This is a genomic window from Salmonella sp. SJTUF15581 (assembly GCF_043356775.1).
Taxonomy (GTDB): domain Bacteria; phylum Pseudomonadota; class Gammaproteobacteria; order Enterobacterales; family Enterobacteriaceae; genus Salmonella; species Salmonella enterica.
In genome coordinates, this window is the sequence record NZ_JBEUJY010000019.1 from 1 (window position 1) to 57671 (window position 57671).

General features: G+C 52.6%; 58 protein-coding genes and 2 pseudogenes (1 of these 60 running past the window's edge). 30 read left to right on the forward strand and 30 right to left on the reverse strand.

The window, feature by feature from the left end:
- Positions 1–11: 11 nt before the first annotated feature.
- The 4 genes and pseudogenes from ABVN36_RS22000 to ssb1 all read right to left on the reverse strand — a co-directional run bounded on the left by ABVN36_RS22000 (position 12) and on the right by ssb1 (position 3984).
- A protein-coding gene (locus ABVN36_RS22000) for an IS3 family transposase (RefSeq protein WP_164528041.1) occupies positions 12–1240 on the reverse strand; the annotation gives its coding sequence in 2 pieces (ribosomal slippage) (positions 12–925 and positions 925–1240; 1230 coding nt in all).
- Positions 1241–1314: 74 nt separating this feature from the next.
- Positions 1315–1785: pseudogene (locus ABVN36_RS22005) on the reverse strand (hypothetical protein); the annotation flags it as partial.
- Positions 1782–2414, reverse strand: a complete 633-nt coding sequence (siiA, locus tag ABVN36_RS22010; protein WP_000389245.1) for an SPI-4 type I secretion system auxiliary protein SiiA — start codon at positions 2412–2414, stop codon at positions 1782–1784. The pseudogene ABVN36_RS22005 and the gene siiA, both read right to left, overlap by 4 nt.
- 1039 nt (positions 2415–3453) lie before the next feature.
- Positions 3454–3984 carry a single-stranded DNA-binding protein SSB1 gene (gene ssb1 / locus ABVN36_RS22015; protein ID WP_000168322.1) on the reverse strand — a complete coding sequence of 177 codons (531 nt, stop codon included), beginning with the start codon at positions 3982–3984 and terminating at the stop codon, positions 3454–3456.
- Positions 3985–4231: 247 nt separating this feature from the next.
- Between ssb1 and uvrA the strand changes: the two genes are divergently transcribed.
- The 3 genes from uvrA to ABVN36_RS22030 all read left to right on the forward strand — a co-directional run bounded on the left by uvrA (position 4232) and on the right by ABVN36_RS22030 (position 7969).
- Complete coding sequence (uvrA, locus tag ABVN36_RS22020) at positions 4232–7057, forward strand: excinuclease ABC subunit UvrA (RefSeq protein ID WP_000357725.1); 2826 nt, start codon at positions 4232–4234, stop codon at positions 7055–7057.
- A 131-nt stretch (positions 7058–7188) separates the two neighbouring features.
- Positions 7189–7644 carry a hypothetical protein gene (locus tag ABVN36_RS22025; RefSeq protein ID WP_001609612.1) on the forward strand — a complete coding sequence of 152 codons (456 nt, stop codon included), beginning with the start codon at positions 7189–7191 and terminating at the stop codon, positions 7642–7644.
- Entirely contained in the window at positions 7631–7969 is a 339-nt protein-coding gene (locus ABVN36_RS22030) for a hypothetical protein (protein ID WP_023138079.1), read from the forward strand. Before ABVN36_RS22025 ends, ABVN36_RS22030 begins: the two co-directional genes overlap by 14 nt.
- On the opposite strand, the gene ABVN36_RS22035 is transcribed toward ABVN36_RS22030, so the two are convergent.
- From ABVN36_RS22035 to dnaB, 6 genes are all read right to left on the reverse strand, one after another.
- The gene (locus ABVN36_RS22035; RefSeq protein WP_000155665.1) at positions 7970–8326 is read right to left on the reverse strand and encodes an MmcQ/YjbR family DNA-binding protein; all 357 of its coding nucleotides are present in this window, start codon (positions 8324–8326) and stop codon (positions 7970–7972) included.
- Between the two features lie 2 nt (positions 8327–8328).
- Positions 8329–8745, reverse strand: coding sequence for a secondary thiamine-phosphate synthase enzyme YjbQ (locus ABVN36_RS22040; RefSeq protein ID WP_000270392.1), 417 nt, complete (start codon positions 8743–8745; stop codon positions 8329–8331).
- Between the two features lie 128 nt (positions 8746–8873).
- Positions 8874–9587, reverse strand: a complete 714-nt coding sequence (aphA, locus tag ABVN36_RS22045) for an acid phosphatase AphA (protein ID WP_000724435.1) — start codon at positions 9585–9587, stop codon at positions 8874–8876.
- Positions 9588–9773: 186 nt separating this feature from the next.
- Positions 9774–10967: an aromatic amino acid transaminase gene (tyrB, locus tag ABVN36_RS22050; protein ID WP_023138080.1), complete on the reverse strand. Its 1194-nt coding sequence runs from the start codon at positions 10965–10967 to the stop codon at positions 9774–9776.
- A gap of 185 nt (positions 10968–11152) precedes the next feature.
- Positions 11153–12232, reverse strand: a complete 1080-nt coding sequence (gene alr / locus ABVN36_RS22055; RefSeq protein WP_001147297.1) for an alanine racemase — start codon at positions 12230–12232, stop codon at positions 11153–11155.
- 31 nt (positions 12233–12263) lie between these two features.
- Entirely contained in the window at positions 12264–13679 is a 1416-nt protein-coding gene (gene dnaB / locus ABVN36_RS22060; RefSeq protein WP_000918353.1) for a replicative DNA helicase, read from the reverse strand.
- Positions 13680–13743: 64 nt separating this feature from the next.
- Here dnaB and ABVN36_RS22065 point away from each other — a divergent pair, with 64 nt between their 5' ends.
- The gene (locus ABVN36_RS22065) at positions 13744–14727 is read left to right on the forward strand and encodes a quinone oxidoreductase (protein WP_000235550.1); all 984 of its coding nucleotides are present in this window, start codon (positions 13744–13746) and stop codon (positions 14725–14727) included.
- Positions 14728–14901: 174 nt separating this feature from the next.
- Here ABVN36_RS22065 and pspG read toward each other — a convergent pair whose 3' ends face one another.
- From pspG to ABVN36_RS22080, 3 genes are all read right to left on the reverse strand, one after another.
- Complete coding sequence (gene pspG / locus ABVN36_RS22070) at positions 14902–15144, reverse strand: envelope stress response protein PspG (RefSeq protein ID WP_000891417.1); 243 nt, start codon at positions 15142–15144, stop codon at positions 14902–14904.
- 167 nt (positions 15145–15311) lie between these two features.
- Entirely contained in the window at positions 15312–16310 is a 999-nt protein-coding gene (gene dusA, locus ABVN36_RS22075) for a tRNA dihydrouridine(20/20a) synthase DusA (protein ID WP_023138081.1), read from the reverse strand.
- Between the two features lie 87 nt (positions 16311–16397).
- The gene (locus ABVN36_RS22080; protein WP_001039335.1) at positions 16398–17708 is read right to left on the reverse strand and encodes a conjugal transfer protein TraF; all 1311 of its coding nucleotides are present in this window, start codon (positions 17706–17708) and stop codon (positions 16398–16400) included.
- 246 nt (positions 17709–17954) lie between these two features.
- On the opposite strand from ABVN36_RS22080, the gene zur reads away from it, so the two are divergent.
- On the forward strand, positions 17955–18470 hold the full coding sequence (gene zur / locus ABVN36_RS22085; RefSeq protein ID WP_000416271.1) for a zinc uptake transcriptional repressor Zur: 516 nt from the start codon (positions 17955–17957) through the stop codon (positions 18468–18470).
- 99 nt (positions 18471–18569) lie between these two features.
- Here zur and ABVN36_RS22090 read toward each other — a convergent pair whose 3' ends face one another.
- The 5 genes from ABVN36_RS22090 to ABVN36_RS22110 all read right to left on the reverse strand — a co-directional run bounded on the left by ABVN36_RS22090 (position 18570) and on the right by ABVN36_RS22110 (position 21500).
- A complete protein-coding gene (locus ABVN36_RS22090) occupies positions 18570–18779 on the reverse strand; it encodes a CsbD family protein (protein ID WP_001030592.1) in 210 nt (69 codons plus the stop codon).
- Between the two features lie 21 nt (positions 18780–18800).
- On the reverse strand, positions 18801–18914 hold the full coding sequence (locus tag ABVN36_RS22095) for a hypothetical protein (protein ID WP_001575282.1): 114 nt from the start codon (positions 18912–18914) through the stop codon (positions 18801–18803).
- On the reverse strand, positions 18911–20236 hold the full coding sequence (gene dinF / locus ABVN36_RS22100) for an MATE family efflux transporter DinF (protein WP_001128113.1): 1326 nt from the start codon (positions 20234–20236) through the stop codon (positions 18911–18913). Before dinF ends, ABVN36_RS22095 begins: the two co-directional genes overlap by 4 nt.
- Positions 20237–20414: 178 nt before the next feature.
- Positions 20415–21023 (reverse strand): transcriptional repressor LexA, encoded by a 609-nt coding sequence (gene lexA / locus ABVN36_RS22105; protein ID WP_000646079.1) that lies wholly within the window; start codon positions 21021–21023, stop codon positions 20415–20417.
- 108 nt (positions 21024–21131) lie between these two features.
- Positions 21132–21500 carry a diacylglycerol kinase gene (locus tag ABVN36_RS22110; protein ID WP_000002902.1) on the reverse strand — a complete coding sequence of 123 codons (369 nt, stop codon included), beginning with the start codon at positions 21498–21500 and terminating at the stop codon, positions 21132–21134.
- 170 nt (positions 21501–21670) lie between these two features.
- Here ABVN36_RS22110 and plsB point away from each other — a divergent pair, with 170 nt between their 5' ends.
- The gene (gene plsB / locus ABVN36_RS22115) at positions 21671–24091 is read left to right on the forward strand and encodes a glycerol-3-phosphate 1-O-acyltransferase PlsB (protein ID WP_000017360.1); all 2421 of its coding nucleotides are present in this window, start codon (positions 21671–21673) and stop codon (positions 24089–24091) included.
- Between the two features lie 98 nt (positions 24092–24189).
- Here the strand turns inward: plsB and ubiA are convergent, their stop codons facing one another.
- The 5 genes from ubiA to malK form a co-directional block, all read right to left on the reverse strand.
- Complete coding sequence (gene ubiA / locus ABVN36_RS22120) at positions 24190–25062, reverse strand: 4-hydroxybenzoate octaprenyltransferase (protein ID WP_023138082.1); 873 nt, start codon at positions 25060–25062, stop codon at positions 24190–24192.
- Between the two features lie 13 nt (positions 25063–25075).
- Positions 25076–25573 (reverse strand): chorismate lyase, encoded by a 498-nt coding sequence (gene ubiC / locus ABVN36_RS22125; protein ID WP_000019230.1) that lies wholly within the window; start codon positions 25571–25573, stop codon positions 25076–25078.
- Positions 25574–25753: 180 nt separating this feature from the next.
- A complete protein-coding gene (gene malM / locus ABVN36_RS22130; protein WP_000782497.1) occupies positions 25754–26671 on the reverse strand; it encodes a maltose operon protein MalM in 918 nt (305 codons plus the stop codon).
- 163 nt (positions 26672–26834) lie between these two features.
- Positions 26835–28193, reverse strand: coding sequence for a maltoporin (locus ABVN36_RS22135; RefSeq protein WP_000973644.1), 1359 nt, complete (start codon positions 28191–28193; stop codon positions 26835–26837).
- 88 nt (positions 28194–28281) lie between these two features.
- Positions 28282–29391, reverse strand: coding sequence for a maltose/maltodextrin ABC transporter ATP-binding protein MalK (gene malK, locus ABVN36_RS22140; RefSeq protein ID WP_000179176.1), 1110 nt, complete (start codon positions 29389–29391; stop codon positions 28282–28284).
- Between the two features lie 361 nt (positions 29392–29752).
- Here malK and malE point away from each other — a divergent pair, with 361 nt between their 5' ends.
- The 3 genes from malE to malG all read left to right on the forward strand — a co-directional run bounded on the left by malE (position 29753) and on the right by malG (position 33524).
- Complete coding sequence (gene malE, locus ABVN36_RS22145) at positions 29753–30943, forward strand: maltose/maltodextrin ABC transporter substrate-binding protein MalE (protein WP_000695415.1); 1191 nt, start codon at positions 29753–29755, stop codon at positions 30941–30943.
- A gap of 131 nt (positions 30944–31074) precedes the next feature.
- Positions 31075–32619, forward strand: coding sequence for a maltose ABC transporter permease MalF (gene malF, locus ABVN36_RS22150; protein ID WP_023138083.1), 1545 nt, complete (start codon positions 31075–31077; stop codon positions 32617–32619).
- Between the two features lie 14 nt (positions 32620–32633).
- Positions 32634–33524 (forward strand): maltose ABC transporter permease MalG, encoded by an 891-nt coding sequence (malG, locus tag ABVN36_RS22155; RefSeq protein ID WP_001252081.1) that lies wholly within the window; start codon positions 32634–32636, stop codon positions 33522–33524.
- Between the two features lie 165 nt (positions 33525–33689).
- Here malG and psiE read toward each other — a convergent pair whose 3' ends face one another.
- The 6 genes from psiE to pgi form a co-directional block, all read right to left on the reverse strand.
- Positions 33690–34100 carry a phosphate-starvation-inducible protein PsiE gene (gene psiE, locus ABVN36_RS22160; protein ID WP_000982752.1) on the reverse strand — a complete coding sequence of 137 codons (411 nt, stop codon included), beginning with the start codon at positions 34098–34100 and terminating at the stop codon, positions 33690–33692.
- Between the two features lie 142 nt (positions 34101–34242).
- On the reverse strand, positions 34243–36339 hold the full coding sequence (locus tag ABVN36_RS22165) for a YjbH domain-containing protein (protein ID WP_000750805.1): 2097 nt from the start codon (positions 36337–36339) through the stop codon (positions 34243–34245).
- Positions 36339–37076 carry a capsule biosynthesis GfcC family protein gene (locus ABVN36_RS22170; protein ID WP_023138084.1) on the reverse strand — a complete coding sequence of 246 codons (738 nt, stop codon included), beginning with the start codon at positions 37074–37076 and terminating at the stop codon, positions 36339–36341. Before ABVN36_RS22170 ends, ABVN36_RS22165 begins: the two co-directional genes overlap by 1 nt.
- Positions 37073–37711 (reverse strand): YjbF family lipoprotein, encoded by a 639-nt coding sequence (locus ABVN36_RS22175; RefSeq protein WP_000824807.1) that lies wholly within the window; start codon positions 37709–37711, stop codon positions 37073–37075. Before ABVN36_RS22175 ends, ABVN36_RS22170 begins: the two co-directional genes overlap by 4 nt.
- Positions 37712–37774: 63 nt before the next feature.
- Entirely contained in the window at positions 37775–38017 is a 243-nt protein-coding gene (yjbE, locus tag ABVN36_RS22180; protein WP_001541297.1) for an exopolysaccharide production protein YjbE, read from the reverse strand.
- A gap of 443 nt (positions 38018–38460) precedes the next feature.
- Positions 38461–40110, reverse strand: coding sequence for a glucose-6-phosphate isomerase (gene pgi, locus ABVN36_RS22185; protein ID WP_000790033.1), 1650 nt, complete (start codon positions 40108–40110; stop codon positions 38461–38463).
- Positions 40111–40454: 344 nt separating this feature from the next.
- On the opposite strand from pgi, the gene lysC reads away from it, so the two are divergent.
- Positions 40455–41804, forward strand: coding sequence for a lysine-sensitive aspartokinase 3 (gene lysC / locus ABVN36_RS22190; RefSeq protein WP_000136394.1), 1350 nt, complete (start codon positions 40455–40457; stop codon positions 41802–41804).
- 130 nt (positions 41805–41934) lie between these two features.
- Here lysC and ABVN36_RS22195 read toward each other — a convergent pair whose 3' ends face one another.
- Positions 41935–42282, reverse strand: coding sequence for a Mor transcription activator family protein (locus ABVN36_RS22195; RefSeq protein WP_000615248.1), 348 nt, complete (start codon positions 42280–42282; stop codon positions 41935–41937).
- A gap of 576 nt (positions 42283–42858) precedes the next feature.
- Between ABVN36_RS22195 and ABVN36_RS22200 the strand changes: the two genes are divergently transcribed.
- The 20 genes and pseudogenes from ABVN36_RS22200 to ABVN36_RS22295 all read left to right on the forward strand — a co-directional run.
- Entirely contained in the window at positions 42859–43146 is a 288-nt protein-coding gene (locus ABVN36_RS22200) for a putative holin (protein ID WP_001226439.1), read from the forward strand.
- A gap of 2 nt (positions 43147–43148) precedes the next feature.
- Positions 43149–43754, forward strand: a complete 606-nt coding sequence (locus ABVN36_RS22205; protein ID WP_001270445.1) for a lytic transglycosylase domain-containing protein — start codon at positions 43149–43151, stop codon at positions 43752–43754.
- A 12-nt stretch (positions 43755–43766) separates the two neighbouring features.
- Positions 43767–44081: a hypothetical protein gene (locus tag ABVN36_RS22210; protein ID WP_023138085.1), complete on the forward strand. Its 315-nt coding sequence runs from the start codon at positions 43767–43769 to the stop codon at positions 44079–44081.
- Between the two features lie 159 nt (positions 44082–44240).
- Positions 44241–44695: pseudogene (locus tag ABVN36_RS22215) on the forward strand (Gp37 family protein).
- A complete protein-coding gene (locus ABVN36_RS22220; protein WP_000875313.1) occupies positions 44692–44889 on the forward strand; it encodes a hypothetical protein in 198 nt (65 codons plus the stop codon). Before ABVN36_RS22215 ends, ABVN36_RS22220 begins: the two are co-directional and overlap by 4 nt.
- Positions 44879–46306 carry a phage tail sheath family protein gene (locus tag ABVN36_RS22225; protein ID WP_023138087.1) on the forward strand — a complete coding sequence of 476 codons (1428 nt, stop codon included), beginning with the start codon at positions 44879–44881 and terminating at the stop codon, positions 46304–46306. The genes ABVN36_RS22220 and ABVN36_RS22225 overlap by 11 nt, the downstream gene beginning before the upstream one ends.
- Positions 46306–46830 (forward strand): phage major tail tube protein, encoded by a 525-nt coding sequence (locus ABVN36_RS22230; RefSeq protein WP_023138088.1) that lies wholly within the window; start codon positions 46306–46308, stop codon positions 46828–46830. Before ABVN36_RS22225 ends, ABVN36_RS22230 begins: the two co-directional genes overlap by 1 nt.
- Before the next feature lie 51 nt (positions 46831–46881).
- Positions 46882–47199 carry a phage tail assembly protein gene (locus ABVN36_RS22235; protein WP_001003638.1) on the forward strand — a complete coding sequence of 106 codons (318 nt, stop codon included), beginning with the start codon at positions 46882–46884 and terminating at the stop codon, positions 47197–47199.
- Positions 47159–47287: a GpE family phage tail protein gene (locus tag ABVN36_RS22240; RefSeq protein WP_001728452.1), complete on the forward strand. Its 129-nt coding sequence runs from the start codon at positions 47159–47161 to the stop codon at positions 47285–47287. Before ABVN36_RS22235 ends, ABVN36_RS22240 begins: the two co-directional genes overlap by 41 nt.
- A gap of 96 nt (positions 47288–47383) precedes the next feature.
- Positions 47384–49750, forward strand: a complete 2367-nt coding sequence (locus ABVN36_RS22245; RefSeq protein WP_023138089.1) for a phage tail tape measure protein — start codon at positions 47384–47386, stop codon at positions 49748–49750.
- Positions 49750–50703 carry a phage tail protein gene (locus ABVN36_RS22250; protein ID WP_023138090.1) on the forward strand — a complete coding sequence of 318 codons (954 nt, stop codon included), beginning with the start codon at positions 49750–49752 and terminating at the stop codon, positions 50701–50703. The genes ABVN36_RS22245 and ABVN36_RS22250 overlap by 1 nt, the downstream gene beginning before the upstream one ends.
- The gene (locus ABVN36_RS22255; RefSeq protein WP_001269716.1) at positions 50703–50912 is read left to right on the forward strand and encodes a tail protein X; all 210 of its coding nucleotides are present in this window, start codon (positions 50703–50705) and stop codon (positions 50910–50912) included. The genes ABVN36_RS22250 and ABVN36_RS22255 overlap by 1 nt, the downstream gene beginning before the upstream one ends.
- Complete coding sequence (locus ABVN36_RS22260; RefSeq protein ID WP_023138091.1) at positions 50900–51943, forward strand: phage late control D family protein; 1044 nt, start codon at positions 50900–50902, stop codon at positions 51941–51943. The genes ABVN36_RS22255 and ABVN36_RS22260 overlap by 13 nt, the downstream gene beginning before the upstream one ends.
- Positions 51944–51952: 9 nt before the next feature.
- Positions 51953–52675, forward strand: coding sequence for a phage baseplate assembly protein V (locus tag ABVN36_RS22265; RefSeq protein ID WP_023138092.1), 723 nt, complete (start codon positions 51953–51955; stop codon positions 52673–52675).
- 326 nt (positions 52676–53001) lie between these two features.
- Positions 53002–53364 (forward strand): GtrA family protein, encoded by a 363-nt coding sequence (locus ABVN36_RS22270; protein WP_000593184.1) that lies wholly within the window; start codon positions 53002–53004, stop codon positions 53362–53364.
- Positions 53361–54290 (forward strand): glycosyltransferase family 2 protein, encoded by a 930-nt coding sequence (locus ABVN36_RS22275; protein ID WP_023138093.1) that lies wholly within the window; start codon positions 53361–53363, stop codon positions 54288–54290. Before ABVN36_RS22270 ends, ABVN36_RS22275 begins: the two co-directional genes overlap by 4 nt.
- Positions 54290–55837 (forward strand): DUF6056 family protein, encoded by a 1548-nt coding sequence (locus tag ABVN36_RS22280; RefSeq protein WP_023138094.1) that lies wholly within the window; start codon positions 54290–54292, stop codon positions 55835–55837. Before ABVN36_RS22275 ends, ABVN36_RS22280 begins: the two co-directional genes overlap by 1 nt.
- Positions 55838–56000: 163 nt before the next feature.
- Complete coding sequence (locus tag ABVN36_RS22285; protein WP_023138095.1) at positions 56001–56360, forward strand: GPW/gp25 family protein; 360 nt, start codon at positions 56001–56003, stop codon at positions 56358–56360.
- On the forward strand, positions 56351–57466 hold the full coding sequence (locus ABVN36_RS22290) for a baseplate J/gp47 family protein (protein ID WP_023138096.1): 1116 nt from the start codon (positions 56351–56353) through the stop codon (positions 57464–57466). Before ABVN36_RS22285 ends, ABVN36_RS22290 begins: the two co-directional genes overlap by 10 nt.
- Positions 57459–57671 carry the beginning of a phage tail protein I gene (locus tag ABVN36_RS22295; RefSeq protein WP_000359503.1) on the forward strand. Its footprint extends 420 nt past the window's final position, so the window shows 213 of its 633 coding nt (coding positions 1–213); it begins with the start codon at positions 57459–57461; the stop codon falls past the right edge of the window. Before ABVN36_RS22290 ends, ABVN36_RS22295 begins: the two co-directional genes overlap by 8 nt.

The window sequence follows — 57671 nt, forward strand, 5'->3', positions numbered from 1 at the left end:
TGGATTTGCCCCTATATTTCCAGACACCTGTTATCACTTAACCCATTACTGGCCTGCTGCCGCAGATATTCCCGTGGCGAGCGATAACCCAGTGCACTATGCGGATGCCATTCGTTATAATGCTCGAACGCCTCTGCAAGGTTCTTTGCTGCCGTTAACCCGTCTGGTTTAGGCATGATACTGATGTAGTCACGCTTTATCGTTTTCACGAAGCTCTCTGCTATGCCGTTACTCTCCGGACTCCGCACCGCCGTGTTCTTCGGTTCAAGCCCCAACATCCGGGCAAACTGCCGTGTTTCATTAGCCCGGTAGCATGAACCATTATCCGTCAGCCACTCTACTGGAGACGCCGGAAGCTCGTTGCCGAAGCGGCGTTCCACCGCTCCCAGCATTACGTCCTGTACTGTTTCACTGTCGAAGCCGCCCGTAGTGACTGCCCAGTGCAGTGCCTCACGGTCACAGCAGTCCAGCGCGAACGTGACTCGCAGTTTTTCTCCGTTATCACAGCGGAACTCGAACCCGTCAGAGCACCATCGTTGATTGCTTTCTTTCACGGCCACTTTGCCAGTATGTGCCCGTTTCGATGGCGGTACAGCGGTTTTTCGCTCAAGCAACAGCGCATTCTGGCGCATGATCCGGTAAACACGTTTGGCATTGATCGCAGGCATACCATCAAGTTCGGCCTGTCTGCGAAGCAGCGCCCATACCCGACGATAACCATACGTGGGCAGCTCTCCGATAACATGGTGTATACGGAGAAGCACATCCGTATCATCTGAGTGACGGCTGCGGCGACCATCTTTCCAGCCATCGGTTCGTCTGAGAATTACGTGCAACTGCGCACGCGACACCCGGAGACAACGGCTGACTAAGCTTACTCCCCATCCCCGGGCAATAAGGGCGCGTGCGCTATCCACTTTTTTGCACGCCCGTATTCAACGGCTTCTTTAAGGAGTTCATTTTCCATCGTTTTTTTGCCGAGCAGGCGCTGGAGTTCTTTAATCTGCTTCATGGCAGCAGCAAGTTCAGAGGCAGGAACGACCTGCTCTCCTGCGGCCACAGCAGTAAGACTTCCCTCCTGGTATTGCTTGCGCCAGAGAAATAACTGGCTGGCTGCCACACCGTGTTGCCGGGCAACAAGGGAGACCGTCATTCCCGGTTCAAAACTCTGCTGAACAATAGCGATCTTTTCCTGTGTAGTACGCCGTCTGCGTTTCTCCGGTCCTAAGACATCAATCATCTGCTCTCCAATGACTAGTCTAAAAACTAGTATTAAGACTATCACTTATTTAAGTGATATTGGTTGTCTGGAGATTCAGGGGGCCAGTCTAATAAGTTCCCGATTGAACCAATCGTAATAGACAGACCCGCAAACGTCCCCAACAGGCCAACAAGCGTCGACACATTGCTACAGCTCATAATAAATGACAATCGTTGATTACGGGCGGTAGACACATTGTCATCTAATTCCATCAGTAAATTGAAATCACACTGTTTGGGCTCCCCGGCAAACAAAACCTGATTGAGGTTAGAAAGAATGCTATTTTTTCTACTGGCGTCCTGAGCTATTAATATGTCTTTTGCTGAAATATTTTTAAGAATAGTGAATAATGCACACAAAGAACCTGTAATATAAATGGCAATAATGACTCCATTGTAAATTGCAGAAACCATGAAGTTATCAAAAACATACTCTCTTATACCGGGAAAAGATAAAGCGAAAAAAGGGAGTATGGCAAGGAAAAAACAGACAAACAAATAGCGGTAATGATTTATATATTTCACTCTGACACCTTTTTATTAATAGTCGTGATAATAGCTTTACTCGTTGTACTTGATGCTGCGGAGTTAACACTCATGTCAATAACTACATCAGGATATATTTTTTTAATCTCTTTCATCAAAATAATTCCCCGTTCATATCCCAGTCGTAGAGAGTCAGAGAAAGAGATGTCTGCCTGAGGAATAACCATTTCTATCAATAAATTACTATTGATTTTGTCTTCTAACCAAGCCTTTATTTTATGAGTGTCCTCTTCTGAAAAGCTTCTCAGCCTGCCATGATACGTAATAACAAGCTCATTTTTTGTAGACGTTATATCAGTTTTCTGACCATCGGCGATATCGTATACTCCAACCTCCTTACCTGACATTGTAGTCATTCCGTCCGACATATCTTGGGTATTCACTTCCTTATTAATTATTTCATTAGCATTTGAATTGTCATTGGCTCCGCTATTTTGAGCAGTAGATTTAGTCTTACTCTCTATATTTGCTTTATAAACTTTAATTGAGTTGTCATACATAATAATCATATTATTAAGTGCAAACACCAACATAAGAAATATAAAAATGCACAATACCGTAGAGAATGTATCAACAAAACTAGGCCACGGATTACTTTCGTCTTCCATGTTGTCTCCTGATATTACATTGTGAATAAAATGTTTTTGTGGATTAGAAAGGATAATGGATGCTCAACTTATTCAGAAAGTGAACGCTACCGCCCTTGGCTTACTGCTACCAATACGCTTTATAGAGTTCAGTTTTCTTACATCTCGTAATCAGAAAAATAAAAACAACGACGCCATTTTTATGCGCCCACAACAAAGATGAGTGCTTTAATTAAAAACACTCTTCATTTTTTAATTAGGTAGACATCAATTATTGCACTAACTATATCTTCCCCAATAATAGGTATCGCATAAGCTCTCAACTCATAAATAAAAAATAGTCATCAGCAAATTAAAACCACCCGCCGATAAATAGATTTGTTAGCTAATCATTGAAACTCTAAATCATTTTAAGGACATATTTCTTTTTAATACGCGTTATAACCATACGTATTTAATAAATTTGCCTCCAGAGGATAAAATTAATTTTCACAATTAAAACATAGGGTCATAGGGACTTCAATATAACTTAAATCATTAAAAATATAATAAGTGGGGAGTAAAAAATCAGAATTGCGTAAAAACACACACAAATAAAACCATTTTTTATATAAAGCCAGCTATAAGTAACAACTTTATCTTCAGCAATTAAAAATAAAGCAAGATGCACATATCATATTTGAGCTCATCACAAGCTAAAGCAAACATTTAATTAACTATTGATAATACCGACCATTCTCTAACGTTATTTTATAATATCTTTTTGTTGTCAAAAAATGGCTATAAATTATATATTTTGCAGATGAGTTTTCTCTTTCATATTTAAGACAATCCGGGTTATTGCAGTACATTTATGAACTTCGGCTGGATAATGATGTGCCGAGGCGAGTCGGCCAGAGGCGATAAGCGACATTTTTCCGTAAGATATGCGCTTCTCTTTTTTGAAAGGGATACAAAGACAATAATACCAGGTAAGAAAATGCCTGGTTTACACCAGGCATTTCAGCAGACGAGAGCTATAGCGAAAATGCAAATAACGCTTTGACTTTTTTACCAAAAATCAGAACGGAATGTCGTCGTCAAAATCCATTGGCGGTTCGTTAGACGGCGCTGGCGCGGATTGCTGTGGACGCGACTGCGCGCCGCCGCTGAACTGGTTGCCGCCCTGCGGCTGCTGAGGTTGTTGCGGCTGACCCCAACCCCCCTGCTGCTGACCGCCTGCCGGCGCGCCGCCGCCCTGGCGACCACCCAGCATCTGCATCACGCCGCCGATCTGCGGAACGTTAATTTCAGTCGTATAGCGTTCCTGGCCACTCTGATCGGTCCACTTGCGGGTACGCAATTGACCTTCGATATACACCTGAGAACCTTTACGCAGATATTCGCCGGCCACTTCCGCCAGTTTGCCGAACATCACCACCCGGTGCCATTCAGTCTGCTCTTTCATTTCGCCGGTCTGCTTATCGCGCCAGGATTCAGAAGTAGCCAGCGTTAAGTTGGCGACAGCGCCGCCACTCGGCATATAGCGTACTTCCGGGTCCTGGCCCAGATTACCAACGAGAATCACCTTGTTTACGCCTCTGCTGGCCATAATTGAGTCTCCTGAATACGTTTCATAAATAGTGTAAACGCGTGAGTGTACCATTTCCACGTAGCATTTTAATAGCTGCGATGCAGGTTCCAGGTCACTCGCGCGAACCTCATATTGTTGCATACTTTAGCTGAAGATGCATTCCAATACTGTATATTCAAACAGGTTAAATTGTGTCATAATTAGCCGTTTCTGCCGTTTGTCCTTCAAACAAACCAGGCATCCGAGTCTCTACCGGGAAAGGTGAATGGATAAGATCGAAGTTCGGGGCGCCCGCACCCATAATCTCAAAAATATTAACCTCGTCATCCCCCGCGACAAACTGATTGTCGTGACCGGGCTTTCGGGTTCAGGCAAATCCTCACTGGCTTTCGACACTCTGTATGCCGAAGGGCAGCGTCGTTACGTTGAATCGCTCTCCGCTTACGCGCGGCAGTTTTTGTCGCTCATGGAAAAACCGGATGTCGACCATATTGAGGGGCTATCGCCCGCGATCTCAATTGAACAGAAATCGACATCGCACAACCCGCGCTCTACGGTGGGTACCATTACCGAGATCCACGACTACCTGCGCCTGCTGTTTGCCCGCGTGGGCGAGCCGCGTTGTCCGGATCATGACGTGCCGCTGGCGGCGCAAACCGTTAGCCAGATGGTCGATAACGTACTGTCACAGCCGGAAGGCAAACGTCTGATGCTGCTGGCGCCGATTATTAAAGAGCGTAAAGGCGAACACACCAAAACGCTGGAAAATCTGGCAAGCCAGGGTTACATTCGCGCCCGTATTGACGGCGAAGTCTGCGATCTCTCCGATCCGCCGAAGCTGGAGCTGCAAAAGAAACATACCATTGAGGTGGTGATCGATCGCTTCAAAGTTCGCAACGATCTTTCCCAACGCCTGGCGGAGTCGTTCGAAACGGCGCTGGAATTATCCGGCGGCACGGCGGTTGTTGCCGATATGGACGATGAGAAAGCGGAGGAGCTTCTGTTCTCCGCCAATTTTGCCTGCCCGATTTGCGGCTACAGTATGCGCGAGCTGGAACCGCGTCTGTTCTCATTCAACAACCCGGCAGGCGCCTGCCCGACCTGTGACGGGCTCGGCGTTCAGCAATATTTCGATCCGGACCGCGTGATCCAGAATCCCGACCTGTCGCTGGCAGGCGGCGCGATTCGTGGTTGGGATCGTCGCAATTTTTACTACTTTCAAATGCTCAAGTCGCTGGCGGAACACTATAAGTTCGACGTAGATGCGCCGTGGGCAAGCCTCAGCGCCAACGTACATAAAGTTGTGCTGTACGGTTCCGGCAAAGAGAACATTGAATTTAAATATATGAACGATCGCGGCGATACTTCCGTGCGCCGCCATCCGTTCGAAGGCGTGCTGCATAATATGGAGCGCCGTTATAAAGAGACGGAATCCAGCGCGGTGCGCGAAGAGCTGGCGAAGTTCATCAGTAATCGCCCCTGCGCCAGCTGTGAAGGAACGCGACTGAATCGCGAAGCGCGCCATGTATTTGTGGAAAATACGCCGCTGCCTGCTATTTCCGATATGAGCATTGGCCATGCGATGGATTTTTTCACTAATCTCAAGCTTTCCGGGCAACGAGCGAAAATCGCCGAAAAAGTGCTAAAAGAGATCGGCGATCGCCTCAAGTTTCTGGTGAACGTCGGCCTGAACTATCTCACGCTCTCCCGCTCGGCAGAGACGCTTTCCGGCGGCGAAGCCCAGCGTATTCGTCTGGCGAGCCAGATAGGCGCCGGGTTAGTCGGCGTGATGTATGTGCTGGATGAGCCGTCCATCGGTCTGCACCAGCGCGATAACGAACGGCTGCTGGGTACGCTGATTCATCTGCGCAATCTTGGCAATACCGTGATTGTGGTGGAACACGATGAAGACGCCATCCGCGCCGCCGACCATGTGATTGATATTGGCCCCGGCGCGGGCGTTCACGGCGGCGAGGTGGTGGCGGAAGGCCCGCTGGAAGCCATTATGGCGGTACCGGAATCACTGACCGGCCAGTACATGAGCGGTAAACGCAAAATTGAAGTGCCGAAACAACGCGTGCCGGCAAATCCAGAAAAAGTGCTCAAACTCACCGGCGCGCGCGGCAACAACCTGAAAGATGTGACCCTTACGCTACCGGTAGGGCTGTTTACCTGTATCACCGGCGTCTCGGGTTCCGGTAAATCGACGCTGATTAACGACACGCTGTTCCCCATCGCCCAGCGTCAGTTAAACGGGGCGACTATCGCCGAACCGGCGCCGTATCGGGATATTCAGGGGCTGGAACATTTCGATAAAGTGATCGATATCGACCAGAGCCCGATCGGGCGCACCCCGCGTTCCAACCCGGCGACCTATACGGGCGTCTTTACCCCGGTTCGCGAGCTTTTTGCTGGCGTGCCGGAGTCTCGCTCGCGCGGCTACACGCCAGGGCGATTCAGCTTCAACGTGCGCGGCGGTCGCTGCGAAGCGTGCCAGGGCGATGGCGTCATTAAAGTCGAAATGCACTTTCTGCCGGATATTTACGTGCCGTGCGACCAGTGCAAAGGCAAGCGCTATAACCGGGAAACGCTGGAGATTAAGTACAAAGGCAAGACCATCCACGAAGTGCTGGATATGACCATTGAAGAAGCGCGTGAGTTCTTTGATGCGGTTCCGGCGCTGGCGCGTAAGCTGCAGACGCTGATGGACGTGGGACTGACCTATATCCGTCTTGGTCAGTCGGCGACGACGCTTTCCGGCGGCGAGGCTCAGCGCGTGAAGCTGGCGCGCGAACTGTCGAAGCGCGGTACCGGGCAGACGCTGTATATTCTCGACGAGCCGACCACCGGCCTGCACTTTGCCGATATTCAGCAGTTGCTTGACGTTCTGCATCAGTTGCGCGATCAGGGCAACACCATCGTGGTGATCGAACACAACCTGGACGTCATTAAAACGGCGGACTGGATTGTCGACCTCGGCCCGGAAGGCGGCAGCGGCGGCGGCGAAATTCTCGTCTCCGGTACGCCGGAAACCGTGGCGGAGTGCGAGGCGTCGCATACCGCCCGCTTCCTTAAACCTATGCTCAAATAACCTTCACGCCGCTTTCCGATTCGCCGGGAAGCGGCATCATTTTTCCTCATCCCACCTCATTGTATCCGTGTTGAGCATTTGTGATTTGCGTGCCGCCTCGCTCTGACATGTGATAGCGCAAACGGTCTGTTATGGAAAACACCATGAAGTTGCCCTACGCAATCACACTACTGCTGTGCCTGTTTTTATCCGCCTGTACGCTGCCTGACCGCTTTAGCGCCGTGGCTTTTCAACAACTGACGCTATTACAAGCGCGCTCAACCCGCTTCCTGCAGGACGCGGCGCGAATACCGTGGCAAAAAGAGACACTGCTCAAGGATGACCGCGATATCCGCCAGACATTTTTTCAGGCTGAGCGGGTCGCCCGTCAAGGTGGGGATAAACACCGACTCGATAATCTGGCGCTGCTGAAAAATCACTATTTGCGTCTTTATGCGCGGGTTATACAACGTAAGCAACCACTTACTTACATCCAGGCTGAGAGATACCAACAGCAAAATAATCAGGTCTGGAAATTAGCCATACAGGGTGAGTGTCTGCATTGGGGCGCCCGCTGTACTCAGGGAGAAGAAAATGGCGTCTATTAACGAAATACATTACCTGATGACCACCGCCCGGGCCGAACATCCTGTAGCCTCCTCGGCGATTGCCGAGTTTATCCTGGCGTATAAGCAGGCAAGAGAAGACAGCGACGACGGTATACGCGAGTCCGCCGCGTTTATCGCCCGCGCGCTTCAGGAACATGCTCGCGGCTGGCTGGACGACGACGATATGATTATTCTGCTGGAAGGACAGCGGGACCTCGCCAGGCTACGCGCCAATAATGCGCAAATCGCCCTCGGCAGCCGTATCCGGTCTACGGTCATCCGCCTCATTGATATCGCCCTGGCGTTGTTGGTCGGCGCGCTATAATCAGGACTGCGGCAACTGCTTGCGTTTATCTTCCGGCAGCGCATTTACCGCCTGTTGATAAGAGGCATCGACCAGATAATAGAGTTGTGAATCCGGTAGCGAGCCGTCCAGATAGACCGTGCTCCAGTGCGCTTTATTAAGGTGCCGACTCGGTCGTACATCGCTGTGCTGCTGGCGTAACAACTCTGCCAGTTCCGGGCTGGTTTTGAGAGAGGCTGCCGGGCGTCCTTCAACTTCTTTTACCATCGCGAAAAGTACATCTTCCACTTTAATTTGCGTCGCTTTCCAGTCGCTGTGGACGCTCTGCTCTGCGCCAGGTTTTGCCATGCAGTATTGCAGTAATTCCGAAATGGTCATTATCATTCCCCTTGTAGTGTCGCGATGATTTTACGTGGACCGCCGTGAATACGGTGCTCTCCCAACCAGATACCTTGCCATGTTCCTAACTGTAAACGCCCCTGGCGTACAGGCAGCAGCAACGAGACGCCCAATACTGACGACTTAATATGCGAAGGCATGTCATCCGCGCCTTCGTAATCATGTTCATACGCCGCATTATCGGGAACGGTTTTCAGGAAATGGCGCTCCATATCAGCGCGCACGGTGGGATCGCAGTTTTCGTTTAGCGTCAGCGAGGCCGAGGTATGTAGCAACAACAGATGCAGCAAACCCGTTTCGACAGGCGGTAAGCCAGACAATTTATCGATAATTTCATCTGTTATCAGATGAAACCCGCGCGGCTTCTCGCTCAGTGTTATGGTGCGCTGATACCACATAGGCTGCTCCTTCCTAAAAACAAACGTCTCCTGAATAGTGTGCAGCAAGTCTGGAAAAGGTAAAAGCCAGCGGGGCAAGTTTGTGCAAAAATCATGCAAAAAAGGAGAGCCTGTCGCTCTCCTGATTTTTAGTACTCCGAGTTGACAATGACTTCCTCGCCAAACGCTCCTGCCTGCGGCAGCGGTTTGTAGGTGGAGTTAGCCGCGCGCAGGATGCGAATACCGCGGATACCACAATCACGGGCCGCGGTAATATCGTTATCCGAATCGCCGTAGAAGATACGCATGTTCTTCTCCTGTAGCCACTGGACTTTCGTATTTTGTTCCGGTTTATCGCCGGCGAAAATCACCGGATTCATATTCGCCGCCGGAATATGGAAGTTATCCGCCAGAGTTTTCGACACGGTTTCCGTTTTCGTCTGACTACGACCAGTGACAAAGTAAATACTGTCGCCACGGCGAACATGCATATCAATGAGCTGTCGGGCCACTTCTTTTGGAATACTGAACTCATCCCAGCCGTTGTTCATTTTTTCCCAAAAGGCCGGATTTTTCAGATAATCGTCGCTGTCCGGGGAGTAGGTTTTCTTTCCGCGCCAGAATCCGGGGCTGGAAAATAACACGGTGTCGTCAATATCAAAGCCGACCGCCATCGGCGGGCGTCCGGTGAGGCTGTTTTCAATCTGGGCGACAGAGACCCAATGGACAGGCGCTTGTTCCGCGAGTTTTGCAACATTAGTGCCCGGATTGAGCGTCGAAGGGGAAGATACTAACGCATTCGCGGAATGGTTTAGCGTAAACAACAAACAGACGGCACTCAGCGCCAGGGTTATTTTTTTCATGGTTTTCCCTTAAAATTCAAAATATTATAATTATTAAGATGAGTCTTTGCTCAAAAAACTATCTGACCATAACGCCAGTAACGGTCAAAAGGAAGGATTATCTGCGGTTTTGTTACGAAAAAAGAGGATGATCACAACAGCTATTGTCAGGCCGGAGGGCACTGTTATCGCCGTCCGGCCTGAATATTACATGACAGCGGCAAATGCCTTCGCCACGCGGTGTACATTTGAAGCATTAAGCCCGGCGACACACATGCGGCCACTGGCAATCAGGTAAACGCCAAACTCATCGCGCAACCGATCGACCTGCTCCTCGCTTAACCCGGTATAGCTGAACATACCGCGCTGCTGTAACAAGTAATCAAAGTTGCGGTCAGGCATCTCCGCCTTCAGCTCCTTCACCAGCGTCTGGCGCATCGATATAATGCGGTTACGCATCGCGTCGACTTCCGCCAGCCAGCCCGCTTTTAACGCCTCATCGCCCAGGACCGTAGCGACCACCTGAGCGCCGAAACACGGCGGACTGGAGTAAATTCGGCGCACCGTCGCTTTTAGCTGTCCCAGAACCCGCGCGGCGATTTCGGCATCTTCACACACCACGGACAGGCCGCCGACGCGCTCGCCATACAGCGAGAAAATCTTCGAAAAAGAATTACTGACTAACGCAGGTAACCCGGCGCTGGCAATGGCGCGAATAGCGTAAGCATCCTCGTCCATGCCTGCACCAAACCCCTGATAGGCAGTATCAAGGAACGGAATCAGATCGCGCGCTTTCACTATTTCAATCACCGCATCCCATTGCGAAGGCGTTAAATCCGCCCCGGTCGGGTTGTGACAACAGGGGTGCAGCAACACGATACTGCGCGCAGGTAACGTATTCAGCGTGGCCAGCAGATCGTTAAAACGGATGCCGTTAGTCGCGTCGTCATACCAGGGGTAAGTACTCACTTCGAATCCTGCCCCGGCAAATATCGCAATATGGTTTTCCCAGGTGGGGTCGCTCACCCATACGCCTGCGTCGGGGAAATAACGCTTCAGGAAATCCGCGCCTACTTTCAGCGCGCCGGAGCCGCCTAATGTCTGGATAGTGGCCACGCGCTGTTGCTGAAGAACCGGGTGATCGGCGCCAAAGAGCAAAGGCGCGATAGTATGGCGATAAGTATTGAGTCCCTCCATCGGCAGGTACAGCGAAGCGCCATGCGGCTGCGCGTTAAGCCGGGCTTCGGCTTCGGCCACCGTTTTAAGCTGTGGGATAATCCCGTCTTCGTTGTAATACAGGCCAATGCTCAGATTTACTTTGTCGTGACGGGAGTCGTCTTTAAAACGCTCCATCAGTGAAAGAATCGGATCGCCGGCATAGGCGTCAACTTTTTGAAACACGCGATGGTTCTCCAGGTTTACAGAGGGCAGGAAATAACACAATAAACCGGAAGGACGAGAAGATCGAGAGGATGTTGTGGTGGATGCGCATATTACCGGATAGCGGCATGAACGTCTTATCCGGCCTACAGCCAATGCGCGATACAAGCCGGATAAGCGCAAGCGCCACCCGGCCCGCCGCGTATTTAATCAATATACTTCATCGCCACCCTTGAGGTCAGGCGCGTGATAAGTTCGTAAGCACTTACTTTTGTCATTTCAGCGATACGTTCAACCGGCAGACCTTCACCCCATAAAACCACCGGATCGCCCGCGTTATCCTGCGCGTTTGGCCCCAAATCCACGCAAATCATATCCATCGCCACCCGCCCGACAATCGGAACTTCACGGCCATTGACCAGTACTGGCGTACCGGAAGGCGCCGCTCGTGGGTAGCCATCGCCATACCCCATCGCCACCACGCCCAGGCGCGTGTCGCGCTCACTCACCCATGTCCCGCCGTAGCCCACCGGTTCGCCCGCTTTGTGGTCACGCACCGCGATCAAACTGGAGGTTAAGGACATCACCGGCTGAAAACCAAAATCCGGCCCCCAGGGTTTGTGCTCCAGCGGCGATACGCCATACAAAATGATGCCCGGACGCGCCCAGTCAAAGTGAGACTGCGGCCACAGCAGGATACCGCCAGACGCGGCAATAGAGCGCTGACCGGGTTTACCCTGACAGAAGGCATTAAAAATGTCGAGCTGATGTTCGGTAGCGCCGCATTCCGGCTCATCCGCACGGGCAAAATGGCTGACGATATTCACCGGCTGGCGTACATTTTTACAGTGCGTCAGACGCTGGTAGAACGCCTCCGCCTCTTCGGGGCGCACGCCGAGACGATGCATACCGGTATCCAGTTTCATCCAGACCGTTACCGGCTCCGCCAGCTCCACCGCCTCCAGGGCGGCAAGCTGCTCCTGATTATGTACGGCGGTATGCAGACATTGCGCGGAAATGGTAGGCAAATCGGCGGCGTCGAAAAAACCCTCCAGCAGCAGGATAGGCTGCGTGATCCCGCCCGCTCGCAGACGTAGAGCCTCTTCAAGACGCGCCACGCCAAAAGCGTCAGCATCAGGGAGCGTTCGCGCGGTCTCCAGAAGACCGTGTCCATAAGCGTTCGCTTTCACCACCGCAACCAGCTTACTGGCAGGCGCCAGTTCACGCAGACGTTGCAGGTTGTGTCGCAGAGCGCGGCGGTTAATGACGACTGTTGCCGCTTGCATTTGAATTCCTTGTTAAAAGAATGACGGAGAGTTACTCATCATCGTATTGCGGTCCCGCATAGTTATCGAAGCGCGACCACTGACCATTGAACGTCAGACGAACCGTACCGATAGGACCGTTACGTTGCTTACCAATAATAATTTCAGCAATGCCTTTTAAGTCGCTGTTCTCGTGATAAACCTCATCACGGTAGATAAACATAATTAAGTCGGCATCCTGTTCAATAGAGCCGGATTCACGCAGGTCGGAGTTCACCGGACGTTTATCCGCGCGTTGTTCCAGGGAGCGGTTAAGCTGCGATAGCGCCACGACCGGCACCTGGAGTTCCTTCGCCAGCGCTTTCAACGAGCGAGAAATTTCGGCGATTTCCAGAGTACGGTTATCAGAAAGCGACGGCACACGCATCAATTGCAGGTAGTCGATCATAATCAGACTTAACCCGCCATGTTCGCGGAAAATACGCCGCGCGCGCGAACGGACTTCTGTCGGCGTAAGACCTGAGGAGTCGTCAATATACATATTGCGTTTCTCCAGCAGAATGCCCATCGTGCCGGAGATTCGCGCCCAGTCTTCATCATCAAGTTGACCGGTACGAATACGTGTCTGATCGACGCGGGACAGCGAGGCCAGCATACGCATCATGATCTGTTCGCCGGGCATCTCCAGGCTGAAGATCAGTACCGGTTTATCCTGCAACATCGCCGCATTTTCGCAGAGGTTCATCGCAAAAGTGGTTTTACCCATGGAGGGGCGCGCCGCGACGATAATCAAATCCGAACGCTGTAACCCTGCCGTCTTTTTATTGAGGTCCTGATAGCCGGTATCCACGCCTGTAACGCCATCGTGCGGTTGCTGGAACAACTGCTCAATACGCGCCACGGTAGCGTCGAGAATCTGGTCGATGCTTTTCGGACCTTCGTCTTTGTTGGCCCGGTTTTCCGCGATCTGGAAGACGCGCGACTCCGCCAGATCCAGCAGTTCGTCGCTATTGCGCCCCTGTGGATCGTAACCGGCGTCCGCAATTTCATGCGCCACCGCGATCATATCGCGGACCACGGCGCGTTCGCGCACAATGTCCGCATAAGCACTGATGTTCGCCGCGCTTGGCGTGTTTTTAGACAGCTCCGCCAGATAGGCGAAGCCGCCGACGCTGTCCAGTTGGCCCTGCCGCTCCAGCGATTCCGCGAGCGTAATCAGGTCGATAGGACTGCCGCTTTCCTGCAAGCGCCCCATCTCCGTAAAGATATGGCGATGCGGACGGGTATAGAAATCTTCCGCCACCACGCGCTCGGCCACATCGTCCCAGCGCTCGTTATCCAGCATTAAACCGCCCAACACCGACTGTTCCGCTTCAATCGAGTGCGGCGGCACTTTTATCCCGGCAACCTGCGGATCGCGGTCGCGGGCATCAGTCTGTGGTTTGTTGAAGGGTTTATTTCCTGCCATAGTGAATGGAGTTACCGAGATAGTGATTGGGTCGAAAGATTACCACATTTCTTTTGGAGGAAGCATGGCAACGCGTATTGAATTTCACAAGCATGGTGGTCCGGAAGTGCTTCAGACCGTGGAGTTTACGCCAGCGGAACCGGCGGAACACGAAATCCAGGTTGAGAACAAAGCCATTGGTATCAACTTCATCGACACCTATATCCGTAGCGGACTCTATCCGCCCCCGTCGTTGCCTGCGGGCCTGGGAACCGAAGCTGCGGGTGTGGTCAGTAAAGTCGGCAACGGCGTGGAGCACATTCGCGTGGGCGATCGCGTCGTCTACGCGCAGTCAACGCTCGGCGCTTACAGTTCCGTCCATAACGTCCCCGCAGATAAAGCCGCGATTTTACCTGACGCCATTTCCTTCGAACAGGCGGCAGCCTCTTTTCTCAAGGGGTTGACCGTTTTTTACCTGTTGCGCAAAACCTATGAAGTGAAACCCGACGAACCCTTCCTGTTTCATGCCGCTGCGGGCGGCGTCGGTCTGATCGCCTGCCAGTGGGCGAAAGCGCTGGGCGCGAAGCTTATCGGTACCGTCGGTAGCGCGCAAAAAGCGCAGCGGGCGCTGGACGCTGGCGCCTGGCAGGTAATTAATTACCGTGAGGAGAGCATTGTCGAACGGGTAAAAGAGATCACCGGCGGCAAAAAAGTCCGCGTGGTCTATGACTCCGTGGGGAAAGATACCTGGGAAGCCTCACTGGACTGCCTGCAACGTCGGGGACTGATGGTCAGTTTCGGCAATGCGTCCGGCCCCGTCACTGGCGTGAATTTAGGTATTCTGAATCAGAAAGGTTCCCTGTATGCCACGCGACCTTCACTACAGGGGTATATTACGACACGTGAAGAACTGACCGAAGCCAGCAATGAATTGTTCTCATTGATCGCCAGCGGCGTGATTAAAGTTGATGTGGCTGAAAATCAACGCTATGCGTTAAAAGATGCCCGTCGCGCGCATGAGGTGCTGGAAAGCCGGGCCACACAGGGCTCAAGCCTGCTGATTCCGTAATAGCTCTGCAAAGAAATTGGGCTTCCACCCGGGAAGCCCTTTCTTTTTTTGTTCGGCTGTATGTAGGGTACAGCGCGATGAATTCGTTACCTGCGCAATCATGACAGATTTAATAATCGATTCCTATTTGCCTGTGAGGGCAAAGTTCCAGGTTGTGACGAACCGCTCAATACCTTAGTAAAACCGACGGTTATTGCGCTGATACTGTGGGATTTTTGGCGTTTTTACTGCTTTGATCACCCACACCACAGCCACCGCCAGCAGTAGCCACGGTAACAGCTTGATCATCAGGGCGAACATTCCACCCAGGAACATGACGGCAGTCGCTACAACCAGCGCGGTCAGAATGCCCAGCAAGGAGACGCCCGTCACCATTAACATCAGAAAAAAGCCAAGCACAAAAAGTAGTTCCAGCATAGTCGTTCCCCATAAAGATGACATTGCCCGGCGGCACGGCGCTTACCGGGTCTGGTCAGGTAAGCTATTACAAAAATCATGCCAATATTTATGTTTTTGATATATAAAGAAAACGCCCTGCAAGACTGCACAGAGCGTGGTGAGATTGACTAATTTTTGGCGAACTTTTAACGCTTGTCTGCTACCAGTTTTAGCGCCTGCTCCAGTACAGCAACATCCGCGCCAGCTTTATGGGCGTTTTCGCTCAGATAGCGACGCCACTGCCGCGCGCCGGGGATGCCCTGGAACAACCCCAGCATATGGCGAGTGATATGCCCCAGATACGCTCCCAGGCTCAATTCACGCTCAATATAGGGATACATCGCGCGAACCACCGCAACCGGGTCGGTATCGGTGGTATCGGCGCCAAATATCTCCCGATCCACCGCGGCCAGTATACCCGGATTCTGATAAGCTTCGCGGCCAACCATGACGCCATCCATATGGCGCAGGTGCTCCTTCGCCTCTTCCAGAGATTTGATGCCGCCGTTAATGGACATGGTCAGGTGCGGAAAATCCCGCTTTAGCTGATAGACGCGCGGGTAATCCAGCGGCGGGATCTCACGATTTTCTTTCGGGCTTAAGCCAGAAAGCCAGGCTTTGCGCGCATGGATAATAAACATCTCGCATTCGCCCTGACCGGAAACCGTATCGATGAAATCACACAGAAACGCATAGCTGTCCTGATCGTCAATACCAATGCGGGTTTTTACCGTCACCGGAATCGAGACGACATCACGCATGGCTTTAACACAATCGGCGACCAGTTGCGCATTGCCCATCAAACAGGCGCCAAACATACCATTTTGTACGCGATCGGAGGGGCACCCCACGTTGAGGTTAATTTCATCGTAGCCACGCGCTTCCGCCAGCTTTGCACAATGCGCAAGCTGAGCCGGATCGCTTCCACCAAGCTGTAGAGCGACCGGATGCTCTTCTTCGCTATAAGCCAGATAGTCACCCTTACCGTGAATAATCGCGCCCGTGGTCACCATTTCGGTGTAGAGCAGCGTCTGGCGAGACAGCAAACGCAGGAAATAGCGGCAATGTCTGTCCGTCCAGTCGAGCATAGGCGCGATGGAGAAGCGATAAGCAGGAAAAGCGGAGGACTGGGTTTCAGGCTGCATGGCGAATAAATAAGCATCCGGTTAAAAAAGGGGCGTTACTATAGCATAACGCTAAACCGGAGGCGTAGCGCCTCCGGTGAAAGCACCTCAGAATGTCATTGTAAGCTGCGCGCCTGCCCCCCAGGTTTCATCTTCGCCGTACAGTCCCATTAAATCGAGATGCACACGGTTAAAGGGCGCAAAGCCAAGACCGCCGGTAACCACATTGCTATCGTTATTTTTCACATCCGCACGATACCCTGCGCGCACCGCCAGCCATGACAACGGTCGAACTTCAGCGCCGACACCCACGTACTGTGAATTGTCTTCGCTCTTAAAGCCTTTCGTTTCCGTCAGATCGCCATCGGCGCTTACGGTCAGCAAATCGTTATGCCATGCGATGCCCGCGGTAACCAGGGGGCGGATTTGGTATGTATCTTTGTAGTTGGTGGTTTCTCCCGTCATACCATTAGTGATGTAAATATCTTTCGTATCGATATCGCGAGATACCAGATTTTGCCCGCTCAGCCCCAGCGTCCAGTTTTCACCGATATCGGCAGCAAGCCCCGCATCAATGTTAAAACCCGTATCATCATTGCGATAACGGCTGCTATTCCAGTCGCTACTGTCGTAGTTATAAATTGAGGTGGTGTAGTTATAGAGCCAGGTTTTTTGCAGTTTTGGCGTAACGCCAATGGAAACAGGCACCTCGCCCACCACAAACTGCTTCGCCAGCGCAATACCGTAGTCAGATACAATCGCTACCCGCCCCGACGCGGTAGAGTTTAAATGCTTTGTAATTTCGTCAGACCCCAATAAAGCAGCGCGTCCTGCTTCACGAAGCGCAACACGTTCATCATGCTGGATATCGCGCAGATACTGAATATCGTTCTGATCAATGGACGAACTCACGCGCCCATGCGCATAACCTTTGGCGATAAACGCCACGGAAAGCGTTTGTCCTGGAATACTTACCGCCAACCCGGCGCCGGCATTGGCGCGAGCGGTTTTTCCGTTGAGATATTCCAGCTCATCGGCCAGGTCGCGCGCGGCGCCCTGAAATTGATTCAGCACGCCTCGCGGATTGAGCAGAATTTGCCCCAGCGTAAGGTTATCGACGACCTCATCGTAGTAATCCACTTTATCGCTGATATCGTCAATTTCATCCTGGAGATTGTCTTTATCCGTAATCTGGACGCCGACCGCAGGAAGGACAACAGTGATATTGTCTTCCGGTTTGGCTTTTGCCAGTAACGCCGGATTTAATAGTACTCCGCTGCCATAATTCGCGGACGCAACGCCCGTCCCGCCCATTGCGTCATTACGCGCTTCCGTCCAGGTATTGGCGGCGCTCGCCTGCTTTGCCATAAAAAGCGAGACCGCGATAGCAATCAGTGAAAGTTTGACGTTTTTGTTCACAGTTAGCCCATCTTATTATCAGGTGAAGTAATCCCTCCGCCACGCTTTACCGGACAGAGGCGAACTATTGCTGTGAAATAGTGATGTTAAATCCTGTTGTTATAATATCGACCCTCATTAGGTATAGATGAGAATACTGGCGCGGAAAAGCTTAGCAGGCGATATATTGTCGCGGGGTAATTTCAGAGTTTTAAGCAGCTCGTGGTAAAGTAACGGATTAGACTTTCATGCCATTCGAGGTGCTACATGGAAAAGACCACAACGCAAGAGTTACTGGCGCAAGCTGAAAAACTCTGCGCGCAGCGCAACGTGCGCCTGACGCCTCAGCGCCTCGAAGTGCTGCGCCTGATGAGTCTGCAACAGGGTGCCATCAGCGCATACGATTTGCTCGATTTGCTGCGCGAAACGGAACCACAGGCCAAACCGCCCACCATCTACCGCGCGCTGGATTTTTTGCTCGAACAGGGTTTTGTCCATAAAGTGGAATCCACCAATAGTTATGTGGTTTGCCACCTGTTCGACCAGCCGACGCACAGCTCGGCCATGTTTATCTGCGATCGTTGCGGCGTGGTGAAGGAAGAGTGTGCCGAGGGCGTGGAAGACATCATGCATACGCTGGCGGCTAAAATGGGATTTGCGCTACGACATAACGTTATTGAGGCGCACGGTCTGTGCCCTGCGTGCGTAGAAGTGGAAGCGTGTCGCCATCCGGGCGACTGTGGTCACGATCACTCGGTGCTGGTGAAGAAAAAACCGCGTTAGCCTGAACGGAAAAACGGGCGGCAGTAGAGAGGGGCACGCCCGCATTCATAAGCAAACAGTGGGAAGCACATCCATGTACTCCTGGTAGGGGAAAACATATTACCAGCGATAGTTGTTACGGGTTTCCCAGTCAACAACCTCTTTTTCCGCCTGATCTTTCTGGTAACCGTAACGCTCCTGGATTTTACCTACCAGTTGGTCGCGTTTACCTTCGATAACGGTCATATCGTCATCGGTCAGTTTGCCCCATTGTTCTTTCATTTTACCTTTAAACTGTTTCCAGTTACCGCCGGCTTCGTCTTTATTCATCATCTTGTCCTCATCATTCGGTTAGGAATAGCAGGTGTTATTCGCCCAAATGCACTGCAATTTCTGCTGGACGTGATAATAATTGTAGGCAGGAATTCGGCCTTCGGTTTTATATTCAGAATTTTTAACCGTCACGATCTGGCAAACCATGTACCCTCGCGCCAGTGACGACGCCAGATAAGGCTCAACGACAGACCGCGAAGCGCCAGGAACACGGTTAATGCCAGCCATAAACCATGATTTCCTAATACCGGCAGGGCGAAGAGCGTCAGCGCGAATCCTCCTGCGGCGACTGCCATGCTATTGCGCATTTCGGCGGCGCGCGTCGCGCCAATAAACATACCATCGAGCAGATAGCACCATACGCCCACCAGCGGTAATACCACCTGCCAGATAAGATACCGATCCGCCAGTAGCTGTATTTGCGGCAATGAGGTCAGTAACGCGACAATATGTTCACCTGCCAGGGCATAGACTGTGGAAAACAACAAGGCCACAATTCCTGACTGACGACACGCCGCTCGCCAGACGTCCAGTAGCTTGCTACCGTCACGCGCGCCGTAAGCCTGACCGGAGTGCGCCTCCACCGCATAAGCAAAACCGTCCAGCGCATAGGCCGTAAAGGTGAGTAAGGTCATCAGGACTGCATTTACCGCGATAATATCGCTGCCCAGCCGCGCGCCTGACACCGTGATTGCGCCAAAACAAAGCTGAAGGAGCAATGAGCGCAGCATGATATCGCGATTGAGCGCCAAAAGGCGGCGCACGTTGCCGCGCCAGGCCTGTTTTAGCATATCCAGCGACACACCGCGGAGATGGAGAACTTTACGTACCATCATGAGGCCGATCAGTAACGTGGCATATTCTGCGATGACCGTCGCCAGGGCGGCGCCCTGCACGTTCATATGAAGCCCCATCACCAGCCACAGGTCGAGCGCGATGTTGAGGATATTGCCCACGACCAACAAGATAACCGGCGCCCGCGCATACTGAACGCCTAACAGCCAACCGAGCAGCACCAGATTCGCCAGTGACGCGGGAGCGCTTAGCCAACGAATTTCAAGGAAGCGTCTCGCCTGCACCAGGACAGCGTCGTTCCCGCCGACAATATGTAAAGCCAGCTCGATAAGCGGCGTGCGAAATAGCACAATCATCACGCCAGCGCCCAGCGCCAGCAATAACGGTTGAATGAGCGCCCGGGCTAACGCCTGCGGATTTTTGGCGCCAAATGCCTGCGCCGTTAGGCCGGTGGTGCTCATACGTAGAAATAGCAGCAGCATGAAAAGAAAGCTGGTGGCAGTCGCGCCCACCGCCACGCCGCCCAGGAAAACCGGGCTGTCCAGATGACCAATCACCGCCGTATCGACCAGCCCCAGTAAGGGGACGGTGATGTTAGAAAAAATCATCGGCAGCGCGAGACGCCAGAGAGCTTTATCAGAGGAGGTAAAAAGCGGCATGGAGAAAAGCCTGACAAGGAGTTAAACGAAACGAGCGCATTGCCGGATGGCGACGTAACGCCTTATCCGGCCTACAAGTTAATCATCTCAGGAACTGCATTCCCGTAGGCCTGATAAGCGCAGCGCCATCAGGCTGCACGATTGCCGGATGACGGCTTACAAGGAAATGAAAAAGAGATTACAACCATTCCCCGTTGCGAATGACGCCTACCGCCAGCCCTTCAATCGTAAAGCTTTGTTCGCGCAGATCCACCACTATCGGTGTAAACTCGCTGTTTTCCGGCAGCAGCTCCACTTTATTGCCCTGCTTTTTCAGGCGTTTTACTGTCACTTCATCGTCAATGCGAGCGACAACCACCTGGCCATTACGGACGTCCTGCGTTTTATGTACCGCCAGCAAATCCCCATCCATAATACCGATGTCTTTCATCGACATTCCGCTCACGCGCAGCAGGAAATCGGCGCTGGGTTTGAACAGTGAAGGATCGACCTGGTAATGGCCTTCAATATGCTGCTGCGCCAGAAGCGGTTCACCCGCCGCGACACGCCCGACAAGCGGTAATCCGTCCTCTTCTTCCTGTAACAGACGGATACCTCGCGATGCGCCGGAAACAATTTCAAGCACCCCTTTGCGCGCCAGCGCTTTAAGGTGTTCTTCCGCCGCGTTTGGGGAACGGAACCCCAAACGCTGCGCGATTTCCGCACGCGTCGGTGGCATACCTGTCTGGCTGATGTGATCCCGGATGAGATCAAACACCTCTTGTTGCCTGGCCGTTAACGCTTTCATTCCGCCCCCTGGGTGTATATACAGTCATGCTGTGAGTATATACAGTTAAAGGTGATTTTGGAACCACAAACGGCGCAAAAAACAAGAGATTTATAAAATTTGGAACCTTTATCGAAAATGTGACCATAACAGGATGCCCCAGGTCATCAGGGCAACGAAAATAGACAGTAGCACCGCAGCCGATCCCATATCTTTCGCACGGCCGGAAAGCTCATGGTATTCAGAACCGATGCGGTCAACGACCGCTTCAATAGCGCTGTTGAGGATTTCAACAATCATGATAAGTAAAACGGAACCTATCAATAACACACGGGTAATCGCATCCACATCCAGCCAGCAGGCGATGATGACGCCCAGCAATACCGCGAGGCTTTCCTGGCGAAACGCTGCTTCGTGAGTCCATGCGGCGCGAAATCCTTTCCAGGAATATCCTGCCGCTTTGATAATTCTGGTGAATCCAGTGGTATTATTGGCCATCAAAAGAACCTTTTTACATTATTAACGTCAATGACATTATACGGTTGCCCTGCACGATTCGAACTGCCGTAACGCAGCGCGAAGTATGACGGGATACAACAGAAATTCGCTAAACTTTCTGATATCCTTGCACCGCATTTGCATTATTAACCAGAGGCTTTACATCGTTTATGTCCGGCTGGCCACGAATTTACTACAAATTACTGAATTTACCATTAAGCATACTGGTAAAAAGCAAGTCTATTCCGGCGGAACCCGCCCAGGAATTGGGGCTCGATACTTCTCGCCCCATTATGTATGTCTTGCCATACAACTCAAAAGCGGACTTACTGACGCTGCGGGCGCAATGTCTGGCGCACGATCTCCCGGATCCGCTGGAGCCGCTGGAGATCGACGGTGCGCTGCTGCCACGCTATGTATTTATTCACGGCGGACCGCGTGTCTTTACCTATTACACGCCAAAAGAAGAGTCGGTGAAACTTTTTCACGATTATCTCGATCTGCATCGGAGTAATCCGGCTTTGGACGTGCAGATGGTGCCCGTTTCCGTGATGTTTGGCCGCGCGCCGGGTCGTGAAAAGGGAGAAGATAACCCGCCTTTACGTATGCTGAACGGTGTACAGAAATTCTTTGCCATCTCCTGGCTGGGTCGCGATAGCTTTGTCCGATTCTCGCCGTCCGTCTCATTGCGTCGCATGGCTGATGAACACGGCACCGATAAAATCATCGCGCAGAAGCTGGCTCGCGTGGCGCGTATGCACTTTGCTCGCCAGCGCCTGGCGGCGGTTGGCCCACGCCTGCCCGCCCGTCAGGATCTGTTTAACAAACTGCTGGCCTCGAAAGCGATCGCCCGCGCGGTAGAAGACGAAGCGCGCAGTAAGAAAATCTCTCATGAAAAAGCGCAGCAAAACGCCATTGCGCTGATGGAAGAGATCGCGGCGAACTTCTCTTACGAGATGATTCGTTTGACCGACAGGATTTTGGGGTTTACCTGGAACCGACTGTACCAGGGGATTAACGTGCATAACGCCGAGCGCGTACGCCAACTGGCGCACGACGGGCATGAAATCGTCTATGTACCCTGTCACCGCAGCCATATGGACTACTTGCTCCTTTCTTATGTGCTGTACCATCAGGGACTGGTTCCGCCGCACATTGCCGCCGGTATTAACCTTAATTTCTGGCCCGCTGGCCCGATTTTCCGTCGTCTGGGCGCGTTCTTTATTCGTCGCACCTTTAAGGGGAATAAACTCTATTCCACCGTCTTTCGCGAATACCTGGGCGAGCTGTTCAGCCGCGGTTACTCGGTTGAGTATTTTGTCGAAGGAGGACGTTCGCGTACCGGACGTTTGTTAGACCCGAAAACCGGCACCCTGTCGATGACTATCCAGGCGATGCTGCGCGGCGGTACCCGTCCAATTACGTTAGTGCCTATTTACATCGGCTATGAGCACGTCATGGAAGTGGGCACCTATGCGAAAGAACTGCGCGGCGCGACAAAAGAGAAAGAGAGCCTGCCGCAGATGCTGAAAGGCTTGAGCAAGCTGCGCAATCTGGGTCAGGGCTACGTTAACTTTGGCGAACCGATGCCGCTCATGACGTACCTGAACCAGCATGTGCCGGAGTGGCGCGAATCTATCGACCCTATAGAGGCCATACGCCCAGCCTGGCTGACGCCGACGGTAAATAGTATCGCCGCCGATCTGATGGTGCGTATTAACAACGCTGGCGCGGCAAACGCGATGAACCTGTGTTGTACCGCGCTGTTAGCGTCGCGTCAGCGCTCGCTCACCCGCGAGCAGCTCACCGAGCAGCTTGATTGCTATCTCGATCTGATGCGCAATGTCCCTTATTCCACAGACTCAACCGTTCCTGCCGCCAGCGCTGGCGAGCTCATCGCTCACGCGCTGCAGATGAATAAGTTTGAGGTCGAGAAAGACACCATTGGCGATATCATCATTCTGCCGCGCGAGCAGGCGGTGTTGATGACCTACTATCGTAACAATATCGCGCATATGTTGATTATGCCTTCGCTGATGGCGGCGATTATCACCCAGCATCGTCGCATTTCGCGTGATGCGTTGCAGCAGCATGTTGAAGCGCTCTATCCGATGTTAAAAGCGGAGCTGTTCCTGCGCTGGGAGCGCGAGGAGTTAGCCTCGGTCATTGACGCGCTGGCCAGTGAAATGCAGCGTCAGGGGCTAATTACCCTGCAGGATGATGAACTGCATATCAACCCGACGCATTCCCGTACGCTGCAGCTGCTGGCGGCAGGCGCGCGCGAAACGCTACAGCGTTATGCCATTACGTTCTGGCTGTTGAGCGCCAATCCGTCCATCAACCGCAGTACGCTGGAGAAAGAAAGCCGTACCGTGGCGCAACGTCTGTCTGTCCTGCACGGTATTAACGCGCCGGAGTTTTTCGACAAAGCGGTGTTCAGTTCACTCGTGTTGACGCTACGGGATGAGGGTTATATCAGCGATACGGGCGATGCCGAACCGGCAGAAACGATGAAGATATATCAGATGCTTGCCGATCTGATTACCTCTGATGTCCGTCTGACGATTGAAAGCGCGACGCAGGGCGAGTAAGCCAGTGCCTGAAATGCCCGATGGCGTAAGCTTATCGGGCAACTGATATGACGTATTGAAAATTTTGGCTTTGCAGGCCGGGTTCGCCCGGCATGACATCAGAAGTGCCAGTAACTCATCGCCAGCCCTAAAAATAGCACCAGGCCAACGTAGTTATTGTTCATAAAGGCTTTAAAGCAGGCTTCACGTTCACGGTTCGCAATCAGTTTTTGCTGGTAGACAAACAGCGCGCCCGCCACCAGCACAGCCCAGTAATATCCCCATCCCAGACCATTCAACCAGCCGATCAGCGCCATTAACGCCATGACGCCAAGCTGCAGAATCCCGATAATCAATGTGTCATAACAACCAAACAGGATCGCCGTCGATTTAATGCCTATCTTGATATCATCATCTCTGTCGACCATCGCATATTGCGTATCGTAAGCCACTGCCCAGAGAATATTGGCGAGGAACATCAGCCAGCAGCTCAACGGCAGGGATTCGCTCACCGCGGCGAACGCCATGGGGATTGACCAGCCGAAAGCGGCCCCCAGCACGACCTGCGGCAGGTGGGTGTAGCGTTTCATAAAGGGATAAACCCAGGCCAACGCCAGCGCCGCCACGGAAAGCAGAATCGTCATGGCGTTCAGCGTCAGCACCAACAGAAACGCCAGCAGCACCAGCACCACAAACAGGTTGCGCGCTTCTTTCTCTGTCACGGCGCCGCTGGGTAAAGGCCGGTTGACCGTACGTTTTACATGTCCGTCAAATTTACGATCGGCATAATCATTTACCACGCAGCCCGCCGCGCGCATTAACCACACGCCAGCGACAAAAACCGCCAAAATCCACAGCTGAGGCATACCCGGTGTCGCCACCCATAGCGCCCAAAGCGTCGGCCAGAGCAGCAGCAACGCGCCAATAGGCTTATCTGTACGCATCAAACGGTGAAACGCCAGCAGCTTACTCTGCGTCAGACTCCACTCCATCTTTATCTTCCTCTCAGTACAGCGGCGATGCAGGTAAAAAAAGCTCGGTAAGCAACAGCGGTTTTCCGCTCAACCGCAGTCGAGAGCGGCGCCCCCACAGCGTTGCATCGCGTCCAATTTCAATAAAATCGCGGGTCAGTGTCGATGATGTAAATAGATAACGTCCAAGCGGGGTTTTACCCAGATGTTGTAAGACCTGTTCAGGTCCGCACAGCGTGGATTCCGGTACCACGGTACGTCCGGCAAGCCAGGGCTCGCCGTCAGCGCAAAGCAGTATCTCACGTAACCAGTAGCGGGATTCGGATGGCAGTAAACCTGATGCTTCCTCGACCTCACTTTGGCCGACAAACGCTTCCCGAATCAGCGTCACGCTTACCCGCTTTCCCTGCTGCTCAAAACGTTTAGTCATAGAATCTTCCAGCAACAGCCAGTCCAGCAAATGGGGTTCAAGCGCAGGAATCGCATCAAAATAGCGCAGCGCACGCAGTCGCGTTAACGCAGGGTGTGACATGCCTTACTCTCCGATTCATAACCTAAAGTCATTGTATCTCAGAAAAGACATTACGGGGGGCGCAATCACAATTAAGTGATCTGTTGCGCAACAAAAAAATAACAATTCGCATGAAATGACAAAAAAAGGTGCGCCAGGAGACGCACCAGTTGCTGCAAAATCAGCACTGTGGGGAAACAATTACCCCTTGCCTTTTACACTGCTGATAAAGGTGGAACGGGCAGATGTCGATCCCAGACGTTCGGCCTCATCAAGCAGTTTCAGCGCTTTATCGACGTCGCCTTTCGCTACGGCATCCTTAATCGCTTTATTAAAGTAGCTTTCCGTATCGTTCAACATCGGTTCGCTTTTCTTCGGCGCGACTGGCGCTGGCGCAGCGACCGGCGCGGCGGTATTGCCTACCGTTACCGGCCCGGTACCGGACGAGCCAAACAACGGCCCGACCAATACGCTGGAGCTGCTGTTGGTTTTCACCTTCAGTTTCACCACGCCGTCAGTGGTATGGCGAGCAACTGGATCGGGAATATCCGGGATAGAGTTACCGACGCCTTTGGCATAGGCTTTTGCCGGATCGAGCAGCGTAGTGGTTTGCTGAAGATCTTTTTCGGTCGTAAACACCAGAACATAGAGTTTCTGCTGCCCCAACGCAGGCGTCAGGCGCATCACGCCTTCCAGCCGGTCTGCGCTCATGACGCCCGGCTGCTGATAAGTAAAGTAACTGCTGGGGAAGAACGCCGAAGGTGTCATATTTTGGTCAAGAATCAACACGTTTGGCGCAAAAACGCTGGCTTGCTTATTGACCTCGCTGGTCAGAGTTAATGTCAGCTCGCCGATATTCGCCGGAACGCTATAAGCGGCGACCGGGCCGGTAATGCCGGCGACGTCAAGGCGCTGGCCACCCGTCGCCAGTTGGGTAGACTGCGTTTTTGACTGATCTACAGGCGTCCAGGTTAATTGCTGTAGCGCAGCAGCAGGAATAGCGGGCGCGGCGCTGGTATTTTGCGGTACATAGTTCACTTCCGCCAGGCTGATACCCGGCACGCTGGCGAACAGCCCTGCGGTTAAACAGAGGGCGACGAGACTTTTCTTCATTTTCATTATTCTCACCTCAATAAGGCGGGTTCAGCGGTAGCCAGGCAATAGCGCGCCAACCCAAACATATCGCCGAATGGCGGCTGGCGCCTTATTCGGCTTACAAGCATCATCAGACCTGATGTTTCAGAGGGGCTTGCGCCCCTCGTTACGTCAGATGACCATCGTATTACCACCAGATTTCCATCTGGGCGCCGAAGGTCCACTCATCGCTATCGCCACGGCTGTTGGTGGAAATGCCGGAGTTAGTCGCTGCGGCATAACGGGAAATGTTATCGCCGTCTTTGATATAGCCCCATTTCTCATCCCATTTCGCGTAGGTGGCGAAAATACGGATAGCCGGACGCGACCAGATGCTGTCGCCCGCCTGCCACTGTTGCGCCAGGGTGATTTTATATTGATTGTTACGATCGCCGGTCTGCTGAGATTTCACGTTGTCGTAGCCGACTTCCAGCAGGGTACTCATGATTGGCGTCCACTTGTACATTGGACGTACGCCCACGGTCCACCACTCAGTACCCAGGTTATTATCCCAATCGATATTCTGGTACATACCGACGTACATCAAATCCCATTTATCACCAAGCGAGATGGCGCCATGATCCAAAATACGCCACATATTGCCATTATTATTGATGACCTTATTGGCGTAATTAATTTTGGTTCCATCAGGCAATTCTTCAGTGAAAGATGAAGAACCGTCGGAACCGCGCGCCTGGCCTTTACCCTGCGTGGTCATAGCATCGGTGGCATATTGCACGACAAACTTGTTATAGCCTTTCAACATGCTTTGCGTGTGTTCGGCGGTGAACATCCAGCCGTCTTTCGATGCCCCATCAGCCAGCTTATAACCATCGGTCGTATTGGCGCGGCCGTAATCAACGCCCAGCTCCAGTACGCCGTCCGGGTTCGTTTGCAGACCAGCCAGACGTACGTCAAAGACGTCGTTAGCGGTATCTTTCACTTCATCATAAATATTCTGGCTGCTGAAGGTGTAAGAGCCGCCCGCTTCAGTAGACCGGGTCGCCGCCAGTGAAAGCTTACCGAAGCCCAGATCGATATTTTCGATACCCGCACCAGGACCTGAAATATCCCAGTAGTAGAAGTCGATCATGTGTACGTCATGACGCTGATAGAAGCGCTTACCGGCCCAGATGGTAGAGCCCGGCAGCCATTCAATCAGGTTTTTACCCTGCACGTTCGCTTCGCGGAAGGCGGGATCGGTCGATTCCCAGTCGTTCTGCTGGTTAACCGAATAGGCGACGTTGGTGTCGAAATAGAAGCTCTTATCGCCCTCTTTCCACACTTCCTGGCCCAGTTTCAGTTCCGCATAGGTTTCACATTCGTTACCGAGACGGTATTTACTTTGGGCACCTGTTGCCTGGAAACATTGTTGTTCGCCGCCGCTTCCCGTCCAGCCAATACCGGAACGGGCGTAACCGTGGAAATCGACAGCCATTGCCTGAGCGGACATTACGCCCGCTGCGACAGCAACTGCCAGTGGGAGTTTGCGCAGAGTAATCATCATTCTATCTCCTGAGATCATTGCTTTTCTTTAAACGCTGCCACCTTCTAAAACTGCGAATGGTTTTGCGTTTCGTTTTTTTATGGAGGCCTTAAACACCCGGCTCTTGATGCAGACGACGACATGCGCTGCCATCCTCGCGGAACAGATGACAGCGCTCTGGCGGCAGGCCGATAGCGAATGTGGCGCCCTCTTCTACCAACACCACGTCATTCTGGCGATAAACCAGGTTTTGACGGATGGCGGGGATCTGGATATGAATTTGTGTTTCGTGCCCTAACTGCTCGACCACCTGGACTTCGCCTTCCAGGGTGACATCGGCGATATCGCTCGGCAGCAGGTGTTCCGGTCGAATGCCTAAAGACATATTGGCGCCGACCTGCACGCCGCGACTTTCGACCGGCAGCCAGATTTGCTGGCGATTCGGCAGTTCGACCTGGACTTGTTCAATCGCGGTGGCGGTCACTTTCACCGGCAGGAAGTTCATCTTCGGCGAGCCGATGAAGCCCGCGACAAAGCGGTCCGCCGGATAGTGGTACAGCTCCAGCGGCTTACCGACCTGAGCGACGCGACCGGCGTCCAGCACCACGATTTTGTCGGCCAGCGTCATCGCCTCGACCTGATCGTGGGTGACGTAAATCATCGTGCGGCCCAGACGTTTATGCAGGCGAGAAATTTCAATACGCATCTGCACGCGCAGCGCGGCGTCCAGGTTAGAGAGCGGTTCATCCAGCAAAAACACACGCGGCTCCGCCACCAGCGTGCGGCCAATCGCTACGCGCTGACGCTGCCCGCCGGAAAGCGCTTTTGGCTTACGTTCCAGCAGATGCGCCAGTTGCAGCACTTCCGCCACCTGGTTGACGCGTTGATTCATTACCTCTTTTTTGGCGCCCGCCAGCTTGAGGCCGAAAGACATGTTTTCTGCAACGGAGAGATGGGGATAGAGCGCATAAGACTGGAATACCATGCCCACGCCGCGCTCGGCAGGCGGGATATCATTCATACGGGTTTCCCCGATAAACAGGTCGCCACTGGTGATGGTTTCAAGCCCGGCGATCATACGCAGCAAGGTCGATTTACCACAGCCTGACGGTCCGACAAACACCACGAACTCCCCGTCATGGATATCGAGGTTAATATCTTTCGATACCACCACGTCACCCCAGGCTTTCGTTACATTTCGTAGCTGTACGCTCGCCATGCCCTTCTCCCTTCGTTACAACCTGTCATTGACAGCAACATTCATGATGGCCTGACTATGCGCGATCCCTGACTGGGGTAAATCCTCCACCCCCCGGCTTTTTTATGGGGGAGGAGGCGGGAGGATGAGGACACAACGCCTGAGACCACGGGCGCGGACAGAAAAGGAATTTCGTGATGCCGCCCGCAAAAATCGGCGTGTTTTTATGTGCGCCAGCACGCATTACTCACATTTATGTAACACAGATCACATAAAGCCGGGGTGGGGCGTAGGGGCGGGGAGGATGGAAAGAGGTTGTCGTATAAAGAAACTAGAGACCGTTAAACCACCTCTGTGTACATCACCAAAAAGGATGGGAGATATGAAGATTAAAACTGGCGTAGGCATCCTCGCATTATCCGCACTTACGACGATGATGATTTCCGCCCCGGCTCTCGCCAAAATTGAAGAAGGTAAACTGGTTATCTGGATCAACGGCGACAAGGGCTATAACGGTCTGGCCGAGGTCGGTAAAAAATTTGAGCAAGACACCGGCATTAAAGTGACCGTTGAGCACCCGGATAAGCTGGAAGAGAAATTCCCGCAGGTGGCAGCCACCGGCGACGGTCCTGACATTATCTTCTGGGCGCACGACCGTTTTGGCGGCTACGCGCAGTCTGGTCTGCTGGCGGAGGTCACTCCGGATAAAGCGTTTCAGGACAAACTCTATCCGTTCACCTGGGATGCGGTACGCTATAACGGCAAGCTGATCGCCTACCCCATCGCCGTTGAAGCCCTCTCCCTGATTTATAACAAAGACCTCGTCCCGAACCCGCCGAAAACCTGGGAAGAGATCCCGGCGCTGGATAAAGAACTAAAAGCGAAAGGGAAGTCGGCGATAATGTTCAACCTGCAAGAGCCGTATTTCACCTGGCCTTTGATCGCCGCTGACGGCGGTTACGCGTTCAAATTTGAAAACGGCAAGTATGACGTGAAAGACGTTGGCGTCGACAACGCCGGCGCGAAAGCGGGCCTGACTTTCCTGATCGATATGATCAAGAACAAAAATATGAGCGCCGATACCGATTACTCCATCGCCGAAGCAGCCTTCAATAAAGGCGAAACGGCAATGACCATCAACGGTCCGTGGGCATGGTCGAACATCGACAAGAGCAAAGTCAACTACGGTGTCACCCTGCTGCCGACCTTCAAAGGTAAACCCTCGAAACCGTTCGTCGGCGTGCTGAGCGCGGGGATTAACGCTGCCAGCCCGAATAAAGAGCTGGCGAAAGAGTTCCTCGAAAACTACCTGCTGACCGATCAGGGTCTGGAAGCGGTGAACAAAGATAAACCGCTGGGCGCCGTGGCGCTGAAATCTTTCCAGGAGCAGTTAGCGAAAGACCCCCGTATCGCCGCCACCATGGATAACGCCCAGAAAGGCGAGATCATGCCGAATATTCCGCAAATGTCCGCCTTCTGGTATGCGGTACGTACGGCTGTGATCAACGCCGCCAGCGGCCGTCAAACCGTGGATGCCGCGCTGAAAGATGCACAAAGCCGTATCACCAAGTAATGCCGTGAGCCTGTGCCGGATGGCGGCATAAATGCCTTATCCGGCCTACAACACACCGTAGGCCTGATAAGCGCTACGCCATCAGGCACATCTCCGGCCAGGAAGTTTCAACGCTGTAGAGGAAAACCCCCATGGATGTCATTAAAAAGAAACACTGGTGGCAAAGCGACCCGCTTAAATGGTCAGTAATTGGTCTGCTGGGCCTGCTGGTGGGTTACCTTGTAGTTTTAATGTACGTACAAGGGGAGTATCTGTTCGCCATCATGACGCTGATTTTAAGCTCTGCTGGCCTGTATATTTTCGCAAATCGTAAAACCTACGCCTGGCGCTACGTTTACCCAGGCCTCGCCGGCATGGGGCTGTTTGTGCTATTCCCGCTGGTGTGCACCATCGCCATCGCCTTTACTAACTACAGCAGCACCAACCAGCTCACCTTTGAACGCGCCCAGCAAGTGCTGATGGACCGTTCTTATCAGGCAGGAAAAACCTATAACTTCGGTCTTTACCCGGCCGGCGACGAGTGGCAACTGGCCCTCACCGACGGAGAAACGGGCAAACATTATCTGTCTGGCGCATTTTCCTTCGGCGGCGAACAAAAATTACAGCTGAAAGAGACCGATGCCCTGCCGGGCGGCGAACGCGCCAATCTGCGGATAATCACCCAGAACCGTCTGGCGCTGAACCAGATAACCGCCGTCCTGCCGGATGAAAGCAAAGTGATTATGAGCTCGCTGCGTCAGTTTTCCGGTACCCGTCCGCTGTACACACTGGCTGATGACGGCCTGCTTACCAATAACCAGAGCGGCGTAAAATACCGGCCAAATAACGATAGCGGTTATTATCAGTCGATCAACGCCGACGGAAGCTGGGGTGATGAAAAACTCAGTCCTGGTTATACCGTTACTATCGGCGCGAAAAACTTTACGCGCGTCTTTACCGACGAAGGGATCCAGAAGCCTTTTTTCGCTATCTTCGTCTGGACCGTGGTCTTTTCGGTCCTCACTGTGGTGTTAACCGTGGCGGTTGGGATGGTATTGGCCTGCCTCGTACAGTGGGAAGCGCTGAAAGGTAAAGCTATCTACCGCGTCCTGCTGATTCTGCCCTACGCCGTACCGTCGTTTATTTCAATTTTGATTTTCAAAGGGTTATTCAACCAAAGCTTTGGCGAAATCAATATGATGCTGAGCGCGCTGTTTGGCATTAAACCTGCCTGGTTCAGCGACCCCAACACCGCGCGGGCAATGGTGATTATCGTGAATACCTGGCTGGGCTATCCCTACATGATGATCCTGTGCATGGGACTGCTGAAAGCGATTCCGGATGACCTGTACGAAGCCTCCGCAATGGACGGCGCCGGTCCGTTTCAGAATTTCTTTAAGATCACCTTACCGCTGCTGATTAAGCCGCTAACGCCGCTGATGATCGCCAGCTTCGCCTTTAACTTTAATAACTTTGTCCTGATTCAGTTATTGACCAACGGCGGGCCAGACCGTCTCGGCACCACCACGCCTGCCGGTTATACCGATCTGCTCGTCAGCTACACCTACCGTATCGCCTTTGAAGGCGGCGGCGGTCAGGACTTCGGTCTGGCGGCGGCCATTGCCACGCTGATCTTCCTGCTGGTAGGCGCGCTGGCAATAGTGAACCTGAAAGCCACGCGTATGAAGTTTGATTAAGGGAGATAATAACAATGGCTATGGTCCAACCCAAATCTCAGAAACTGCGTCTCTTCATCACGCACCTGGGGCTGCTGATTTTCATCGCGGCGATCATGTTCCCACTGCTGATGGTCATCGCTATCTCGCTACGTGAAGGGAACTTCGCCACCGGAAGCCTGATCCCGGATAAAATCTCCTGGGAACACTGGCGGCTGGCGCTGGGTTTCAGCGTGGAACATGCGGATGGTCGGGTAACGCCGCCTCCCTTCCCGGTCCTGCTGTGGCTGTGGAACTCGGTGAAAATCGCCGGTATTACCGCCATCGGCATCGTGGCGCTCTCCACCACCTGCGCCTACGCTTTCGCACGAATGCGTTTTCCAGGTAAAGCAACACTGCTCAAAGGGATGCTGATTTTCCAGATGTTTCCGGCGGTTTTGTCTCTGGTGGCGCTGTATGCGTTATTTGACCGCCTGGGACAATACATTCCATTTATCGGTCTGAATACGCATGGCGGCGTGATCTTCGCCTATCTCGGCGGCATTGCGCTGCATGTCTGGACGATTAAAGGCTACTTCGAAACTATCGACAGCTCGCTGGAAGAGGCCGCCGCGCTGGATGGCGCAACCCCGTGGCAGGCATTTCGCCTGGTGCTGCTGCCGCTTTCCGTACCGATTCTGGCGGTGGTGTTTATTCTGTCGTTCATCGCGGCGATTACCGAAGTTCCGGTCGCCTCGTTGTTACTGCGCGATGTGGACAGCTATACGCTGGCCGTGGGTATGCAGCAATATCTCAACCCGCAAAACTATTTGTGGGGCGACTTTGCCGCCGCCGCCGTCCTTTCTGCTATTCCTATCACCCTGGTGTTCCTGTTGGCGCAACGTTGGCTGGTCAACGGCCTGACGGCAGGGGGTGTGAAAGGTTAAGTTTTATCGAAGTACCTGCCCGGCAACGGGCAATGCCACTGCCCTCAACTTATGTTATCCCCACTTATGGTCGTATTTTGGCGCTCTTCGGAGCGCTTTTTTTATGCGTTATAGACAGTGGCTAATTTATTGCCACGCCATACGTCCGTTACGGTGTGGCGACGCCTATTCTCGCCGTAGTCGGTTCGAATTACATAACCACAACGTGATAACCAACAGGAGGATCGCCGCCGAATAGAGTAATACATCCATTGGCGTTTTATGATCGACAATGATCAGACGCACAATCGCCGTGATCCCAATGTACACGAAATAGCGCAGCGGAAAGTGAAGGCCAGACTTAAAGTACTTCACAATCAGCGCAATAAATTCGAAATAAAGAAAGTAGATCACCAGCCCTTCCACCAGTTCATATTTGCTGGCTTGCTCAGGCACGAATAATGCGTCCGCCAGATGAACCGTCTCTTTACCGAGAAAAACGACCAGGATCAGACCGAGGGTAAGCAGCCCCAAATTTAGTACGTTTTGTAAAATCGTGGCGATAAACTCAAGACGTGAGCGCGATAATGGCATCATAACAGCCCCCTCTTTCTCTGCGGCGAGGTTTCTGTATAACGCACAAATGTGACGGGCATCTATATTTTTTATTTATGTTTATATTTTGTTCAATAAGATAATTTGCCGGATAGCGCCGTGAACGCCTTATCCGGCCTGAGTATTAACGGAAATTTACGCTCCTGTCACTGGTCATATCATACAGGCCAAACTTACGGCCAAGCTGTTGACCACCGTCACGCGTCAGCGGCGTCCAGCCAATTGCCGCACGACTTCGGGTTGGGCCGGACGAGAAGAGATCCAGCGGCACGGAAACATATACGCCTTTGGTAAAATCCCCTTCCCCATATTCATCCGGCGATGCATCGGTAATCGTCGCGTAACCACCGACAACGACGCCGCTATCGAAGCGTTTGGCGATCTCCAGCGTACCGCCTTTATCGCCCGCCAGATACTGACCAACGCTGGCTTTCACCAGCACATCCTGGGCGAACGACGGCGTCCAGTATGCGGTCAAATGTCCGGTCTTCACGCTGTAATCGGTAAACTTCATCATATCCTGCGCGCTACGCCAGTCACGCTGTTTCACGTAGTTGGCATCCAGGCCAAACGCCCAATTGCTGTCTACCGGGCGATACAGGACTTCCGCCCCGGCACCGCCAAACATGGTCTCCAGATAACCGCCATAGACCTGCCCATAGAAACCATTGCCAAAATACTGGAAGTAGTTGGCCTGTAGGTTATTCACATAAACATCGTTCTGCACATACTCACGGACATGCGTACGCACCCGCGGCAGATGCGAATCCTTCGGCGGATTGGTGTAGTTAAATTTGTCGTAGTTGTTGGCGATATTGGCAAACACGCTGCCCGTGGTGAGCAGATGATCCGTGACCCACAGATCCGCAGTTCCCATTACGCCCAACTGATACATATAGAAGTTTTCCGGGCCGCCTACCGACTGATTCAGCACGGGATCAAGATGAAAATCAACGCGCGACTTGTCGATATACCAACCCTGTTCAGTACTCTCTGGCACGATCGGCTCCACGCGTTTTTGCGCCAGCGGGGTTTCATGTCCCAGCGGTTCGCCTTCCAGATGGCGTTTCAGGCTGGCGACATCGGTTTCAGTGGTGACCTGCGGCAGATTAAGGCGGTTTTCCGTCACGCGGATCGTGCGGATCCCCTCCGGCAGATCGTTCATGACGATCCGGTTAGCGCGCACGATCCCTTCACGGGAGTCGCGGTACTTCACCTGTTCACCGGTAACGTACAGCGTATCGCCTTTGACCTGGATTTTCGGGTCCGCCAGACCGGCATTATATTTCAATAACGTTAATTGATTAGCCACTACCGAATGTTGCAGGATGGCATCCTGCGGCTGTGGTCGGTATTGCGGGCGTGAATTGTCATGATACGCGGGACGTAAATCGTTGAAATTGGTGCGCAGCGTGACGCCAAACATAAAGGTGTTGCCGCGCTCGTAGCTGAGGTTAACGTCGGCCCAATCGGTGACGCGGTAAATGGCGCCGACGTTAAACTTGCTCTTCTGTTCCAGTTTCCCCGCAAAATCCTGCTGATAGTTATTGCCTTCATACTCCAGCTTCAGGCGTAGCGGTTGCCACGGGGTCTGGTATTCCACGCCGCCAAACAGCGAGGCCGGGCCGTGAAACATATCGCTACCGTCGACGGAACCTGCCTCTTTATAACTGTTATCACGCGAACAGAATTTATCACTATACGAACAGAAAGGATTAGACACATTGCCGCTGGTGCCAAGATAGCCCCAGCCGAGACCTAATGAAAAATCAAACGGCCCCCAGGCCTTACTCGCTACAATATATTCCGCATCAAACAGCCCCGTTCCGCCGATATCGCGCGCGCCAACCGCCACCTGCGGCATCCAGTAACTCTCTTCCCACAACCGCAGTTTCACATCAAACGCTTTATCTTTGTAAGTCTGGTCGCCGGAGAATGATTCCACGCTGCTGTACTTTTTCGTACGGACATCGGTATAGCGCAACGTGGTTTCCAGCCACGGGAAAAGCTGAACCGAAGCCGAGTAGTAGCGGTACTGATCGTTATCGCGATAGTTCAGGCTCATCTCCCCTTCACGCGCCATACGCGCTGTCGGCGTTTGCAGCAGGCCCACGCCGCCAAAGTCAGATTGTGAAGGCCCAACAGGGGCTGGATATGTTTCGGCATGGCAGGCCGCGCTAATACCCAGCGCCAGCACGCTGAGCAGATGTGTTTTTTTCATTATTCCGGTATCCGCTGCGTCAGGGTATGAAGAATGTCGGCATTTATCGCCTCCGGCGTGCCGCGCCAAAGGGAATCGGCAAAACCGACAAAAATAATGCTGCCGGGCATTGGCTCGATATGACGTTTATTCCAGTAAGCCACCGGCGCTTTTTGGCTGCGTCCATCAGGGTAAACCACCCAGGCATAGCTACGATCCGCGCCGCTGAGTAAGCGCTGACCCTCGAGATAACTGGCGACGTCCCGCCCAGGGACGAACGGCTGGCTGCCCGGCTGGCTAATCAAGCCAAAGAGCGTCACCTGCGTGGGTTGCGGCCCGACCCAGAGCGTGTAGTGACCTTGCAGCGGCGGGTTACCTCGTTCGCTCACCCGAACTACGTCAGGATCAAGATTCACGAATTGTCTGCCCGTCACCTTCACCGCCTGAATCTGTCGGCGTAGTGTGTTTATTGCCGCCGCCGCATCGCCATCTTCCTCAGCGCTGAGCGCCGCCAGTCGCCCGAGAAGTTCCTGCTGCTGTTGACGCGCCGTCACGGTCGCCTGTTCTTCGCCTATCACCGCCGCAGGCCACCAGCTCGTTGCCAGGCGCGGCTGTCCGACTAAATCGAGCAGACGCTCAGCGTCTGTCAGCGTTTTAGGCTCGCTATTACCCTGGGTAAAAACGGTAACAGTGCCGCTGGCAAAGGCGGATGACGCGATAAAGGTCAGCGCCAGCGCGCTTATCGTCCTTTTCATCATGATTTTGCCGCCTTAATCAGCGTGGTTTTCACCGGAAAGTAATTCGCGCCCAGATACTGTTCCGTCTGGCGAATTTGGCCTTCGCTATCAATCCAGTAGCGATTACGCCAGCGCGTTTGATCGGTCGTCACTTCTTCATCCAGCACCCGCACGGCGGTCTCTTCACTGCCGACGCTAACGCTATCGGTCCCTCGCCATGTAAAAACGGAACGGGCGGTGGCGTAACGCACCTGGCGATGTTCGGTCCAGCCCAGGGTGCGAGTCCAGGTCGCGCCATCGATAATCTGTCCTGGTTTCGCCAGCGGGTCGGCCGCCAGATTATTCACATCGATCAGGTTGTCGCCGCTGAGCAGCGTTTTGACCAGACGGCCATGCTGCGTCACGATCGTCGCGCCATCCTGCGTCACCCATTTCTGCTGCCCGTTTTCCGAGAAAGCGAGCACCACAAACAGTTGAGGACCGCCGTTAAGCTGCATGTACTGGCTGGCATAAGGCATGTTTTGAATATCGTCATCCGTTAGCTGTACGCCTGGCGTACCGAACAAACTGTCCCACAGTGAATCGCCCAGGCCTTTGGTGGTGGCCGAACACGCCTGTAATAGCAGGCAAATCAGGATAAGTGCGAGTCGCTTCACGACGCTTCTCCAGAGGGGCAAAATAACCACACCGGAGTGTGGTTATGGTTAAACGTACCGATACTACTGGGTACTGGTGGTCGTGGTGGTCGTGGTTCCGGTATTAGAACCATCGCCGCCGCCGGTTGCCGCTAACGCGACGCCCACCGCCGAACTTACGGTGCTAACGCTGGTGGCGGAGGAACTTCCCGCCGATACCGACGTCGCTGCCGACCCTGCCGCTTCACCCACCTGAACGGGGGCTGCCGAGACAGATGTCGCCGCAAGCGCGGTTATGGCAAAAATGCCATACAGTACTTTTTTCATCATAATTTCCCTTCATTGAATGAATGGAGATTTACCCAAAAGAATTTCGGGCGCTACCGAGTATACACAACCAAAGCAGGCGGATTATGTCCGGGGGAAATAACAGCGAGGTTTTAGGATAATTAAACTTTAAAGAAGTAACGCCTACATTATTTAATTAACAAACAAATAAAATCAATAAGTTAAAATTAAACTAAAAGACATCGGCATCCGTATAATCTGAAAATAACGCAGAGTGATTTTCTGGTTATTGCTTATTTTAGGATTAAGCTCAATATAAAATTGTGGGGATAAAGACGGACAAGCGGAATTATCTTATAAAAAAAGCCGATGTGAATATCGGCCTTTTTATTATCTTATTCTCTTTTTGCCGGATGGCGGCGAAACGCCTTACCCGGCCTACAGACGCTATGCATTACGTAGACCGGATAAGCGCAGCGCCATCAGGCGCGCCATGCTTTATAACGGTTAATCAGACCGTTAGTAGAGCTATCATGGGACGAAATAGCTTTATCATCGCCCAGCTCCGGCAGAATACGGTTAGCCAACTGTTTACCCAACTCAACGCCCCACTGATCGAAAGTAAAGATGTTCAGGATGACGCCCTGCGTAAAGATTTTATGCTCATACAACGCAATCAGCGCGCCCAGGCTGAACGGCGTAATTTCGCGCAGCAGGATAGAGTTGGTCGGGCGGTTGCCTTCAAACACTTTGAATGGCACAACGTGTTCGAGCTGCGCCGGATCTTTACCCTGATCGCGATATTCCTGCTCAACCACCTCGCGGGATTTACCAAACGCCAGCGCTTCGGTCTGCGCGAAGAAGTTAGACAGCAGCTTCTGATGATGATCGGATAGCGGGTTATGGGTGATAGCCGGGGCGATAAAATCACACGGCACCATTTTAGTACCCTGGTGAATCAATTGATAAAACGCGTGCTGACCGTTGGTGCCTGGTTCGCCCCAGATAATTGGGCCTGTCTGGTAATCCACGGCGTTGCCGTTACGGTCAACGTATTTACCGTTGGATTCCATGTTACCCTGCTGGAAGTAGGCGGCGAAACGGTGCATATACTGGTCATACGGCAGAATGGCTTCGGTTTCCGCGCCGAAGAAATTATTGTACCAGATGCCAATCAACGCCAGCAGAATGGGTAGGTTTTTCTCCGCCGGAGTGGTGGAGAAATGCTTGTCCATCGCGTGCGCGCCGGAAAGCAGCTCGACAAAGTTGTCGAAACCGACGGACAGAATAATGGACAGCCCGATGGCAGACCACAGCGAGTAACGACCACCGACCCAGTCCCAGAATTCGAACATATTGGCCGTGTCGATACCAAATTCGCCGACCGCTTTGGCGTTGGTGGAGAGCGCAGCAAAGTGTTTCGCCACGTGTTTTTCATCGCCTGCACTTTTCAGGAACCAGTCGCGCGCGCTGTGGGCGTTGGTCATGGTTTCCTGCGTGGTGAAGGTTTTCGACGCCACCAGGAACAGAGTCGTTTCCGGGTTCACTTTTTTCAGCACTTCAGCGATGTGGGTACCATCAACGTTAGAGACGAAGTGCATAGTCAGATGATTTTTATACGGACGCAGCGCTTCGGTCACCATGAACGGGCCGAGGTCGGAACCGCCGATACCGATGTTCACCACGTCGGTGATGGCCTTACCGGTGTAGCCTTTCCACTGACCGGAGATAATCGCTTGCGAGAAAGTTTTCATCTTCTCAAGTACGGCGTTCACTTCCGGCATCACATCTTTGCCGTCCACGATGATCGGCGTATTGCTACGGTTACGCAGCGCCACGTGCAGCACGGCGCGATCTTCGGTGCGGTTGATCTTCTCGCCGGAGAACATGGATTTAATCGCGCCGGCCAGATCGGTCTCTTTCGCCAGATCCTGTAATTTTGCCAGCGTCTCTTCGGTGATGCGGTTTTTGGAGAAATCCACCAGCATCAGATCGTCAAACGTCGCGGAAAATTTAGCGAAACGGTCGCTATCGTTCGCGAAGAGCTCAGCGATCGTAACGTCTTTCATTTCGTCGTAGTGTTTCTGGAGCGCCTGCCAGGCAGAAGTCTGCGTTGGATTGATGTTTTTCATTAGCAATACTCTTCTGATTTGAGAATTGTGACTGGGATCGATTGTAACGCCAGTCACAGAAAAGTGTGATTGTTTTAGTGCCGTTGCCCCAGGCACTGTCGAATGAGGATAAAAAGTATATACCCTAAATAATTCGAGGTGCAGAAAGGCGGCAAACGGGTATCGGGGTTATAAGCGCTGTTACTGAGCCTAAACTCAGCATAAAAAATCCGCATAATCCCAACGTTGACAGTCCAGGCCACAACTTTTATTTATAAATACGTTACTTGCATTTGCGCCTGCACCGGTTTCTGTTCTGCCCTTGTGCCATGGTCGCGTTTTTCATTTCCTGACACGAGGTTGATATGACAGAGATCGTTGTTTCCAAATTTGGCGGTACCAGCGTCGCTGATTTTGACGCCATGAACCGTAGCGCGGATATCGTACTTTCCGACGCCAATGTTCGTTTAGTCGTGCTTTCCGCGTCTGCCGGCATCACTAATCTGCTGGTGGCGCTGGCCGAAGGGATGGAGCCTGGCGAACGTTTCGCTACGCTCGACGCCATCCGTAAAATCCAGTTCGATATCCTTGATCGTCTGCGTCATCCGAATGTCATTCGCGAAGAGATTGAACGCCTGCTGGAAAACATCACTATTCTGGCGGAGGCGGCATCGCTGGCGACATCGGCAGCCCTGACCGATGAACTGGTCAGCCACGGCGAGCTGATGTCTACCCTGCTATTTGTTGAGATCCTGCGTGAACGCGACGTACAGGCCCACTGGTTCGACGTGCGCAAAGTGATGCGTACCAGCGATCGCTTTGGTCGTGCGGAACCGGACGTCGCAGCGCTTGCGGAACTGGCCGCGCAGCAGTTGCTCCCGCGCCTGAGCGAAACGTTGGTCATTACTCAGGGCTTTATCGGCAGTGAAAGCAAAGGCCGCACCACGACATTAGGCCGCGGCGGCAGCGACTATACGGCAGCGTTGCTGGCTGAAGCGCTCCATGCCGCGCGGGTTGATATCTGGACAGATGTGCCCGGTATTTACACCACCGACCCGCGCGTAGTGCCCGTCGCGCAGCGAATTGATGAAATCGACTTTGAAGAAGCGGCGGAGATGGCAACCTTCGGCGCAAAAGTACTGCATCCAGCCACCTTGCTCCCGGCCGTGCGTAGCGATATCCCGGTCTTCGTTGGATCCAGTAAAGATCCGCAAGCGGGCGGTACGCTGGTGTGCAATAAAACCCAAAACCCGCCGCTGTTCCGCGCGCTGGCGCTGCGCCGCAATCAAACGCTATTGACGCTGCACAGCCTGAATATGCTGCACTCACGAGGTTTCCTGGCAGAGGTGTTCGGCATTCTGGCGCGGCATAATATTTCGGTAGATCTGATTACCACTTCGGAGGTGAGCGTCGCGCTGACGCTGGATACTACCGGCTCCACCTCCACGGGCGATACGTTACTGACCCAATCCTTATTGATGGAGCTTTCCGCGCTGTGTCGGGTCGAAGTTGAAGAAGGACTGGCGCTGGTCGCGCTGATTGGCAACAACCTGTCAAAAGCCTGCGGTGTTGGTAAAGAAGTGTTTGGCGTCCTGGAACCGTTCAACATTCGCATGATTTGTTACGGCGCCTCCAGCCACAATCTGTGCTTCCTCGTGCCGGGAGACGATGCCGAGAAAGTGGTGCAAAAGCTACATCAGAACTTATTTGAATAATCGCCCTGACACGGCAGCGGGTGAGCGCTATCAGGCAATACGCTGCCGGATGGCGACGCAGGCGCCTTATCCGGCCTGTCGCAGCTCCCGGCGTATAGCGCTTGTCGCTATACGCCATACCCGATATCGCTTACAGCATACGCCGCTGGTGCTGTTTTTCCGTGTGGACCCGCTTAACGATTTTATAGATCCACTGCAGTGTCAAATTGTACTTTTTGGCCAGCTCCGCATAATTACGCCCATCGCACTCGCTGTAAATCTGATAATCCCGTTCCGAAGCCCGACCAGAGATACCTTTGGGAAAATAAATGCTTTGCCCGCCCCAGTTGCGCATCATTCTGTCAGCAATTGCCTGACCGGCATTTTCGGCTGACGCGCTATCAATATTCATGCTTTCAATAAGCACCTGCGACGCATGAAACGCCAGATCGTTAATAATCTCCGGAAGCCGAACCATTTCTTTTGATTTCTGAATCATATTTTATCTCCATATCCAGCACCATGCTCCCCGTGACGGCACCAAAAAGGGAAGCGTAAAAAACGGTGCAATAACTACCTAACAATATATTCAAAATATATATAAATATTTACTATCAACGGCATTTAATTATAAATTAAAAGAATGTATATATCGTTTTCAATTTATAATATGTATTTATTTTATAGGTGAAGTAAGCCTTCACTGATGTCATCATTTTACACAATACTGTATGCATATACAGTTAATTTTTTGCATTTTTTTCTGCGTTCGATCAAAAAGATCGCTTTCCTCACGATCGCGTGAATTTTTAAACTGACTTTAAAAATCAATAAGATAATTTTAATCAAAGATTATTATGACGCAGCAATACCGCCATCGTAGCCTGCCACAGACACATACTGACTCTCCGCAGGCAGCCTCTACCCCCTGCCCCGAAAGCTTTATTTATTCGTTTATTTGTTGGCATTTGACACCATGCGCTAAACATTTTTTAAAGTTATTTATTAAAGCCCTTTTCGTTCTTCCGCTATGGGGAAAAGCGATACTTCTCTCTCAATTATCAGGAGATAGAGTATGCGAAAAATTATTGTTCCCCGACTTTCCGGCTGGCTGATTGCCTCTGTCGTACTGTTTGCGCTTATCGGCTGGACATCATCAGCGCAAATTCCGGTCGTCATCTATAAACTCAGCCTGGTTTCGTTATCAGCGGTGCTGGGTTACTGGCTCGACCGTAGTCTTTTCCCCTGGGCGCGTCCCGACTCCTTTTGCCCCTGGGAAGAATCGCTGTGCTGCGCCGCGGCGATGATTCGTCGCGCGATCATCGTTGCGGCAATTTGCCTTGCCGTCGCGCTGGGGCTGTAACGATGCGTTATCAATACGTATGCCTGGTCTGCGTTATGACTTTCTTGTCTGCCGAAGCTGCCGAACCGCCGCGCGCTTCTCTGCAATGGCGAAACGAAGTGATTCGTACCGCGCGCGAAATCTGGGGGCTTAACGCCCCCGTTGCTGATTTTGCCGGGCAACTACATCAGGAATCCGGCTGGGCGCCTGACGCCCGTTCCCCGGCGGGCGCGCAGGGGATGGCGCAATTTATGCCTGCAACGGCAAAATGGGTAAGCCAGTTGTACCCAGCGCTTCGCGAGAACAAGCCGTTTAATCCCGCCTGGGCGATACGCGCGCTGGTACAGTATGACCGCCAGTTGTGGAAAAGTGTGTCAGCAAAAAATAGCTGCCAGCGAATGGCTTTCACTCTGAGCGCCTATAACGGCGGGCAAGGCTGGGTTAACAGAGATAAAAAGCTGGCCGCCGCAAAGGGGTTAGATACGTCCATCTGGTTTGAACATGTAGAACGCGTTAACGCCGGGCGCAGCGCCGCAAACTGGCGCGAGAATCGTCACTACCCCAAAGCGATTTTATACCAACATGCTCCCCGTTATTTGCAATGGGGGCAGGCTAGCTGCATTCATTAATCAGAGGGAGTAATGAAACTCAGTATCGATTTTTGGGAAGTCATCTCCCTCTTACTTTCGTTTGTTGGATTAATGTTTGCTGCCGGTAAATTGCTGCTGGCGCAAATTGAAAAACGGCTGAATGAACGTTTTGAAGCACTGGAAGCTGCCCGGCGCGAATCAGAAGCGGGCTGGTCCAGGCTGGAGAGAGAATTTCTGGAATTTCGCGCCGATTTACCGCTGCATTATGTCCGCCGCGAGGATTATCTTCGCGGCCAGGCCGTTCTGGAAGCAAAACTGGATGCGCTTTATAGCAAAATAGAACTGATTCAACGAGGTAACCTTTAAACAAATCCCCGTCGTTTATACGCCGGGGATTTGTTATTTGTTTTAACTTTTTTCTCTAAAGGAGATTAAAAGACGCCTCGCGCCTGATACATCAAAATACGTCTGAACGATAACGAAGAGAGAATATTATCTCTCCCGGTAAATCAAGGAAAAGCGTATATGGAAACATTATCTGTTATACAGGCCGTGGCGAATAGACTACGTGAATTAAACCCTGATATGGATATACATATTTCATCAACCGATGCGAAAGTATATATCCCAACAGGACAGCAGGTAACGGTATTAATTCACTACTGCGGTTCGGTTTTTGCCGAACCAGAAAATACGGATGCCACGGTACAAAAACAACTAATCCGGATTTCCGCCACCGTTATTGTTCCGCAAATAAGTGACGCGATAAACGCGCTGGATCGTCTACGTCGCTCGTTGGGGGGCATTGAACTTCCCGACTGTGATCGTCCGCTCTGGCTGGAAAGCGAAAAATATATCGGCGACGCCGCAAACTTCTGCCGTTACGCCCTGGATATGACCGCCAGCACCCTGTTTATCGCGGAACAGGAAAGCAAGGCCCCCCCCTGCTTACAGTCGTTAATTATGAGGAAATTCAATGAAATATATCTACAGTGGCCCGGCAAGCGGCGTCACGCTCGCCGACGGTCAGGAAGTCTTACTGTGGCCCAATAGCGAAATCTCGCTACCGGAAGATAACGAGTGGGTAATCACCATGATTGCCCGCCGTCACCTGGCGCCAGTGGTTACGCAAGAAGTAGAAACTAATGAAGAGGAAATTGTCCATGGCAGCTAATTACCTGCACGGTGTAGAGACCATTGAGATCGAAACCGGCCCACGTCCGGTTAAGGCGGTTAAATCTGCGGTTATTGGTCTGATCGGCACCGCGCCATGCGGCCCGGTTAACCAGCCGACGCTGTGTCTTTCTGAAAGCGACGCGGCGCAGTTTGGCCCAGGCCTGGCAAATTTCACCATCCCGCAGGCGCTGAAGGCGATCTACGATCACGGCGCGGGGACGGTCGTGGTGATTAACGTGCTGAATCCGGCGGTACACAAAAGTACCATTCCCAGTGAAACCGTGAAGGTTGATGACAATGGTCTGATTCAACTCAAGCACGGGGCCGTGCAAACGATGAGCATTGGCCGCAGCACGAACGCCGGAAACGCTTATATCAAAGGCACCGATTACACCATTGATATGCTGACCGGTAAAATCACCTGCATGGGAACCAACCTGAAACCCGGCGTTCAGGCCTATGTAAATTATACTTACGCCGATCCCACCAAAGTGACTGCCGCCGATATTGTTGGCGCGGTAAACACGGCGGGTGACCGTACCGGTATGAAGCTGTTACAGGACACCTGGAACCAGTTTGGTTTTTACGCAAAGATCCTGATTGCGCCGGTCTTTTGTACGCAAAACTCGGTCGCCGTTAAGCTTATCGCTCAGGCAGAAGCGCTGGGAGCCATTACCTACATTGATGCGCCCATCGGCACGACTTTCCAGCAGGTTCTGGCAGGGCGCGGCCCGCAGGGGGCGATTAACTTCAATACCAGTTCCGATCGCGCGCGTCTGTGCTATCCGTATGTCAAAGTTTACGACAGTGCAACAAATGCAGAGGTTCTGGAACCACTCTCCTCCCGCGCCGCTGGCCTGCGTGCCAAAGTGGATCTGGAAAAAGGCTTCTGGTGGAGCAACTCCAATCAGGAAATTCAGGGCATTACCGGCGTAGAGCGCTCGCTGTCAGCGATGATCGACGATCCGCAAAGCGAAGTGAATCAACTGAACGAAAACGGCATCACCACCATCTTCAACAGCTATGGCTCCGGTTTGCGCCTGTGGGGCAACCGTACTGCTGCCTGGCCGACCGTTACTCATATGCGTAACTTTGAGAACGTGCGCCGTACTGGTGATGTGATTAACGAATCGATTCGTTATTTCAGCCAGCAGTATATGGATATGCCGATAAACCAGGCGCTGATCGACGCGCTAACCGAATCGGTGAACACCTGGGGCCGCAAGCTGATTGCCGACGGCGCGCTGTTGGGTTTTGAATGCTGGTACGACCCGGCGCGTAACGAACAGACTGAACTGGCAGCCGGGCATCTGTTGCTGAGCTATAAATTCACCCCGCCGCCGCCGCTGGAACGTCTGACGTTTGAAACCGAAATTACCTCTGAATATTTAGTTTCTCTGGAGAGCAATCGCTAATGGCTGGAAAAATTCAAATTAACCGTATTACCAACGCCAATATTTATCTTGATGGTAATAATCTTTTAGGTCGCGCGAGTGAAATTAAACTGCCTGACATCAGCATGATTATGCAGGAGCATAAAGCGTTGGGGATGGTCGGTAAAATTGAACTGCCTGCCGGTTTTGACAAACTGGAAGGTGAAATTAAATGGAACTCGTTTTACCACGACGTCATGCGTAAAACGGCAAACCCGTGGCAGGCGCTGGCATTGCAGTGCCGCTCCAGTATCGATTGTTATAACTCGCAGGGTAAAGCGGATCAGTTAGCGCTGGTGACGCATATGACCGTAATGTTTAAAAAGAACCCGCTGGGAACGTTTAAACAGAATGAAAACCCGGAATTCAGCAGCGCCTTCGGCTGCACTTATATTAAACAGGTGGTTGACGGTGAAACGCTTCTTGAACTGGATTATCTGGCGAATATTTTCCGCGTAAATGGCACGGATCAATTAAATGCCTACCGCAATAATATTGGCGGTTAATTACTTCGGGGCTACGGCCCCGAATTTAACACGACGAATAAGGACTACACCATGAACGAAAAATATACCCTGCAATTCCCGTTTACCTCCGCCGCCGGGGAACGTATCGACGTTCTGCAATTACGTCGCCTGAAGGTAAAAGATATGCGTGCTGCGCGACGCGCCAGCGATAAACCGGAAGAGTGGGATGAGCCGCTGATGGCGGCTATGACCGGGCTGGTAGCCGAAGATCTGGCGGAAATGGATCTGCTGGACTATCAGGCACTGCAGAAACGATTTCAGGCCATGCTTAGCATGGCTACAGAACCCACAGCAGTTGTGGCAGGCAATGGCGCTGCTGGCGAGGTGGTTTCGCTTTCCGCCCAGTGAAATTGACGCGCTGTCGGTTGACGATTTTACCTGCTGGCTGAACGAAGCCAGCGCGCAAATTAAACACGAATACGACTCGCAGGCTTAATGCCTGTGGGTTTCCTGACCCAGGCCCGGTTCACTCCTTCCCTGTTCTTTTTCCGGCAAGCAGCCTGTTACCGGGCAACTTATACGAGACACTATTTTGGCCAACGACATTATTACTCAGCTTCAGGCGCGTAATGAGACGTTGACGCAGGCAATAGCCCGTTACGGCTCACTCAACGCCAGCACGCTGCACACGCTCAGCTTTGAGCAAACAAAAATCACCCGGCTTACGCAACAGCTCGCTAACTCCGCCCTTCGCCGGGAAGAGAACGATAAACAGCGCGCCGGGTTGCTGGAAAAAACACAAACGTTCGCCGGGCAGTTCGGCAAGCTCCTGAACGTTGAGACTCCCGACTGGAAGCTGCCCTACGAATTTCAGGGCAACATGGTCGATATGGCGGCGAAAGGCGGCATGGATAACACCGCGCGGGACGCCCTGAGCCTGAATATCCGCGACTGGAGCCTTGATTTCAATCAGGATCAAAAAGATCTGCAAAGCGCCGCCGCCACGATGATCGAAGGCGGCGTCAGCGCATTGCAGGATCTTAGCCGCTACATGCCCGATATCGCCAAAGCCGCGACCGCCTCCCGCGACAGCGCGCAAAGCTGGACGCAGGCGGCTCTGGCCACTCGCGACAAACTGAACATCGCCCCTGACGACTTCCGTTTTGCGCAAAATATGCTGTACAGCGTGGCAAAAAGCGGCGGCGGCTCCGTTGCAGAACAAACCCAGTGGATTAACGCCTTTGCCGGAAAAACCGACGCTCAGGGGAAAAAAGGCATTGCGGAACTGACCGCAACGATGCAAATCGCCATGAAAAACGCCCCTGACGCAGGCGCGGCGGCAGCGAATTTCGACCATTTCCTGAAATCTACCTTCTCGAAAGAGACGGACAGTTGGTTTGCCCGCCAGGGCGTGGATCTTCAGGGATCGCTGCTGGAACATCAGCAAAACGGGATCGGCGTGACGGAAGCGATGACCCACATCGTGCAGATGCCACTGGAGAAAATGAACCCGCAGATCCTCGACACCTTCAGGCAAACCATGAAGATTGAGGATCTTTCCGCGCGCGGCAACGCGCTACAGACCATGACGGAGAAATTTAACCTCGGCGCGATGTTCGGCGATGCGCAAACGCGGGATTTTCTCGCCCCGATGCTGGCGAATATGGCCGAATATCGCCAGCTAAAAGCCTCCGCAATGCAGGCTGCGGGGCAACATTTTATCAATGATGACTTCGCCGCGAAAATGACATCGCCCGGAGAACAGACCAAAGCGTTACAACTTTCACTTAACGATCTGTGGCTGACCGTCGGTATGGAGCTGATGCCCGCCATTGGCGAACTGGCGCAAAGCATCACGCCGCTGGTGCGGCAGTTCAGCGCCTGGCTGCGGGAAAATCCGGCGCTGGTGCAAGGGGTCGCCAAAGTCGTTGGCGTAATCTGGCTGTTCAACGGGGCGCTGAATATTCTCAGGCTGGGAGCAAACCTCATTGCGTCACCGTTTATTCGCCTGATCGATATCTTCCTGGAGGTCAAAGCCGGTCTGGCGCTGGGCGGCGGCAGTCGCGCGCTGTCGGTTCTGAAATCGTTTGGCAACGGTGCGAAAAGCCTGACGATGCTGCTGGGAAACGGCCTGATAAAAGGGCTACGGCTGGTCGGCCAGACATTTATCTGGCTGGGTCGGGCGCTGCTGATGAACCCTGTCGGCCTGACTATCACCGCTATCGCAGGCGCCGCCTATTTACTTTATCGCTACTGGGAACCGATTTCCGGTTTCTTTGCCGGAGTCTGGGAGCGTATCAAAACCGCCTTTGACGGAGGTATTGCTGGCGTCACGCGTCTGATTCTCGACTGGTCGCCGCTGGGGCTGTTTTACCGTGCCTTCGCCAGCGTAATGGACTGGTTTGGCATTGAACTCCCCGCCAGCTTCAGCGAATTTGGCGGCAATATTCTGGATAGCCTGATCAACGGCATTCTGAATGCGCTTCCTTTCCTGAACGGGGCGATTGAGAAGATAAAAGCGCTGATCCCCGACTGGGCGAAAAGCGCGCTGGGCATCAGCGCTAAAATGCCGTCTGTCGCCGCCGCCGTCCCCGGTATTGCCGGAACAATGGTCGCGCAACAGGCCAGCGCGCCGCTGGCATCGGGAGCGAAAGCGGTGACAACGCCGCTGGCGTCCACGGCCAAAACGATGGCCTCGCCACAGCCTGTGAAGACGAAAAGCGCCGCCACGCCGCCGACGCCAGCCGCGCTTCCCGGCAAATCCGGCGGGAAACCTTATACGCTGCCCTCCCGCGCGCAAAGCAACGTGCAGGTACACTTTTCCCCGCAGGTTACCGTGCAGGGAAGCGGCGCGAATGCCGCTAAAGATATCAACAACGTGCTGTCGCTGAGCAAACGCGAGCTGGAGAGAATGATTAACGATGTCATGGCGCAACAACGGCGCCGGGAGTACGCATAATGTATGCCGTATTAGGCGAAATAGAATTTGACGTCGTCGCTTACTGGGACGAATTTGAAAGCACGATGGGCGTGGATTATACCAGCCATGCCCGTATTGAAGGGAAACCGGGCGTGCAATTTATCGGCGATAAGCTGGACAAAATTACCCTGAAATTCAACTTTCATAGTCAGTATTGCCAGCCGACCACCGAGCTGAACCGTCTGCGGGAAGCGATGACCGCGCACCAGGCGATGGCGCTGGTGTTCGGCAACGGCGATTATCGCGGCTGGTTCGTGATTACCGATCTGACCGCTACCCACCAGCACACCGATCCTTACGGTAACGTCATTGCCCAGGGCGGCAGTCTGTCGCTACAGGAGTACACCGGCGATCCGAAGAGCCCGCTGCTGCCTCCGGCCATCACCACCCAGGAACCGAACATTGACGAGATGTTGGATGAGCTTCCCGACGTTAGCGATTCCTGGTTCGATGAACTGCTGAGCGCCGTTGAAGAGGGTATGCGTGAAGCCAAAGAGATGATGGATGAGGTGGCCGACGCCATTGATGACATCAAAAAAACGATCGCCCAGGCGAAAGAGCTGGTGAAGGAAGCCAAAGCGCTGAAAGAAAAATGCGGCGATATCGTCGATTCGCTGAAAAAAACCATGAGTTCGATAGACGCGCTGTTCCAGCAGCCGCTGGATCTGCAAACGCTGGCCGGGCTGCCGAAAGCGCTGGCGGCAAAAATGCAGGAACTGATCGACAGCCTGCCGGGGATCCGCGAATGCGCGGGTGATGCTGGCACGCTTATCGAACACGCCGAATCGCTGTTTGACACTATCACCAGCAGCGTCGCGGAAGCGACTTACGACAGCGCCGCGACGCTGGTCAACCAGGCGCGCGGCACGCTGCAAACAAGCGCCCCTGACGTGAGCCAGCTTGCCGCCGCCGATATTACGAGGAGTCTGTAATGCGCTACCTTGAACATGTCACTACCGACGGCGAACGCTGGGATAATCTCGCCTGGCGCTATTACGGCGATGCGCTGGCCTACGAACGCATCATCGCGGCCAATCCGCACGTCGCTATTATGCCGGTTTTGCCGTCAGGCGTGCGGCTGATCATCCCGGTTATCAGCGTCACGCAAACGACCCCGGAGCTACCGCCATGGCTGAGATAACGGTATCCGGCGGGGTGTTCGCCACCCTGACGCCCATTTTTACCCTTTGGTACGGACATAAAGAGATCACTTACGACATTACGCCTTATGTCACCAGCATCAGTTACAGCGACAGCATTAAAAACGAGTCGGATGTTATTGCCATTGCGCTGGAAGATAGCGCCGGGCGCTGGGTAAACGAATGGTATCCGGGAAAAGGCGACACGCTGGCGCTGCGCCTGGGTTATCAGGGCGAAGATCTGCTCGATTGCGGAACCTATATCATTGATAAAATTGATATCAGCGCGCCGCCTTCGACGGTCAATATCGACGGTATCGCTACCTCGGTCAGCAAAGCGCTACGCACCAAAAACAGCCAGGGCTTTGAGGAGACGACGCTTTCCGCCATCGCCAGTCGCATCGCGCAAAAACACGGTTTAACGCTGGCGGGCAAGATTGCGCCGCTGACGATTGATCGGGTTACGCAATATGCCGAAACCGACGTGGCGTTTCTCAAACGGCTGGCGAGTGAATATGGCTATACCGTGAAAGTGACGGCGACGGAGCTGATCTTTTCGCATCTGCCGACGCTACGCTGTCTGGCGCCGGTGAAGACGCTCAGGCGGACGGATATTTCGCACTACACGTTCAAAGATACCATCAACCGGATCTACAAAAACGCCACCGTGCAACATCAAAATAGCAAGCAAAAAGAACTGGTTATTTACACCCATGACAGCCAGAAAAAAGCCCCGGCGCGCGGTGCGGCGACCAGCGCCGATACCCTGAAGATCAACAGTCGCGCTCCGGATACCGGCGCGGCACAGGCTAAAGCCAACGCCGCGCTGGACAGCCACAACGAATACCAGCAAACCGGCACGCTCAGCATGATGGGCTGCCCGCAGTTGACGGCGGGCAATAAGATAGAACTGAGCGATTTTGGCGTACTTTCCGGGCAGTGGCTGATTGATAAATCCATGCACAAACTCACGCGCAGCGGCGGCTACACTACCGAAATCGACATTTCACGCGGACCGGCAACCAGCCAGTAAGGAGGCAATATGAAAGGCGTTACCCGCCAGACGGGTATTATCAGCGATATTGATGAGGCGGTCGTGCGCGTCAGAGTCACTCTACCGGAGTGCGATAACCTGCGCAGTAACTGGCTTGCGGTGCTGCAACGCAACACGCAGGACAACAAAGATTACTGGTTGCCGGATATTGGCGAACAGGTGGAGGTTTTGCTCGACGACAACGGCGAGGATGGGGTGGTGCTGGGCGCGGTCTACTCCAGCGTGGATACCGCGCCGCTGGCCTCGCGCGACAAGCGCTACGTGCAGTTTTCCGACGGCGCGGCCTTTGAATATGACCGTGCGTTACACCAGCTCACCGTCAACGGCGGCATAGAAAAAATCGTCATTGAAGTGAAGGAACGTACGCAGCTTACTTCACCGCAAGTAGAGGTCAGGGCGCAGCACGTTACGGTGATATCAGAAACCGTAGACGTGGCGGCCACCTCCGTGGGCGTCAAGGCGGTAGATGTCAACGTGGAAGCGCCCCATACGGGCATTAAAGCGCTGAATGTCACCGTCGATGCGCCGCTCAGCACCTTTACCGGCGACGTTACCGTGATGAAAAAACTCACCTGGCTTGGCGGTATGGCCGGTAGCGGCGGTATTGGAAACAGCGCGGTGATTACCGGCAACGTGAATGTCCTCGGCCACGTTAACGCCAGCGGTTCAGTGATGGACAGCGGCGGCAACTCCAACCACCACTCTCACTAACCTGCAAATTGCTGCTGGATGGTGGCTTCGCCTTATCCAGCCTGCAAAAGGTGCATAAACACCGGCCCGGTAAGCGCAGAAGCGCCACCGGGCAAATTGCTGGAGGATGTTTATTTCAGCGCAACGTGATTAAGCCCTTTTCCCGCGCTATTTCCGATGAAAATGTAATCACTTTGCGCTGCAAATATTGCATATATGTATATTGGAAAACTAACGCTATTTTTTACTTTAACTTCGCCCTGCTTACATAAAATCTGCTGTTCAGGAATGATCCTCTCAGTTTTGTCTGGTAGACTTCGCTGAATTACAACTTCTTGATTGCTATAATGATAAAATTATTTATAAAGTACGTTTCGATAGGCGTACTTAATACTGCTTTGCACTGGGCTATCTTTGCCCTTTGCGTCTATGGATTTCAAACAAGTCAGGCTTTGGCAAACGTAACGGGCTTTGCTGTCGCTGTCAGTTTTAGTTTTTTCGCTAACGCCCGGTTTACCTTTGGAGCCAGCGTATCAACCGGACGTTATTTGCTGTACGTCGGTTTTATGGGGGTGCTGAGCGCCGTCGTGGGATGGACAGGCGACAAGTGTGCTATGCCTCCCATTTTTACGCTCATTGTATTTTCCGCAATTAGCCTTATTTGCGGATTTTTATATTCCAGATTCATTGTTTTCAGGAATGAGAAATGAAAATTTCATTAGTGGTTCCCGTCTTTAATGAAGAGGACGCGATCCCTATTTTCTATAAAACGGTCAGAGAATACAGTTCACTTAAACCTTATGACGTTGAGATTGTCTTCGTTAATGATGGGAGTCACGATGCGACTGAATCAATCATCAGCGCATTAGCTGTTGCCGATCCTCTTGTTGTTCCGATCTCATTTACCCGCAATTTTGGTAAAGAACCTGCACTTTTTGCCGGATTAGATCACGCGACCGGAGATGTGGTGATCCCTATCGATGTTGATTTACAAGATCCCATCGAAGTAATCCCACATTTGATCAATAAATGGCAGGCTGGTGCAGAAATGGTGCTGGCTAAGCGTATCGATCGTTCAACGGATGGCCACCTGAAGCGTAAAAGCGCTGAGTGGTTCTACAGGCTGCATAACAAAATCAGTACGCCAAAGATTGAAGAGAATGTCGGTGATTTTCGATTGATGTCGCGCGAGATTGTAGAAAATATCAAGCTATTACCAGAACGTAACCTTTTCATGAAAGGTATACTTTCATGGGTTGGAGGTCAAACAGATGTTGTCGAATATGCCCGTGCTGAACGTGTCGCAGGTAGCTCAAAATTTAATGGCTGGAAACTCTGGAACCTGGCGCTGGAGGGGATTACAAGTTTTTCTACTTTCCCTTTGCGTATCTGGACGTATATAGGAGTGAGCGTTTCTGCCCTCTCCCTGATATATGCCATGTGGATGATCATTGATAAATTGATGTGGGGAAACCCTGTTCCTGGTTATCCTTCGCTTATGACCGCGATTCTCTTCTTAGGCGGCATCCAGCTTATCGGCATAGGCATCATGGGTGAATATATCGGACGCGTTTACACGGAGGTGAAGCAAAGACCCCGCTATATCGTGAAAAACAAAAAAACAATGATGGAATAATGATTACTATGCTCAAGATATTACCGAAAACGGCGATGATACTACTGGCTTTTTTGGCCATTTTTCTTATTGAATGGTATACCCCCATTCACTCTGATGATTACCGCTATTACCTTTTAGGAATTTCGCCGGAATCACATTTTCATCATTATATGACATGGAGTGGCAGGATTATAGCTGATTACACCAGCGCACTTATCCTGTATACACGTTCTCAACTCGTGTATTCCATCAGCGCTGCCGTTTCGACACTGGTATTTTGTTATTTCATTGTGAAGACACCCTCAGGTACATTACGCTGGAATAAATCCGACTACTTATTATTCCCACTAATATTCTTCACTTACTGGATTTCGAACCCGAATTTGGGTCAAACCACTTTCTGGATCGTTGGTGCTGCGAATTATTTGTGGACGAATCTGTTCGTTGTTGCATGGCTGTTCTTCTTTTACACCATAACAATAAAAAACAGTAAAGCGATCAGCCCGTGGGTTGCATTACTAAGCTTTATGGCAGGCTGTTCCAATGAAAGCGTCTCACCTTTCGTCTCGCTTATTTCTGTTCTGGCCATTGCATACGAGTTATGGCAAAACAAATCTGTTTCGCGCAATAAGATAGTTTATAGTCTCTGTGCAATCGCAGGTTCATGCGTATTGATACTTTCTCCGGGCAATTTCATCCGCGCCAGCGGCAAAGAATTCTGGTATGGAAGACCGATTTTTGAACGTATTTTCATTCACTTAACAGAACGCGTTCATAACCATCTGGCGCTGATCTGGATAGCTTATGTTGTTTTGTTATTGCTGGTCTTACTGGTCATATTCAATAAGCAGATTCGCGCCAAAATTGATAAAACGTCCCTTATCTGCGCTGCGTTAGTCGTATGTATAGGTATTAGCACTTCCTTAATCATGTTCGCGTCGCCGTCCTACCCCGATCGGGTTATGAACGGTACGTTTATGTTTTTCCTTTTAGCTATCTCCTTCATCGCTTACGCCCTGTTGAAAAGTGGCGTTAAGGCTGGAGTCGTAGGCGTAACTGCCGTGACTGTCCTCTGTGGTATCGTATTCCTTTGGTCCTATTCATTGATGCTTAACGGTTATAAAAAAACGGCCGGACAGGAAATCGTAAGACAAAAAATCATTACTAAAGAAATAGCGGCAGGTAAACAGAAGTTTATCATCCCTGACTATTATTTCGTCAAGTTGCAAAATAGCGGTGGTCATTTTGGTTTATTCCATGATCCTGCTGTTTACGGCGAGTATTATCATGTACAAGCTATTTTCAAAAAGAAAGTCAATTTTGATTATTCTGTAATCGCTAATGGAGCGAAGCACAGCCTTTCCAATGAAACGACGGCTTATAGCAACACCCGCGGGGATTTCGCTATTATCAGCCGGGAGCAGCTAACGGGTTCGATCACACTCTCGGTTAATGGACGGCAGAAAACGATTCCAGTTGAAAAAATGAAGCACGCAGAAATCAATGATGAATTCTGGTACTACGCTTCTGTAGGCAAAGGTGAAATTACAGCAATTTCATTTTAACTTTACGTAAAACGCGATCTTCGCCATTTAACAAAATGTGCATCAACACAGGCCCGGTAAGCGCAGAAGCGCCACCGGGCAAAACACATTCTGACCCCGCCATCAATTATTTCCTTAAAGCGCTTTAATATCTCTCCCCCCGCCGGAAGGCGAAAATAGCCTCATGAACACAAAAACACGACCCTCGACCCTGCACTGGCAACCTGCCTTGCAACATCCTGAAGAATACGCCTGCGGGCTGGATGATATTCATCAGGCAATACACATCATTCTGCGCACGCCGCGCGGCAGCGATCCCCACAGGCCGCTTTTTGGCAGCAATCTGTGGCGCTACATCGATTACCCGATCGAGCGGGCTATTCCGCACGTTGTTCGCGAGTCGGTGGAGGCGATTCGCATGTGGGAACCCCGCTGCCGGTTGCTGAAGGTGACGCCGACGATTGACGGTGAACACCTGACGTTACGCGTGCAATGGCGCGCCGCAGACGGCGTAATTAACTCAACGGAGGTGTTATGGCGATAGCCGAACCCGACTTTATTGACCGCGATCCCGCGCAAATCACCAGCGAGATGATTGCGCAATATGAAGAAGCCAGCGGTAAAAAACTCTACCCGGCGCAGGCTGAGCGGCTGCTCATTGACCTGTTTGCTTATCGTGAAAACCTTGTCCGCATCGCCATCCAGGAGGCGGCTAAGCAAAACCTGGTCGCGTATTCCCGCGCGCCGATGCTGGATTATTTAGGCGAGCTGGTTGGCGTTCACCGTCTGCCCGCTCAGGCGGCAAAAACCACGCTGCAGTTTTCTGTTACGCAAGCGGCTAAAAGTAACCTGGTGATTCCACAGGGTACCCGCGCCAGCGCGTCGGATAGCGTGATGTTCGCCACCGACGAAGATGTTCTGTTGCCTGCGGGCAGCCTGAGCGTTGCGGTAACTGCAACCTGTGTAGCAACCGGTGAATCCGGCAATAACTGGCAACCTGCGCAAATCAGCGCGCTGGTGGATCGGGTAGGCAATTACGATCTCAGCGTCACCAATCTGACGGCCTCAAGTGGCGGCTGCGGCGAAGAGAACGACGACGCGCTACGTAAACGCGTCCAGCTAGCGCCGGAAAGTTTCAGCAACGCGGGCAGCTATGGCGCCTATCGCTTCCATACGCTCTCGGTCAGCCAGTCGATTATCGACGTGGCGGTGCTGGGGCCGGATGAAGGGCTGGCGGAAGGCTGCGTGGAACTCTATCCGCTGACCCTGAACGGACTGCCGGGGCCGGAGCTTCTTGCCCAGATCGAACGGGAGGTGAGCAAAGAGAAAAAGCGCCCGCTAACCGATAAGGTGAGCGCTAAATGTTCTCCGCGCGTACCTTATCAGATCCGCGCCCGGTTGACGCTGTTTACCACCGCCGATCAGGAGACGACGCTTGCCGCCGCGCGTGAAGCGATTAATACATGGACGCGCTCGCGCCAGACCCGGCTGGGCCAGGACATTGTGCCAAACCAGATAATTAAAGTGCTGCAGGTTGATGGCGTTTACGACGTGGCGCTGGATATGCCCGCGAAAAAGGTATTGCAGGCACACGAATGGGCGGAATGCACGGCCATTGACGTGACGATTGCCGGGGTCAGCGATGGATAAACTGCTTCTGCCGCCGCCGCTGGCCAGCGACGAACGTTTTTCGATTCTGGCGAATATTGCCGCCGAACGCTTTGCGCAAATCGACCTGACGGCGTTGCTGGTCTATCTGGTGGATATCGTTGATGCCTCGGCACTGCCCTCGTTGGCCGGACAGTTTCATGTTCAGGGGCTGGAGGGCTGGCTATTTGCCGCCAATGAACAGGAG

Bases quoted from the DNA above. Each gene is read 5' to 3' on its own strand.
- dnaB (WP_000918353.1), bottom strand. From the start codon at position 13,679: ATGGCAGGAAATAAACCCTTCAACAAACCACAGACTGATGCCCGCGAC.
- malG (WP_001252081.1), top strand. From the start codon at position 32,634: ATGGCTATGGTCCAACCCAAATCTCAGAAACTGCGTCTCTTCATCACG.
- psiE (WP_000982752.1), bottom strand. From the start codon at position 34,100: ATGATGCCATTATCGCGCTCACGTCTTGAGTTTATCGCCACGATTTTA.
- uvrA (WP_000357725.1), top strand. From the start codon at position 4,232: ATGGATAAGATCGAAGTTCGGGGCGCCCGCACCCATAATCTCAAAAAT.
- ABVN36_RS22170 (WP_023138084.1), bottom strand. From the start codon at position 37,076: ATGATGAAAAGGACGATAAGCGCGCTGGCGCTGACCTTTATCGCGTCA.
- ABVN36_RS22030 (WP_023138079.1), top strand. From the start codon at position 7,631: ATGGCGTCTATTAACGAAATACATTACCTGATGACCACCGCCCGGGCC.
- ABVN36_RS22200 (WP_001226439.1), top strand. From the start codon at position 42,859: ATGCGAAAAATTATTGTTCCCCGACTTTCCGGCTGGCTGATTGCCTCT.
- ABVN36_RS22235 (WP_001003638.1), top strand. From the start codon at position 46,882: ATGAACGAAAAATATACCCTGCAATTCCCGTTTACCTCCGCCGCCGGG.
- aphA (WP_000724435.1), bottom strand. From the start codon at position 9,587: ATGAAAAAAATAACCCTGGCGCTGAGTGCCGTCTGTTTGTTGTTTACG.
- ubiA (WP_023138082.1), bottom strand. From the start codon at position 25,062: ATGGAGTGGAGTCTGACGCAGAGTAAGCTGCTGGCGTTTCACCGTTTG.
- zur (WP_000416271.1), top strand. From the start codon at position 17,955: ATGGAAAAGACCACAACGCAAGAGTTACTGGCGCAAGCTGAAAAACTC.
- ABVN36_RS22255 (WP_001269716.1), top strand. From the start codon at position 50,703: ATGCGCTACCTTGAACATGTCACTACCGACGGCGAACGCTGGGATAAT.
- ABVN36_RS22040 (WP_000270392.1), bottom strand. From the start codon at position 8,745: ATGTGGTATCAGCGCACCATAACACTGAGCGAGAAGCCGCGCGGGTTT.
- ABVN36_RS22265 (WP_023138092.1), top strand. From the start codon at position 51,953: ATGAAAGGCGTTACCCGCCAGACGGGTATTATCAGCGATATTGATGAG.
- malM (WP_000782497.1), bottom strand. From the start codon at position 26,671: ATGAAAATGAAGAAAAGTCTCGTCGCCCTCTGTTTAACCGCAGGGCTG.
- pspG (WP_000891417.1), bottom strand. From the start codon at position 15,144: ATGCTGGAACTACTTTTTGTGCTTGGCTTTTTTCTGATGTTAATGGTG.
- ABVN36_RS22110 (WP_000002902.1), bottom strand. From the start codon at position 21,500: ATGGCCAATAATACCACTGGATTCACCAGAATTATCAAAGCGGCAGGA.
- ABVN36_RS22025 (WP_001609612.1), top strand. From the start codon at position 7,189: ATGGAAAACACCATGAAGTTGCCCTACGCAATCACACTACTGCTGTGC.
- siiA (WP_000389245.1), bottom strand. From the start codon at position 2,414: ATGGAAGACGAAAGTAATCCGTGGCCTAGTTTTGTTGATACATTCTCT.
- ABVN36_RS22225 (WP_023138087.1), top strand. From the start codon at position 44,879: ATGGCAGCTAATTACCTGCACGGTGTAGAGACCATTGAGATCGAAACC.
- ABVN36_RS22280 (WP_023138094.1), top strand. From the start codon at position 54,290: ATGATTACTATGCTCAAGATATTACCGAAAACGGCGATGATACTACTG.
- ABVN36_RS22135 (WP_000973644.1), bottom strand. From the start codon at position 28,193: ATGATGATTACTCTGCGCAAACTCCCACTGGCAGTTGCTGTCGCAGCG.
- ABVN36_RS22270 (WP_000593184.1), top strand. From the start codon at position 53,002: ATGATAAAATTATTTATAAAGTACGTTTCGATAGGCGTACTTAATACT.
- ABVN36_RS22195 (WP_000615248.1), bottom strand. From the start codon at position 42,282: ATGATTCAGAAATCAAAAGAAATGGTTCGGCTTCCGGAGATTATTAAC.
- malE (WP_000695415.1), top strand. From the start codon at position 29,753: ATGAAGATTAAAACTGGCGTAGGCATCCTCGCATTATCCGCACTTACG.
- ssb1 (WP_000168322.1), bottom strand. From the start codon at position 3,984: ATGGCCAGCAGAGGCGTAAACAAGGTGATTCTCGTTGGTAATCTGGGC.
- ABVN36_RS22230 (WP_023138088.1), top strand. From the start codon at position 46,306: ATGGCTGGAAAAATTCAAATTAACCGTATTACCAACGCCAATATTTAT.
- dinF (WP_001128113.1), bottom strand. From the start codon at position 20,236: ATGCCGCTTTTTACCTCCTCTGATAAAGCTCTCTGGCGTCTCGCGCTG.
- ABVN36_RS22290 (WP_023138096.1), top strand. From the start codon at position 56,351: ATGGCGATAGCCGAACCCGACTTTATTGACCGCGATCCCGCGCAAATC.
- ubiC (WP_000019230.1), bottom strand. From the start codon at position 25,573: ATGTCACACCCTGCGTTAACGCGACTGCGTGCGCTGCGCTATTTTGAT.
- ABVN36_RS22220 (WP_000875313.1), top strand. From the start codon at position 44,692: ATGAAATATATCTACAGTGGCCCGGCAAGCGGCGTCACGCTCGCCGAC.
- ABVN36_RS22250 (WP_023138090.1), top strand. From the start codon at position 49,750: ATGTATGCCGTATTAGGCGAAATAGAATTTGACGTCGTCGCTTACTGG.
- pgi (WP_000790033.1), bottom strand. From the start codon at position 40,110: ATGAAAAACATCAATCCAACGCAGACTTCTGCCTGGCAGGCGCTCCAG.
- alr (WP_001147297.1), bottom strand. From the start codon at position 12,232: ATGCAAGCGGCAACAGTCGTCATTAACCGCCGCGCTCTGCGACACAAC.
- malK (WP_000179176.1), bottom strand. From the start codon at position 29,391: ATGGCGAGCGTACAGCTACGAAATGTAACGAAAGCCTGGGGTGACGTG.
- ABVN36_RS22210 (WP_023138085.1), top strand. From the start codon at position 43,767: ATGAAACTCAGTATCGATTTTTGGGAAGTCATCTCCCTCTTACTTTCG.
- ABVN36_RS22260 (WP_023138091.1), top strand. From the start codon at position 50,900: ATGGCTGAGATAACGGTATCCGGCGGGGTGTTCGCCACCCTGACGCCC.
- yjbE (WP_001541297.1), bottom strand. From the start codon at position 38,017: ATGAAAAAAGTACTGTATGGCATTTTTGCCATAACCGCGCTTGCGGCG.
- ABVN36_RS22285 (WP_023138095.1), top strand. From the start codon at position 56,001: ATGAACACAAAAACACGACCCTCGACCCTGCACTGGCAACCTGCCTTG.
- ABVN36_RS22165 (WP_000750805.1), bottom strand. From the start codon at position 36,339: ATGAAAAAAACACATCTGCTCAGCGTGCTGGCGCTGGGTATTAGCGCG.
- ABVN36_RS22275 (WP_023138093.1), top strand. From the start codon at position 53,361: ATGAAAATTTCATTAGTGGTTCCCGTCTTTAATGAAGAGGACGCGATC.
- ABVN36_RS22240 (WP_001728452.1), top strand. From the start codon at position 47,159: ATGGCGCTGCTGGCGAGGTGGTTTCGCTTTCCGCCCAGTGAAATTGAC.
- malF (WP_023138083.1), top strand. From the start codon at position 31,075: ATGGATGTCATTAAAAAGAAACACTGGTGGCAAAGCGACCCGCTTAAA.
- ABVN36_RS22035 (WP_000155665.1), bottom strand. From the start codon at position 8,326: ATGACCATTTCGGAATTACTGCAATACTGCATGGCAAAACCTGGCGCA.
- ABVN36_RS22090 (WP_001030592.1), bottom strand. From the start codon at position 18,779: ATGAATAAAGACGAAGCCGGCGGTAACTGGAAACAGTTTAAAGGTAAA.
- ABVN36_RS22205 (WP_001270445.1), top strand. From the start codon at position 43,149: ATGCGTTATCAATACGTATGCCTGGTCTGCGTTATGACTTTCTTGTCT.
- lexA (WP_000646079.1), bottom strand. From the start codon at position 21,023: ATGAAAGCGTTAACGGCCAGGCAACAAGAGGTGTTTGATCTCATCCGG.
- dusA (WP_023138081.1), bottom strand. From the start codon at position 16,310: ATGCAGCCTGAAACCCAGTCCTCCGCTTTTCCTGCTTATCGCTTCTCC.
- lysC (WP_000136394.1), top strand. From the start codon at position 40,455: ATGACAGAGATCGTTGTTTCCAAATTTGGCGGTACCAGCGTCGCTGAT.
- plsB (WP_000017360.1), top strand. From the start codon at position 21,671: ATGTCCGGCTGGCCACGAATTTACTACAAATTACTGAATTTACCATTA.
- ABVN36_RS22065 (WP_000235550.1), top strand. From the start codon at position 13,744: ATGGCAACGCGTATTGAATTTCACAAGCATGGTGGTCCGGAAGTGCTT.